The organism is Lutaonella thermophila (assembly GCF_055387725.1).
On record NZ_AP043783.1, the window covers coordinates 2,131,805 to 2,189,475 of the forward strand.

At 34.2% G+C, this 57,671-nt stretch carries 51 protein-coding genes and 1 riboswitch (2 of these 52 running past the window's edge); of the genes, 37 read left to right on the top strand and 14 right to left on the bottom strand.

Features of this window, described 5'->3' with window-relative positions:
• Window positions 1–587: the final stretch of a S41 family peptidase gene (locus tag ACZ5CF_RS10155; RefSeq protein WP_464579252.1), read on the top strand. 916 nt of this gene lie to the left of the window's left edge; only the last 587 of its 1,503 coding nucleotides appear in the window; the start codon falls outside the window, past its left edge; its stop codon occupies window positions 585–587.
• Window positions 588–637: 50 nt separating this feature from the next.
• The gene (locus tag ACZ5CF_RS10160) at window positions 638–2,080 is read left to right on the top strand and encodes a S41 family peptidase (RefSeq protein ID WP_464579254.1); all 1,443 of its coding nucleotides are present in this window, start codon (window positions 638–640) and stop codon (window positions 2,078–2,080) included.
• A 29-nt stretch (window positions 2,081–2,109) separates the two neighbouring features.
• Here the strand turns inward: ACZ5CF_RS10160 and ACZ5CF_RS10165 are convergent, their stop codons facing one another.
• On the bottom strand, window positions 2,110–4,017 hold the full coding sequence (locus tag ACZ5CF_RS10165; protein ID WP_464579255.1) for a TonB-dependent receptor plug domain-containing protein: 1,908 nt from the start codon (window positions 4,015–4,017) through the stop codon (window positions 2,110–2,112).
• Between the two features lie 72 nt (window positions 4,018–4,089).
• Window positions 4,090–4,286, bottom strand: a riboswitch (cobalamin riboswitch).
• A 56-nt stretch (window positions 4,287–4,342) separates the two neighbouring features.
• Between ACZ5CF_RS10165 and ACZ5CF_RS10170 the strand changes: the two genes are divergently transcribed.
• The 6 genes from ACZ5CF_RS10170 to ACZ5CF_RS10195 all read left to right on the top strand — a co-directional run bounded on the left by ACZ5CF_RS10170 (window position 4,343) and on the right by ACZ5CF_RS10195 (window position 10,083).
• Complete coding sequence (locus ACZ5CF_RS10170; RefSeq protein WP_464579256.1) at window positions 4,343–5,482, top strand: ABC transporter substrate-binding protein; 1,140 nt, start codon at window positions 4,343–4,345, stop codon at window positions 5,480–5,482.
• On the top strand, window positions 5,479–6,507 hold the full coding sequence (locus ACZ5CF_RS10175; protein WP_464579258.1) for an iron chelate uptake ABC transporter family permease subunit: 1,029 nt from the start codon (window positions 5,479–5,481) through the stop codon (window positions 6,505–6,507). The genes ACZ5CF_RS10170 and ACZ5CF_RS10175 overlap by 4 nt, the downstream gene beginning before the upstream one ends.
• Window positions 6,508–6,514: 7 nt before the next feature.
• The gene (locus tag ACZ5CF_RS10180) at window positions 6,515–7,303 is read left to right on the top strand and encodes an ABC transporter ATP-binding protein (protein ID WP_464579260.1); all 789 of its coding nucleotides are present in this window, start codon (window positions 6,515–6,517) and stop codon (window positions 7,301–7,303) included.
• 62 nt (window positions 7,304–7,365) lie between these two features.
• On the top strand, window positions 7,366–8,697 hold the full coding sequence (locus tag ACZ5CF_RS10185) for a DNA recombination protein RmuC (RefSeq protein WP_464579261.1): 1,332 nt from the start codon (window positions 7,366–7,368) through the stop codon (window positions 8,695–8,697).
• A 73-nt stretch (window positions 8,698–8,770) separates the two neighbouring features.
• Window positions 8,771–9,385 (top strand): SatD family protein, encoded by a 615-nt coding sequence (locus ACZ5CF_RS10190; RefSeq protein WP_464579262.1) that lies wholly within the window; start codon window positions 8,771–8,773, stop codon window positions 9,383–9,385.
• 2 nt (window positions 9,386–9,387) lie between these two features.
• Entirely contained in the window at window positions 9,388–10,083 is a 696-nt protein-coding gene (locus tag ACZ5CF_RS10195) for a DUF3307 domain-containing protein (protein ID WP_464579263.1), read from the top strand.
• On the opposite strand, the gene ACZ5CF_RS10200 is transcribed toward ACZ5CF_RS10195, so the two are convergent.
• Window positions 10,080–10,934 (bottom strand): DUF5777 family beta-barrel protein, encoded by an 855-nt coding sequence (locus ACZ5CF_RS10200; RefSeq protein ID WP_464579265.1) that lies wholly within the window; start codon window positions 10,932–10,934, stop codon window positions 10,080–10,082. The two genes, ACZ5CF_RS10195 and ACZ5CF_RS10200, sit on opposite strands and share 4 nt — an antisense overlap.
• 132 nt (window positions 10,935–11,066) lie before the next feature.
• On the opposite strand from ACZ5CF_RS10200, the gene ACZ5CF_RS10205 reads away from it, so the two are divergent.
• Complete coding sequence (locus tag ACZ5CF_RS10205) at window positions 11,067–11,408, top strand: hypothetical protein (RefSeq protein ID WP_464579267.1); 342 nt, start codon at window positions 11,067–11,069, stop codon at window positions 11,406–11,408.
• 3 nt (window positions 11,409–11,411) lie between these two features.
• Window positions 11,412–11,954, top strand: coding sequence for a YceI family protein (locus ACZ5CF_RS10210; RefSeq protein ID WP_464579268.1), 543 nt, complete (start codon window positions 11,412–11,414; stop codon window positions 11,952–11,954).
• 41 nt (window positions 11,955–11,995) lie between these two features.
• On the opposite strand, the gene carB is transcribed toward ACZ5CF_RS10210, so the two are convergent.
• Together carB and rpmH are read right to left on the bottom strand one after the other, a co-directional pair.
• Window positions 11,996–14,848, bottom strand: coding sequence for a carbamoyl-phosphate synthase large subunit (carB, locus tag ACZ5CF_RS10215; protein ID WP_464579270.1), 2,853 nt, complete (start codon window positions 14,846–14,848; stop codon window positions 11,996–11,998).
• A gap of 103 nt (window positions 14,849–14,951) precedes the next feature.
• Window positions 14,952–15,110, bottom strand: coding sequence for a 50S ribosomal protein L34 (gene rpmH / locus ACZ5CF_RS10220; RefSeq protein ID WP_311350748.1), 159 nt, complete (start codon window positions 15,108–15,110; stop codon window positions 14,952–14,954).
• A gap of 157 nt (window positions 15,111–15,267) precedes the next feature.
• Here rpmH and ACZ5CF_RS10225 point away from each other — a divergent pair, with 157 nt between their 5' ends.
• Together ACZ5CF_RS10225 and ACZ5CF_RS10230 are read left to right on the top strand one after the other, a co-directional pair.
• Window positions 15,268–16,158 (top strand): DUF6263 family protein, encoded by an 891-nt coding sequence (locus ACZ5CF_RS10225; RefSeq protein WP_464579272.1) that lies wholly within the window; start codon window positions 15,268–15,270, stop codon window positions 16,156–16,158.
• A 3-nt stretch (window positions 16,159–16,161) separates the two neighbouring features.
• A complete protein-coding gene (locus tag ACZ5CF_RS10230) occupies window positions 16,162–16,677 on the top strand; it encodes a DUF2892 domain-containing protein (protein WP_464579273.1) in 516 nt (171 codons plus the stop codon).
• Here ACZ5CF_RS10230 and cls read toward each other — a convergent pair whose 3' ends face one another.
• The 3 genes from cls to ACZ5CF_RS10245 are packed head-to-tail and all read right to left on the bottom strand — an operon-like array spanning window position 16,678 to window position 19,795.
• Complete coding sequence (cls, locus tag ACZ5CF_RS10235; protein WP_464579274.1) at window positions 16,678–18,147, bottom strand: cardiolipin synthase; 1,470 nt, start codon at window positions 18,145–18,147, stop codon at window positions 16,678–16,680. It abuts the gene before it with no gap.
• Window positions 18,147–19,085: a lytic transglycosylase domain-containing protein gene (locus ACZ5CF_RS10240; RefSeq protein ID WP_464579275.1), complete on the bottom strand. Its 939-nt coding sequence runs from the start codon at window positions 19,083–19,085 to the stop codon at window positions 18,147–18,149. Before ACZ5CF_RS10240 ends, cls begins: the two co-directional genes overlap by 1 nt.
• Window positions 19,086–19,132: 47 nt before the next feature.
• On the bottom strand, window positions 19,133–19,795 hold the full coding sequence (locus ACZ5CF_RS10245) for an alpha/beta fold hydrolase (protein WP_464579276.1): 663 nt from the start codon (window positions 19,793–19,795) through the stop codon (window positions 19,133–19,135).
• Window positions 19,796–20,005: 210 nt separating this feature from the next.
• Here ACZ5CF_RS10245 and ACZ5CF_RS10250 point away from each other — a divergent pair, with 210 nt between their 5' ends.
• Window positions 20,006–20,320, top strand: a complete 315-nt coding sequence (locus ACZ5CF_RS10250) for a GNAT family N-acetyltransferase (RefSeq protein WP_464579278.1) — start codon at window positions 20,006–20,008, stop codon at window positions 20,318–20,320.
• A gap of 29 nt (window positions 20,321–20,349) precedes the next feature.
• On the opposite strand, the gene mtaB is transcribed toward ACZ5CF_RS10250, so the two are convergent.
• The 3 genes from mtaB to ACZ5CF_RS10265 all read right to left on the bottom strand — a co-directional run bounded on the left by mtaB (window position 20,350) and on the right by ACZ5CF_RS10265 (window position 23,292).
• Window positions 20,350–21,684, bottom strand: a complete 1,335-nt coding sequence (gene mtaB / locus ACZ5CF_RS10255) for a tRNA (N(6)-L-threonylcarbamoyladenosine(37)-C(2))-methylthiotransferase MtaB (RefSeq protein ID WP_464579279.1) — start codon at window positions 21,682–21,684, stop codon at window positions 20,350–20,352.
• 108 nt (window positions 21,685–21,792) lie between these two features.
• Window positions 21,793–22,968: a GlmU family protein gene (locus ACZ5CF_RS10260; RefSeq protein WP_464579281.1), complete on the bottom strand. Its 1,176-nt coding sequence runs from the start codon at window positions 22,966–22,968 to the stop codon at window positions 21,793–21,795.
• Between the two features lie 72 nt (window positions 22,969–23,040).
• Complete coding sequence (locus ACZ5CF_RS10265) at window positions 23,041–23,292, bottom strand: type B 50S ribosomal protein L31 (RefSeq protein WP_464580849.1); 252 nt, start codon at window positions 23,290–23,292, stop codon at window positions 23,041–23,043.
• A gap of 174 nt (window positions 23,293–23,466) precedes the next feature.
• On the opposite strand from ACZ5CF_RS10265, the gene ACZ5CF_RS10270 reads away from it, so the two are divergent.
• The 8 genes from ACZ5CF_RS10270 (at window position 23,467) to ACZ5CF_RS10305 (ending at window position 30,792) form a co-directional block, all read left to right on the top strand.
• Window positions 23,467–23,985 carry a DUF4199 domain-containing protein gene (locus ACZ5CF_RS10270; protein ID WP_464579282.1) on the top strand — a complete coding sequence of 173 codons (519 nt, stop codon included), beginning with the start codon at window positions 23,467–23,469 and terminating at the stop codon, window positions 23,983–23,985.
• A gap of 38 nt (window positions 23,986–24,023) precedes the next feature.
• On the top strand, window positions 24,024–24,989 hold the full coding sequence (locus ACZ5CF_RS10275) for a glycosyltransferase family 2 protein (RefSeq protein ID WP_464579283.1): 966 nt from the start codon (window positions 24,024–24,026) through the stop codon (window positions 24,987–24,989).
• Between the two features lie 41 nt (window positions 24,990–25,030).
• Window positions 25,031–26,749, top strand: coding sequence for a phospho-sugar mutase (locus tag ACZ5CF_RS10280; RefSeq protein WP_464579284.1), 1,719 nt, complete (start codon window positions 25,031–25,033; stop codon window positions 26,747–26,749).
• On the top strand, window positions 26,749–28,572 hold the full coding sequence (locus tag ACZ5CF_RS10285; RefSeq protein ID WP_464579285.1) for an ABC transporter ATP-binding protein: 1,824 nt from the start codon (window positions 26,749–26,751) through the stop codon (window positions 28,570–28,572). The genes ACZ5CF_RS10280 and ACZ5CF_RS10285 overlap by 1 nt, the downstream gene beginning before the upstream one ends.
• 227 nt (window positions 28,573–28,799) lie before the next feature.
• Window positions 28,800–29,348 carry an RNA polymerase sigma factor gene (locus tag ACZ5CF_RS10290; RefSeq protein ID WP_464579286.1) on the top strand — a complete coding sequence of 183 codons (549 nt, stop codon included), beginning with the start codon at window positions 28,800–28,802 and terminating at the stop codon, window positions 29,346–29,348.
• Window positions 29,349–29,382: 34 nt separating this feature from the next.
• On the top strand, window positions 29,383–29,892 hold the full coding sequence (locus tag ACZ5CF_RS10295) for a hypothetical protein (RefSeq protein WP_464579287.1): 510 nt from the start codon (window positions 29,383–29,385) through the stop codon (window positions 29,890–29,892).
• Window positions 29,893–29,900: 8 nt separating this feature from the next.
• Window positions 29,901–30,353 (top strand): hypothetical protein, encoded by a 453-nt coding sequence (locus ACZ5CF_RS10300; RefSeq protein WP_464579288.1) that lies wholly within the window; start codon window positions 29,901–29,903, stop codon window positions 30,351–30,353.
• Between the two features lie 94 nt (window positions 30,354–30,447).
• Complete coding sequence (locus ACZ5CF_RS10305) at window positions 30,448–30,792, top strand: DUF6515 family protein (RefSeq protein WP_464579290.1); 345 nt, start codon at window positions 30,448–30,450, stop codon at window positions 30,790–30,792.
• 46 nt (window positions 30,793–30,838) lie between these two features.
• Here ACZ5CF_RS10305 and ACZ5CF_RS10310 read toward each other — a convergent pair whose 3' ends face one another.
• Window positions 30,839–31,894 carry a WD40/YVTN/BNR-like repeat-containing protein gene (locus tag ACZ5CF_RS10310; RefSeq protein WP_464579291.1) on the bottom strand — a complete coding sequence of 352 codons (1,056 nt, stop codon included), beginning with the start codon at window positions 31,892–31,894 and terminating at the stop codon, window positions 30,839–30,841.
• Window positions 31,895–31,967: 73 nt separating this feature from the next.
• On the opposite strand from ACZ5CF_RS10310, the gene ACZ5CF_RS10315 reads away from it, so the two are divergent.
• From ACZ5CF_RS10315 to ACZ5CF_RS10390, 16 genes are all read left to right on the top strand, one after another.
• Window positions 31,968–33,182, top strand: a complete 1,215-nt coding sequence (locus ACZ5CF_RS10315) for an RsmB/NOP family class I SAM-dependent RNA methyltransferase (protein ID WP_464579292.1) — start codon at window positions 31,968–31,970, stop codon at window positions 33,180–33,182.
• 6 nt (window positions 33,183–33,188) lie between these two features.
• On the top strand, window positions 33,189–33,959 hold the full coding sequence (locus ACZ5CF_RS10320; protein ID WP_464579293.1) for an endonuclease I family protein: 771 nt from the start codon (window positions 33,189–33,191) through the stop codon (window positions 33,957–33,959).
• Window positions 33,960–34,050: 91 nt separating this feature from the next.
• Window positions 34,051–37,725 (top strand): phosphoribosylformylglycinamidine synthase, encoded by a 3,675-nt coding sequence (gene purL, locus ACZ5CF_RS10325; RefSeq protein WP_464579295.1) that lies wholly within the window; start codon window positions 34,051–34,053, stop codon window positions 37,723–37,725.
• Window positions 37,726–37,872: 147 nt separating this feature from the next.
• Entirely contained in the window at window positions 37,873–39,651 is a 1,779-nt protein-coding gene (locus tag ACZ5CF_RS10330) for an AMP-dependent synthetase/ligase (protein WP_464579297.1), read from the top strand.
• 111 nt (window positions 39,652–39,762) lie between these two features.
• Window positions 39,763–40,209: a MarR family winged helix-turn-helix transcriptional regulator gene (locus ACZ5CF_RS10335; RefSeq protein WP_464579298.1), complete on the top strand. Its 447-nt coding sequence runs from the start codon at window positions 39,763–39,765 to the stop codon at window positions 40,207–40,209.
• 2 nt (window positions 40,210–40,211) lie between these two features.
• Window positions 40,212–42,617 (top strand): 3-hydroxyacyl-CoA dehydrogenase NAD-binding domain-containing protein, encoded by a 2,406-nt coding sequence (locus ACZ5CF_RS10340; RefSeq protein WP_464579300.1) that lies wholly within the window; start codon window positions 40,212–40,214, stop codon window positions 42,615–42,617.
• Between the two features lie 22 nt (window positions 42,618–42,639).
• Window positions 42,640–43,830 carry an acetyl-CoA C-acyltransferase gene (locus ACZ5CF_RS10345; RefSeq protein ID WP_464579301.1) on the top strand — a complete coding sequence of 397 codons (1,191 nt, stop codon included), beginning with the start codon at window positions 42,640–42,642 and terminating at the stop codon, window positions 43,828–43,830.
• 14 nt (window positions 43,831–43,844) lie between these two features.
• Window positions 43,845–45,659, top strand: a complete 1,815-nt coding sequence (locus tag ACZ5CF_RS10350; RefSeq protein ID WP_464579303.1) for an acyl-CoA dehydrogenase family protein — start codon at window positions 43,845–43,847, stop codon at window positions 45,657–45,659.
• An 84-nt stretch (window positions 45,660–45,743) separates the two neighbouring features.
• A complete protein-coding gene (locus ACZ5CF_RS10355) occupies window positions 45,744–46,934 on the top strand; it encodes a Cif family virulence factor (RefSeq protein ID WP_464579304.1) in 1,191 nt (396 codons plus the stop codon).
• Between the two features lie 2 nt (window positions 46,935–46,936).
• Window positions 46,937–48,268: a M28 family metallopeptidase gene (locus ACZ5CF_RS10360; protein WP_464579306.1), complete on the top strand. Its 1,332-nt coding sequence runs from the start codon at window positions 46,937–46,939 to the stop codon at window positions 48,266–48,268.
• A gap of 6 nt (window positions 48,269–48,274) precedes the next feature.
• Window positions 48,275–49,912, top strand: coding sequence for a M1 family metallopeptidase (locus ACZ5CF_RS10365; protein ID WP_464579307.1), 1,638 nt, complete (start codon window positions 48,275–48,277; stop codon window positions 49,910–49,912).
• Complete coding sequence (locus ACZ5CF_RS10370; RefSeq protein ID WP_464580850.1) at window positions 49,908–50,477, top strand: YdeI/OmpD-associated family protein; 570 nt, start codon at window positions 49,908–49,910, stop codon at window positions 50,475–50,477. Before ACZ5CF_RS10365 ends, ACZ5CF_RS10370 begins: the two co-directional genes overlap by 5 nt.
• Window positions 50,478–50,546: 69 nt before the next feature.
• A complete protein-coding gene (locus tag ACZ5CF_RS10375) occupies window positions 50,547–51,101 on the top strand; it encodes a PepSY domain-containing protein (RefSeq protein WP_464579308.1) in 555 nt (184 codons plus the stop codon).
• A 73-nt stretch (window positions 51,102–51,174) separates the two neighbouring features.
• Window positions 51,175–54,369, top strand: coding sequence for a VPS10 domain-containing protein (locus tag ACZ5CF_RS10380; RefSeq protein ID WP_464579310.1), 3,195 nt, complete (start codon window positions 51,175–51,177; stop codon window positions 54,367–54,369).
• Window positions 54,370–54,464: 95 nt separating this feature from the next.
• Window positions 54,465–55,043 (top strand): superoxide dismutase family protein, encoded by a 579-nt coding sequence (locus tag ACZ5CF_RS10385; RefSeq protein WP_464579311.1) that lies wholly within the window; start codon window positions 54,465–54,467, stop codon window positions 55,041–55,043.
• 92 nt (window positions 55,044–55,135) lie between these two features.
• Window positions 55,136–56,350, top strand: a complete 1,215-nt coding sequence (locus ACZ5CF_RS10390; protein ID WP_464579312.1) for an LETM1-related biofilm-associated protein — start codon at window positions 55,136–55,138, stop codon at window positions 56,348–56,350.
• Window positions 56,351–56,359: 9 nt separating this feature from the next.
• Here the strand turns inward: ACZ5CF_RS10390 and ACZ5CF_RS10395 are convergent, their stop codons facing one another.
• The 3 genes in view from ACZ5CF_RS10395 to ACZ5CF_RS10405 are tightly spaced (at most 27 nt apart) and all read right to left on the bottom strand, a layout consistent with a single transcriptional unit that may run on beyond the window.
• A complete protein-coding gene (locus ACZ5CF_RS10395; protein WP_464579313.1) occupies window positions 56,360–57,115 on the bottom strand; it encodes a LytR/AlgR family response regulator transcription factor in 756 nt (251 codons plus the stop codon).
• 27 nt (window positions 57,116–57,142) lie between these two features.
• Entirely contained in the window at window positions 57,143–57,490 is a 348-nt protein-coding gene (locus ACZ5CF_RS10400; RefSeq protein ID WP_464579314.1) for a 2TM domain-containing protein, read from the bottom strand.
• Window positions 57,491–57,507: 17 nt separating this feature from the next.
• Window positions 57,508–57,671 carry the 3' portion of a 2TM domain-containing protein gene (locus ACZ5CF_RS10405; protein ID WP_464579315.1) on the bottom strand. Its footprint extends 1,174 nt past the window's final position, so 164 of the gene's 1,338 nt are visible here — the last part of the coding sequence; its start codon lies beyond the right edge, outside the window; its stop codon occupies window positions 57,508–57,510.

Sequence of the window (57,671 nt, forward strand, 5' to 3'; positions counted from 1 at the left end):
ATGACAGATACCAAACCTATTTTGAGCAAAATGCTCCGGATAGGCTTGTAAATTACTTTACCGATACGCTTTTAGATGGTACACCTATTACAGAGCTTAATTTAAACAGAGTGTATGTTCTTACAACATCTAGCACAGCTTCTGCAAGTGAGTTGGTTATAAATGGTTTAGAGCCCTATATAAATGTCATTCAAATTGGCACAAACACAACAGGTAAATACACTGCTTCTGTAACACTTTACGATTCTCCTAACTTCGGACGTGATAATGCTAATCCTAATCATACATACGCCATTCAGCCATTAGTATTAAAATCTGCTAATGCTAACGGAGTAACAGATTATTTTAACGGATTAACACCAGATATTGAAATCTCTGAAGATATAACCAATATGGGAGTTTTAGGCGATAAGAATGAACCGTTATTAGCAGAAGCTATTGCTCATATTACAGGTGCATCTGGCAAGCAATTTACTCGAAAAAAAGCTCCTTTCGCGTTTAAAGATGTAGCCGGATCAAAAGATTTTACACTTTTAAAAGACAACATGTTTATAGATATAAACCGAATAAAACTTCCTGAAAACTAAAAAAAGGCCGCTTAAAAGCGGCTTTTTTTATTTATGTATATATTTAAAGTATGAAAAAAACATACATATTCCTACTTTTTGTTATTGCCTTTATCTCTTGCTCAGACCAAGATGATAATGCTGTTGTTATAAATCCGCAAGTTCAGGTACAAGATTTTGTCTGGAAAAGCTTGAACCTTTGGTATTTTTGGCAAGCTGAATCTGCTAATTTGGCTGATGACAGGTTTGCATCTAACCAAGAATACGTATCGTATTTAGAACAATTCACAGATATTGAAGCATTTTTTTACAACGAATTAATAGTTTCTGATGACAGATTTAGCTTTATAGCAGCCAATTACAACGATTTATTAAATGCCCAACAAGGTGTATTTAAAAGTAACGGAGTAGAATTTGGATTGGTTATTTACGATACCGATAAAGTTTTAGGATACGTTAGGTATATTGTTCCAAATTCTGATGCTGCAACTAAAAATATAAACAGGGGCGATATTTTTATTGGTGTTAATGGTACTACGCTTACATTAACTAATTATCAAGAGCTATTATTTGGTGAAAACGATACCTATACGCTTAATATGGCTACCATTAGTAACAATACTGTAACACCAAACGGACAAGAAGTTACACTAACCAAAACAGAGCTTACAGAAAATCCTGTTTACTTAAGCAAAGTTATTGAAGACTCCGGTAGAAAAATTGGTTACTTAGTGTACAATGGCTTTACTAGTAATTTTGATGAAGATTTAAATAATGTATTCGGACAATTTAAAAACCAAGGTGTAACCGATTTAATTTTAGACCTTAGGTATAACCCCGGAGGTTCTGTAAGATCGTCTGTACAACTTGCCAGCATGGTAACCGGACAGTTTACCGGGCAATTATTTATTAGACAACGCTGGAATGATAAAATACAAGCACAACTATCTGATGCTTTTTTAAATGATTATTTTACAGACGAACTCTCTAATGGTACTACAATTAACAGTTTAGGGCTTCAAAAAGTTTATATTTTAACTACCGGTAGCACAGCTTCGGCCAGTGAGTTGGTAATTAATGGACTTACTCCCTACATAGATGTTGTGCAAATAGGGGAAACTACACGCGGAAAAAACGAATTTTCTATTACACTTTTAGACGATCCGGAAAATAGTTATTTATATAATGAAGAAAGGCTTAATCAAGTAAACTCAAGTCATACTTGGGGATTACAACCATTGGTTGGAAGAAACGAAAATGCTGCAGGTTTCTCTGATTATACAAATGGCCTGCCTCCTACTATTGCTCTAGAAGAAGATTTAGAAAATTTAGGTGTTTTAGGTAATGAAAATGAACCTCTATTGGCTAGAGCCTTGCAAGAAATTACCGGTAACTCTGGTAAATATGGGTTTTACGCTCCTAAAATGCCTGTTAAAGTAATTGATGAATCTAAAGCTCACACTCCAAACCAATTTAGAATGTATTTACAAAAACAACTTCCTTTTAATAATTAAAAAAAGCCGCTTTAAAGCGGCTTTTTTTATCAGTATAAATTATAATTTACTCCAACACTAAAGTTTCTTCCAAGGGTAGAAAACCTATAAATTTCTGTGTATGTTTCATTAAATAAATTTGTAACGCTACCATAAAGCGTAAGCTTATCATTTAATATCTTTTTACTTAAAAAAATATCAATCAAACTATAGGAGCTATCGGTAACTTCAGGGAAAAAATTAATTAAACGCTCTCCAAAATAATTATAGTTTACCGCTATCCCGTTACCATTGTGGTTATAACTTAATGTACTGGATATTTTATGTTTAGGTATTTGTAGCATTAACGCTTTTTCTCTGTTTATAAAAGTATGGTTTGCATTCCAGCTTATTTTGTTTGTTATATCCCAATTTACTATTGTTTCTAAACCTCTAGCAAAAGAATTCCCAACATTGTTTCTGTACTCCGCCTGAAAAGTAACCGGGTTTATGGTATAAAAAATTACAGCTTCTTTCTCTTCTCTGTAAAAGAAAGTGGTATTAAACAAAAAATTATGGCGCGCAAACTCAAAACCTACCTCATAGGTGAAATTTTTCTCCGGCTTCAAGTCCGGATTTCCATATGTTGGGTCAAAAAGCTGAAACAATGTAGGCGTTATGTAGGCCGAACTAAATGAGCTTATTAATTTTACAACAGATGTTTCAGATAATTTAAACCTGTAAGAAGGATTAATGTTTACTACCGCATAGCTATTGTATTCGCTATGAAAATTAAGTCGTAACCCTGTATTTAAATTAAATCCTGAATCAGATACAAATACACTTGTAATATATGGGTCTACCGTAGTAAATGTAGCATTATCTGCATCTAAACTGGTAATATAATTACCGGTATTAAAATCTATAACTGTATTATCTGCACTATGCTTTTGAATATTAATGCCTGTTAAAAGATTTAATTTACGCGATATACGTACTTTATTAAAAATATCGACTGTAGAACTTTTAGCACTAAAGGTGCTCGGGAAAGACGTTTCTTTAAAATCTCTGTCAAAATCCTGAAACGAAATGTTTGCAAACAATTCTCCTTTGTTATAACTGTACCTTGGCGATATTACAACTCCTTTTTGGGTGTTTCGGGCTGTATTATTGGCATCTGTGAATCCAAAAGTTTCATCAAATGAAACCTTATTTTTTTGAAATATCCCTGAGGTGTTTACAGAAAATTTATTGGAAAACTCATAGTTAAGTTTTACCAAGGCATTTACCTTTTGAAACGGGTTAGCCTTAAAATCTTCTCCAGAAAGCGCCGACAACCCTTCTGTGTAAGTGGCTCCAAAATTTGCCAGATATGATAACGCATTAGCCTTGCCCGATAATGTTAAAGCACCGGTGTAGCTATCGGGGGCAATGCTTTTATTTTGCTGGTCATTATTTGTGCTAACTTGTGTGTTTACTGAGGCTTTAAAAGTGTTTGATTCCGGTTTTTTTAATGTAATATTTATAACTCCGGTAGCTGCATTTGCACCGTAAAGTGTACTGGCTGCTCCTTTTATAATTTCTATAGATTCTATTTGATTTACAGTTAGTAAATTCAAATCAAAATCATTAGCAATTGCCGATTGGTCTGATACCGCTACCCCATCAATTAAAACTAAAACTTGTTTGTTTCTTCCTCCTCTAAAATAATACCCTAAGTTTTGGCCAGATACACTATTACTGCCGTTAATTACAATTCCGGCTAAAGTGTTTAAAATTTGAGGTAATGTTTTACCCTTAACTTTTTCTAAATCTTCTGATGTAATTTTTTGCACTACCTTACCTGAGTGCTTCCTTTTTAGTGGCAGTCTTGAGTCTGTAACCACTACTTCATCTAAAGTTTGAATTTGATTTTCTTGTCCGTACAATTTAATGCTTAGCAATAGTAAAATTGCCGGAAATAAATAGTTTCTTTTCATTTTTAATAAAAATAAAAAGGGAGAAAAGCATGAAGTTTACCCATACCTAAACTTTTATCCCGAAAGTTAGACATATATGTTACAATACAGGCAGGTCTCCTGGCTCGCGTCTTAATATGAGTCTTCCCAAAACAAAAGTTTCAGTGACATTGTAGGCATATTAAGCACCTAAAAAGGCTTAGCTTACAGTTGCGGGAACAGCTCAGGTTTTTCACCTGATTCCCTTTTAATTACTACCTAAGTAGTAAACCTGTATTGTCTCTGCGAAGGTAAACAAATTATGGTTTAACACACATATAATAATAATTAATATTACTTTTGATATATGGTAAATAAAGTACTGCTTTGTATATTTATTATTGCTGGATTGTTGGGATGTAAAGAAACCAACAATACTGAAAATAATTTACCTGACTTACAAAGCAATACACCTAAGTATGCAACCGGATTTACCATTAAAAAGGGCGACTACTATTCGGTAATTACTGTTACAAATCCTTGGCCAGAAGCAGAACGCCATTTTACATATTTACTTTTAGGCCACAATATGCCTGTTCCTGAAAATGTAAATTATAACACCATAGTTAGAATTCCGGTAAAAAAAGTTGTAGTTACATCAACCACACATATCCCTGCTTTAGAAAGCTTAGGAGTTTTAAACAGTTTAATTGGTTTTCCTGACACGCATTATATATCCTCTAAAAAAGCTCGTAATCTGGTAGAAGACGGTCATATAACAGAGTTAGGTTCTAACGAGAGTATTAATGCAGAGGTACTACTAAATTTAAAACCCGATGTTGTTTTTGGATTTAGCATTAATAATGCTAATAAAACTTACAACACCATAAAAAATAGTGGAATTCCTGTGGTTTATAATGGCGATTGGACTGAGCAAACACCCTTAGGAAAAGCAGAATGGATAAAGTTTTTTGCTCCTTTTTTTAATAAAGAAAAGGTTGCAGACAGTCTTTTTTCCGTTATAGAGCAAAACTATATTAATGCTAAAAAAATAGCTGCTAAAACTAAAGTAAAACCTAAAGTTATTAGCGGCTCTATGTACAAAGATGTTTGGTATGCGCCGGCAGGAAATAGTTGGATGGCTACTTTTTTAGAAGATGCTAATGCAAATTATGTCTGGAAAAACACTAAAGGAACCGGAAGTTTAACGTTAAGTTTTGAAAGCGCTTTAGAGCAAGGTACAGATGCTACCTATTGGATTGCTCCCGGACAGTTTGTTTCTTATACAAAGTTGTTAAATGAAAGTGAACACTATCAAAAATTTAAGTCGTTCATCAACAAAAAAATATACACATTTAGTCTTACAAAAGGTGAAACCGGAGGTATTTTGTATTATGAATTAGCACCAAACAGACCAGATATAGTTTTAAAAGATATTATTAAAATTGTACACCCAAATGTGTTGCCTGATTATAAACCTGTATTTTTTAAACCCTTATTGCCTTGAAGTTACATTACAGTAAATACCTTTTTTTTGTTTTACCGGTACTACTTTTTTTGGCTTTACTTTTAAATATTAGTTTAGGCTCAGTACACATTCCTTTTAAAAATGTTATAAATTCTCTTTTTGGATTAGAAACTTCTAATCCTACTTGGCAGTATATAATTTTAAATTATAGATTACCCAAAGCCATTACAGCAGTAATTGTTGGCTCGGGTTTATCGTTAAGTGGGTTGTTAATGCAAACCCTTTTTAGAAATCCGCTTGCCGGCCCTTTTGTTTTAGGAATTAGTTCTGGTGCAAGCTTAGGGGTTGCCTTTGTAATTATGGGTAGCGGATTGTTAGGAGGCTTATTAGGCACAATTTTACAAGGTACAGCAGCCATAACTATTGCAGCTATAATTGGAAGTTTTTTGGTTTTACTTACAGTTTTGCTGGTGGCAAATAAAGTTAGAGACACCATGGCTTTATTAATTATAGGGCTTATGTTTGGCAGTATTACAACAGCAATAGTTAGTGTATTATCGTATTTTACAAATTCAGAGAAGCTTCAACAATACGTATTTTGGTCTTTTGGTAGTTTAGGAAACTTATCATGGACTTCTGTTATATTGCTTTCCGGGTTGCTTTTAATAGGAATTATATTTAGTATAATACTTTTAAAGGGATTAGACGCCTTACTTTTAGGAGAAAATTACGCACGAAGTCTTGGAATATCAATTCAAAAAACACGCATATTAATTATAGTAACCACCAGTATTTTAGCCGGAGGAATTACAGCTTTTGCAGGTCCCATAGCCTTTATTGGGTTAGCAGTACCACATTTAACTAAGCAGTTTTTTAATACCAATTTACACTATGTAATGGTTCCGGGGGTGGTTTTAACAGGAAGCATTTTGATGCTATTTTGCGACACCATTGCTCAATTACCGGGTAATGCATTTACACTGCCAATTAATGCCATAACTTCTATAGTGGGCGCTCCGGTTGTAATTTGGTTATTGGTTAGAAAACAAAAAATGATTTTTTAAAATCTTAATGATCAAAACAAAAGAAATAATATCGCTTAAAAACCTGTCTATTGGCTACCAAAAAAAAGGAACAAAAACGGTTGTTGCTTCTAAAATTAACGCAACTGTACAGGCAGGAAATTTGGTGGCTATTGTAGGAGCAAACGGTGTTGGTAAATCTACTTTAATTAGAACTCTGGCCGGAGTACAACCATATCTTTCCGGAGAAATTCTATTAAATCAAAAATCGATAAAAGCATACACACAAAAGCAGTTAGCTCAGCTAATGAGCTTAGTTTTAACCGAGCCTATTCCGGCAAAAAACTTAACCGTTAAAGAAGTTGTTGCTCTTGGCAGACAGCCCTATACAAATTGGTTAGGAACACTAACGGTAGATGATATTAAAGCTATAAACAACGCTATAAAAAGCACCCAAATCGAACAACTAAAAGACCAAAAATGTTATGAGCTAAGTGATGGGCAATTGCAAAAAGTAATGCTTGCAAGAGCTTTGGCTCAGCAAACCAATATTATACTGTTAGATGAGCCTACAACGCACTTAGATATTTACCATAAAGTGTATATTTTAAAACTATTACAGCAAATTGCAAAGTCTACAAACCGAACAATTTTATTTTCTACGCACGAAATAGATTTAGCTATAAATCTTTGCGATTATCTTTTAATTATGACAGCAGACCAATGTTACTACAATACTCCTAAAAAACTTATAGAATTAGGGGTTTTTAATCAGTTATTTCCCGGAGATTTACTGAAATTTGATGCTGCTGCCGGTAAATTTAACGTTAATAAGTAAACCGTAATAGCATACCTTTTTTTAGGTTAAAAATTTATCTTTACACAAAACACATTTTAAAAATGAACGATACTGCTATACTTATAGTTATTGCCCTTATTTTCTTGGCTATTGGTTTATTTTTAGGAATATATATTCAAAAACTAAAAATTAAATCATTAGAAATTGGTGCTCAAGAACGAGAAAAACAAATGCAAGCTTCTTTAGAAAACCTAAAAAGCCAATTAGAAGAAGTTAAGCAAGAAAGAAACACCCTAGACAGAGAAAAACAAGATTTAGCACTATCTAAAAATACACTAGAAATAGAAAACCAAAACTTATTACTAAAACTTAAAGAGCATAAAGAAGAAGTAACAAAATTACAAGAGCAATTTAGTAACGAATTTGAAGTGTTAGCACAAAAAATATTAGAGGAAAAAACAGAAAAATTCACCTCTCAAAACAAAGAAAACATTAAAAATATTTTAGCGCCGCTTCAAGAAAAAATTAAAGCTTTTGAAGAAAAAGTAGAGAGATCACAAGAAAAAAACATAAGCCTTCATTCTGAGTTAAAAGGACAACTACAACACCTGCAATCTTTAAATCAAAAAATAACACAAGAAACAGAAAACCTCACTAAAGCATTAAAAGGCGATAGTAAAACTCAAGGTAATTGGGGCGAACTTGTTTTAGAACGAGTTTTAGAAAAAAGCGGATTAGAAAAAGGACGTGAGTATTTTGTACAACAAAGTTTTAAACGCGAAGACGGCTCGCGAGTTTTACCCGATGTAGTAATAAATTTACCCGATAACAAAAAAATTATTATAGACTCTAAAGTATCGTTAACTGCTTATGAGCGTTATATAACAACAGATGATTCAACTTTAAAAGCTGATGCTTTAAAAGAACATTTAAACTCTATTAAAAAGCATGTAGAGCAACTCTCCGAAAAAAAATATGAAGATTTATACGAAATAGAAAGTCCCGATTTTGTATTGATGTTTATTCCTATAGAACCTGCTTTTGCAGTTGCATTATCTGAAGATAACACGTTATACAATAAAGCTTTCGAGAAAAATATAGTTATTGTTACGCCAACTACACTCCTAGCAACACTGCGTACTATAGATACAATGTGGAATAATGAAAAACAGCAACGCAATGCTATAGATATTGCAAAGCAAGCAGGCGCTCTTTACGATAAATTTGAAGGTTTAGTAAACGATTTAACGCGTGTTGGTAAAAAAATGGACGATGCTAAAACCGAGTATAAAAATGCCATGAATAAGCTTTTTGAAGGTAGAGGCAATATTATAACCACAATAGAAAAAATTAAAAAAATGGGCGCAAAAGCAAAAAAATCATTACCCGAACCTATTTTAAAACGCGCTCAAGAAAACGAGTTAGACGAGTAATACACGATATTCTATATAATCGTTTTTTTAAGCGATATTTTGATTTATCAATAAAAAAGACGATATTTGATGTATGATTGCTGTAATAACCGGAGATATAATTAATTCTAGAGATGTTAGTCCTGAGGTTTGGCTTCCATTATTAAAAAATACGCTACAAGAAATTACCAACAATAATAAGCATTGGGAAATTTATAGAGGTGATAGCTTTCAAGTAGAAATTACTGACTGTAAAAATGCTTTTTTAGCAGCTGTAACAATAAAAGCTGCCATAAAAACCATAAAGCAGTTAGATGTAAGATTGGCCATTGGTATAGGCCATAAAACACACCAGGGAACATCGGTAGCTGAAGCCAGTGGAAGTGCCTTTATTTTTTCGGGCGAAACCCTTGAACGTTTAAAAAAAGAAAAAGTAAACCTGGCTATTAAAACCAATAATGAAGATTTTGATGCCTCACTAAATTTATGTTTTAAGTTAGCATTGATTGCTATGGATAATTGGACAGCCAATTCTGCCGAAATTGTAAAACTCTCCTTAAAACACCCCAACCTATCGCAAACAGCGCTTGGAGCCAAAATAGGAATTAAGCAAAATACCGTAAGTGAACGCCAAAAAAGAGCTTATTTACAAGAAATCTTAGAGTTAAACGTTTTCTTTAAACAAAAAACAACCGCTTTAACAACATAACTATGCTCATATTTGTAAAACTGTTAATTGCTCACTTTTTAGGAGATTTTATTTTTCAACCTAATTCGTGGGTAAGCCATAAAGAAAAACACAAATTAAGTTCTAAAAAGCTTTATTGGCACGTTATTATCCATACCGTTTTGGCTTTTATAGTATTATGGGATTTGCAATTATGGTATGTAGCTGTCTGTATTGGTTTTAGCCATTTGCTTATAGATGCTGCTAAAGTAGAACTTCAGAAAAAAAGTAATAAAAGGCTGTTTTTTTTCTTAGATCAAGCCTTACACACACTTGTTATTTTAGCTCTTTGGTTTGCTGTAGAAGGTAAATATCAAGCTATTGCTATACCGGATTTTATCTGGGTGGCTGTTTTGTGTATTTTATTTTTAACTGAGCCTGCTTCTATACTCATAAAAACAATAATCTCTATTTATACACCAAAAACAGAACTTAAAAAAGACGATTCTTTACAAAATGCAGGTAAATATATAGGAATACTTGAGCGTATTTTAGTCTTTATTTTTATTGCTACTCAACATTGGGAAGGAGTTGGTTTTTTAATTGCTGCAAAATCTATATTTAGATTTAGTGATTTAACCGAAGCGAAAGACCGAAAACTTACAGAGTATATTTTAATTGGTACGCTCTTAAGCTTTGGTATTGCTATTGTTGTTGCACTACTGTTTTTACTTTATTAAAAATTAAAAACACGAGTTAAATTAAACCCAAAGTAAAAATTGCCGTCTGTAAAGTCTCCAATGGCATTACCTAAGTAACCGCTCTCAAAAGTGGGTTGGGCATTTGTAAAGTGCAGCTGAAAAACGTGTCCGCCGGTTTCTATATCAACACCAACAGATAAAGGGTTTTTAAATGGAGAACCAGATGCCCTATTTAAGTGCCAACCGTAATCTACATTAATACTCCAACGGTTACTTAACTTATACCTTCCTCCTACTCCTAAAGCAAATTGTGCATTATCTTGTGGAGCAAAATCTACATATCCTTCATAAAAAAAAGTAGGTATTAGCTGTAATGATAATGCATCATTAAATTTTCGAGAAATCAGAATTTGTTGGGTTACAGACACTCGCTCATCAAAATCTACAGGTCTAGATAATAGCTCCTCATCTAACAATGTATTAATAGCTGCTTGGCTATATCCTACTACTGTAACCGGGATTTGATCTGTTTGTGTAAAAAATCTATATTTTAACGATGTATCATAGGTTTTGTTAAATGAACTTCTTGAAATAGCAATATTAAAACCATCAGATATACCATAAATAAAATGTATTCTTGTATTTGCTTCATCTAACCCAAAAAAATCATCAATCCCATTTTTAACACTCCCAAACCTATGAGCTATTACTAAATGTAAAGATTTGGCTGACACTAATTTGGTAGATTCAAAATTTACAATTTTTAAAGCTTTAAAAGCCGCTTCATACTGTTTTTGAGGGGTTTTGTCTATAGTATTTAATAAGTCGTCTTGAGCATAATTAACTATAGAAATTAAACTGATTGTAAGCGTTAGAATTTTAGTTTTCATAATGATTTGTAAAAAAAGTTAGTCGGTTGTAACAAACAAATACTTACTGCACATACATACTAAAACAAAAAAAACATTGTTTTAAAAGTAAGGATATCCGGTAAAGTATCGACAATCATAAATATACTTATTATGAAAAAATTATTGCCTTTTGTTTTTACGATTTCTTTTTTAGTAGCATGTTCCGGTAGTGACGATGCTGGTACTACGCCACCTGATGAGCCTGTAACCTACCAAGCAGATATTAGGCCCATTATGCAAAATCATTGCGTTTCTTGCCATGGTAATCCAACTACAAATGGTGCTCCAATGGGGCTTACAACATATTTAGAAGTAAAAGATGCGGTAGAAAACAGGTTTTTAATTGATAGAATTAACGATACTAATAATCCTATGCCTGAGAGTGGTTTGTTGCCTATTGCTACCAGGGCTTTAATTGAAAAATGGGTAAATCAAGGTATGCCAGAAAACTAAATAATGTTACGTAGCTTTTTAACCTTATTACTTTTTTTAATTACCCAGAGCAGTTTTACACAGCTTTATAAAACTTCTACTGGTGAAATTACATTTAATGCTTCTACTCCTTTAGAAAATATTTATGCCAAGAATACAGCAGTTAATGGTATTATAAACATTAATGATGGAAAATTTGCTTCGGTTTTACTGATTACAGATTTTAAGTTTAAAAGAAAACTTATGCAGGAGCATTTTAATGAAAATTATTTAGAATCGCATAAATACCCAAAAGCTACATTTACGGGGCAAATAGAAAACTTTTCTACGCTCAACATTACTAACAACGAAATCTCTTTAGCTATAAATGGTATTTTAACCATACACGGCGTTAGTAATAAAATAAAGGCTCCTATTAAAATAAAAAATCAAAATGATACAATCTTATTAAAAACCGAATTTGTAATAAAACCTGAAGATTATAAGATAAAAGTACCCAAACTGGTTTTTAAAAAAATAGCCCAAGAAGTCTTGGTACAAGCACAATATACACTTACAAAACAATAAAGGCTGCTTTAAAAGCAGCCTTTATTTATTTAATTAATTATTTATTTACTTAAGTACATTTTTCTTCTTGAATATAGCTCATAAAACTCATCGTCTTTTAAGCTATTTATAAACAGAATGCTTTCGCCGGTACTCTTCATTTCCGGACCTAGCTTTTTGTTAACATTCGGGAACTTGTTAAAAGAAAACACCGGTTGTTTAATAGCGTATCCTTTTAATTGAGGATTAAATTTAAAGTCTGTTACCTTATTATGCCCTAACATTATTTTGGTAGCATAATTTACATAAGGCTCTTTATACGCTTTAGCAATAAATGGTACGGTTCTAGAAGCTCTTGGGTTGGCTTCTATTACATACACTTTATCATCTTTTATTGCAAACTGAATGTTAATAAGTCCTTTGGTTTTTAAAGCCAATGCTATTTTATGTGTGTGATCTTTAATTTGCTGTAGCACTAAGTCTCCCAGATTAAACGGAGGCAATGTTGCATTACTATCTCCTGAGTGAATTCCGCAAGGTTCTATGTGCTCCATAATACCAATTATGTACACATTTTCGCCATCGCAAATTGCATCGGCCTCTGCTTCTATAGCACCATCAAGATAATGATCTAAAAGGAGTTTATTATTAGGTATTTTTCTGAGTAAATCTACCACATGCTCTTCAAGCTCTTGCTTATTAATTACAATTTTCATCCCCTGCCCTCCTAACACATAAGAAGGTCTTACTAAGATTGGGAAATTAAGTTCATCTGATAGTTTTAGAGCTTGTTCTGCTGTTTCGGCTACTCCAAACTCAGGATAAGGAATATTGTTTTCTTTTAATAGCCTTGAAAAGCTTCCTCTATCTTCGGCTAAATCTAAAGACTTAAAGCTTGTTCCTATAATATTAACTCCGTATTTATCTAACTTTTCGGCTAGTTTTAAAGCTGTCTGCCCACCAAGCTGAACGATAACGCCTTCTGGTTTTTCGTGCTGAATTATATCGTAAATATGTTCCCAGAAAACCGGCTCAAAGTAGAGTTTATGTGCAGTATCAAAATCTGTAGATACAGTTTCGGGGTTACAATTAATCATAATGGTTTCGTACCCACATTCTGCAGCTGCTAAAACACCATGCACACAACAGTAATCAAACTCTATACCTTGCCCTATTCGGTTAGGACCCGATCCTAAAACTATAATTTTTTTCTTGTTTGATGACTCGCTTTCATTATGAACATAACGTTCTCCGTTAGGCGATTCAATCTCATTCTCAAAGGTAGAATAATAATAAGGTGTTTGGGCTTTAAATTCTGCTGCACAAGTATCTACAAGCTTGTACACACGCTTAATACCAAGTTCGTGGCGTCTTTTATGCACTTCGCTTTCCCAGCACCCAAGCATATGAGCAATCTGCCTATCTGCAAACCCTTTTTGCTTAGCCTCTAATAAAAGTTCTTTGGGTAAAGATTCTATGGTGTAATTTTCTATTTCTTTTTCTAAGAAATGTAACTGCTCAAATTGCTTTAAAAACCACATATCGATTTTTGTGATTTCGTGAATTCTACTTAGTGGTATTCCCATCTGAATTGCATCGTAAATCACAAAAACTCTATCCCAGCTTGGGTTGGTTAATTTATCTATAATTACATCGTAATTTTTATAACCCTTACCGTCTGCTCCTAATCCGTTTCTTTTAATTTCGAGTGATTGTGTGGCTTTATGTAAGGCTTCTTGAAAAGAACGCCCAATACCCATTACCTCTCCTACAGATTTCATTTGAAGCCCCAGAGTTCTGTCTGACCCTTCAAACTTATCAAAATTCCATCTCGGAATTTTTACAATCACATAATCTAAGGTAGGTTCAAATAAAGCCGATGTAGATTTGGTTATTTGGTTGCTTAGCTCGTCTAAGGTATAACCAATAGCGAGCTTTGCTGCAATTTTAGCAATCGGGTAACCGGTTGCTTTAGAAGCTAATGCCGATGAGCGCGAAACCCTCGGGTTAATTTCTATGGCAATAATATCCTCATTTTCATCCGGGCTAACAGCAAATTGTACATTACAGCCTCCCACAAAATCACCAATGCTACGCATCATCTTAATAGCCATATCACGCATACGCTGAAATGTTCTATCAGATAGTGTCATTGCAGGCGCAACAGTAATAGAATCTCCGGTATGAATCCCCATTGGGTCCATATTCTCTACCGTACAGATTATTACCACATTATCATTGCTGTCTCTAAGCAGCTCTAACTCATATTCTTTCCAGCCTAAAAGAGCCTTGTCTATTAACACTTCGTGTATAGGTGAGGCTTCTAAACCTCTTGTTAAAAGCTCTTCAAATTGTTCTTTATTATGTACAAAAGATGCTCCCGTACCTCCTAAGGTAAAAGATGGCCTAATTACTAACGGAAAGCCAAACTCTTGTGCTATTTCTTTACCTTTTAAGAAAGATGTAGCTGTTTTAGCCGGTGCAACCGGAATGCCTATTTCTTTTAATAGAGCTTTAAACTTATCTCTGTCTTCTGTTATTTGAATCGCATCTATATCTACACCAATAATCTCTACATTAAAGTCTTCCCAAATGCCTTTTTCATCGGCTTCTATACAGAGGTTTAAAGCTGTTTGCCCACCCATTGTGGGTAACACAGCATCTATTTCAGGGTGATCTTTTAAAACCTCAACTATAGATTTTGTGGTAAGTGGTTTTAAATACACATGATCTGCCATAGACGGATCGGTCATAATTGTGGCAGGATTACTGTTAATAAGAATGGTTTTTATACCATCTTCTTTTAAAGATCGCAACGCTTGAGAACCAGAGTAATCAAACTCACAAGCTTGGCCAATAATAATTGGGCCTGAGCCTAAAATTAAAATGGTGTTGAGGTCTTTTCTTTTTGGCATAGTGTTGTTGTGGTTTAGTATAAATTTATGTTGTTATTAGATATAAAAAAAGGTGTTACCGTTAAAAGTAACACCTTTATATTTGAACGTCTATTTATGACCATTACTTCTTATGTCTTGGCTCAGAAGATACGGTTAGTTTTTTTCTACCTTTTGCTCTTCTTCGAGCAAGCACTTTTCTACCATTGGCAGAAGCCATTCTTTCTCTGAAACCGTGCTTATTTCTTCTCTTTCTTTTTGATGGTTGATATGTTCTTTTCATTGTAAAATATCTTTATCTAAAATACAGAATAAACTATTTAATTTTGTGCTTAACTCTCTTTGGCAAAAGCTGGGCGCAAATATACAAAGAGTTTTTACTTTAGCAAACATAGTTTGAAAAAAAATTAGTTTCTTTGCATCAAAATTAAACTTGGTTCATGCGTCCTTATTTAGCCGCTATTTTAGTAATGTTTTTAATGGTTTTTACTACGGTAAAAGCCCAAAATAGTATTGGCTATTCTTTAAACAAAAATCAGGTTTTTAATATACAACAACAAGCAAAACAGCAACTTATTAATACGGTTGCAAATCAGCAACAAGAAATTACAAATACCATAGAGGGTACAATGAGTTTTAAGGTTGAAAATGCATCCCAAAACGAGTACAAATTATCTATGGTATTTAAGCGTTTTAAAATGAAATCTGTTTCTAGTTTAATAGGAACTCTATTTGAGGTAGATACGCAAGTTACAGACACGTTAGACCCAATGAACAAAACCTTTAAAGCCTTACTTAATAAGCCTATTTATTTTACCATGAATAAGCAAGGTAAAATAAGCAATGTTAATGGTACTCAAAAACTGGTTAATAGTATGCTTAAAGGTTTTGAAGGATTAGTAACTCAAGAAACGTTAGACCATATAAAAGTAAGTCTTGAAAATGATTTTGGAGCTGAAGCTTTGGCTAATAGTTTTGAACAAATGACGTTCTTTTATCCTACGCATCCAATTAAAATTGGAGAAACCTGGAAAAATTCTTACTCAGGAAATGTTACCGCATTAAATACCTGGAAACTTGTGCAAAAAGACAGCAGCCAAATAACTATTGCCGGAGAAAGTGCTGTGAAACTTAACAGTGATGATGACGATGTGTTAATGCAACTTGAAGGAAAACAGAAAACCACCATAATTTGCGATTCTAAAAGTGGTTTTTTAACTAAAATGACTGTTACTCAAGACACCAAAGGAACATCTATTTACAAAAACATAGACCCGAATACAAAAACACCAACAATCTTAAAAGCAACAATAACCTATAAAAGAATCTAATTTATGTTTAACAAAAACATTAAACTAGTACTAGCCGTTTTAATTATTGCCTTTGCAGTTTACCAATTTATTGAAGGTTTTATTGGTAATGGTATAGCTCTTATTTTATTAGCCTTAATCTTTGTTTTCTTGTATTACAGAAACGAGATGATATTAATGGCTTTCTTAAGAATGAGAAAGCAAGATATGGATGGCACAAAAAAATGGTTAGATAAAATTAAAAATCCAGAAAGCGCATTAACAACCAAACAACAAGGTTATTTTTACTATTTACATGGTATAATAAGCTCTCAAGTAAATTTAACACAAGCCGAAAAAAACTTTAAAAAAGCATTAAAGCTTGGTTTAAATATGGATTATGATGTGGCAATGGCCAAATTAAGTTTAGCCGGTATTGCCATGCAAAAAAGAAGAAAAAGAGAGGCTACCACTCTTTTAAACGAAGCTAAAAAGTTAGATAAGCGCAATATGCTATCAGAGCAAATAAAAATGATGCAACAACAATTAAAGAAAATTTAATTACAATAACGGAGCCATTAATCTGGCAAACGATTCTTGGAGCTGTTGCATAGTAGAACGTTTTCTCCACTTGGAGCTATGCACCAGCTCGCTTTCTTTTAAATCTTCTGTAAATACTTTTAAAGCTTCTTTTGCAAAGGTCTCATCGTATACCAATGCATTAATTTCAAAATTAATATTAAAGCTTCTGTAATCCATATTGGCAGTACCAATGGTTGTAAAAATTTCATCTACAATCATCATTTTAGCATGTATAAAGCCTTTGGTATAAAAGTAAAATTTCACTCCGGAGCGCAATAGTTTGTCTATATAAGAATTTGTTGCATTTTTAGCCACCCAAGAATCAGATTCTTTAGGAATAAGAATTTTTACCTCTATACCGCTTTTAGCTGCTGAATGCAGTGCAAATAAAATTTCATCGTTAGGAATAAAATATGGAGTGGTAATATACACGCTCTTGTTTGCATTTGTAATAGCTGTAAATATTACCTCCATAATGTGAGCATCGTTTGTATCTGGACCACTTGCAACAATTTGAACTTCGGTTTTATTTGTTACTTCTACCTCCGGAAAGTAATGTGGTTCTACTTTAACGTCTTGGTCGCTTACAAAATCCCAATTCAGCAAAAAATTAAGTTGCAGTGCACCTACTGCCTCTCCCTCTATACGTAAGTGCGTATCTCTCCAGAAAATATTGTCGCAATTTTTTCCTTGTTTGTTGTTTATGTATCTATCAGAAATATTGATTCCGCCTACATATCCAATTTTGCCATCAATTACAGCAATTTTACGATGATTTCTGTAGTTTAATTTACTTGTAAACTTTGGAAAATAAACTGGCATAAAAGCATAACTCTCTACCCCACACAAATCTAATTTACGCTTAGCTGCAAAAGAAATACTGCTTCCTACGTAATCATAACTAAGTTTAACACTAACACCTTGTTTGACCTTCTCACAAAGTAAATCTATTAGTTTAGTACCTATTTCATCATCTTTAAAAATGTAATACTCTAAATGTATACTGTGCTTTGCGCTGCTAATGTCGTTAAAAAGAGCTTTAAATTTTTGGTCCCCATTTAAAAGTATAGAGACCTTGTTGTTTCTTGTTAGCGGAGCCTCTTGGCTGGCGTGAAGTAATTTAACAAGCTTAAGCTTATCGCTCAAAATTTCTTGATCTTCAAGGTCTAAACCTGCTATGCTGTGTTTAAAATTATCTTTCCATCTTTTAATGTTGGTTTGGTTTAAAATCTTCTTTTTCTTGTAAACTCTGCTTTTTTTATACTCTAATCCAAACAAATAATAAATTACCAGCCCTACAAATGGCATTAATGCAAGTGCAAGCAAATACGCTAAGGTTTTTGTGGGGTTAATTTTTTTTAAAAGAATGGTAATTGCCGTGGCTACAACCAGCACATAGTTAAGCCCAATAAGTAATTGCCAAGTATTGTTTGTTATGTACTCCCACATTAGAGTTTATAATAGCCGGGCTTTGGAATTTTTATAAGGTACTTTTTTCTTGATTTGTTATTTAAGTGCGCCTCACGTAGCCATGGATTATGAATTTTTAAAATCTTGTAGTTAATACCCTGTTTTTGCGCAAAGTCTGCAAAATTTGTAACAGCAGTATCTACCTCAATTTCTACAGTTGGTATTGGCTGATATAAGTGGTCTTTAGTAAAGTTAAAACCGTATTTTTTAGGATTAGATAAAATTTCTTTAATCGCTAAAATTCTAAATACATATCTGCCGGTTTCTTCTCCTAAAAGTAAATCGTAATAATTAGTTACTTGTTGTCTGTTTTGCTGTTTGGCAATGCCATGCATTCCGGCATTATAAGAGGCAGCAGCAAGCGTCCAGCTTCCAAATTTTTCTTTAGCCTCAAGTAAATACTTGCAGGCAACTTCGGTTGCTTTCTCTAAGTGGTAGCGCTCATCTACATTATTATTAACCTCTAAACCATGTTCTTTTGCAGTAGCTCTCATAAGTTGCCAAAAACCAGTTGCCCCGGCAGGAGAAACCACATTTTGTAAACCGCTTTCTGCAACCGCTAAGTATTTAAAATCGTCTGGAACTCCGTATTTTTTCAAGATAGGCTCTATTATTGGAAAGTATTTATTGGCTCTTTTAATTAACAATAACCCATTTGATTGCCAGAAGGTATTAACAAGCAACTCTCTGTCCATACGCTCAAAAACATCAGGATCTTGCAATGGTACTTGCTCTCCTGCAAAGTTTAAATTGTTCGGAATATCTATCGCGTAAACACCATAATCGTTATTTTCGGGTGTATTTGGAAGTTTTACATCTTTAAAATCTGATGGGCTACTGGTTTGTACAGCATTAATAAATATACTCGATAAAGCAAGCAAACCAACAAACATGAATCCTTTTTTTATATACTGCATTTCGACGATTTTTTTTAGTTTTTTAAATATAGTAATAAGAAAATTATTTACGATAAAATTAACTCAGGAAGGTGCTCATTAAACCATTTTGCACGATTAATTACAATAATATGTGTACCACCTTTAACCACAATACAATCTTTAATGTATGCAAGCGGGAACACCGCATCTTTCTCACCATGAATATGTATAGTGTTTGGTAATGGCTCTTTCTGGTTCCAATTAACAATACAATCTATAGCCCAATCAATATAGTTTTTGTCTCTTACAGACAAATATTTCTCGTAAAGCTCCAAACGCTTAATTACCGTTTCTCCAAAAGCATACTTGGCTAACAACTCTATGTTATTAACTAAACCTGTGGGCAATAATTTATGTACTTTGGTGTACTTAGCAAAAATCATTCTTTTGGGCAACTCTCTTTTACATTTAACGCTCGAAATGATTATTATTTTACGCACCGAAATATGTTTTGCTATTTCTTGCACTAAAATTCCTCCAAAAGAAACACCTATTAGCACCGGATTATTATGCTTTATTTTTTTAGAAAAACGCAAGGCATATTCCTGTAAAGTTTCCTTTTTTTTAGGAAGCTCCCAATCTAAATAATACATTTTAAAAGTATCTTCCGGAAGCGAAATAAACTCGAAAATAGAAGAATTAGCAGCCATTCCTGGCATACAGTACACCGGTATTTTAGTTTTTTGCATAAGGTTTTAACGGTTGCTAAATAGGTAGTTACGATTATTTTTTGTAAATTTGCATGGTAAAAATAACAATTTCCTGTACTGTCCCAACTAATTTATTTATAACAAATCATGAAGAATACGTAGGTATTTTTTCGTTTTTTGTTGTGTTAACAAAGAGTTCTAAAATACCTGCCTTTAGTGTTGATTAACCAGAAATGAAAACTGTATAATATGATGAAAACCTCAGACACCCTCACAGAAATCACTATTGTTGATAATGATTTTTTGAGGCAATTTGAAACCCGTGTAGATGGTCATTTAGCTAAAATTGAATATGCTGCACAAGAACGTAAAATTTTCTTAACCAAGTTGGTTATCCCTGAGCAAATTTCTGATGAGAGTTTTAAAGATGAGTTTATTAAAGCTGTTTTAAAACACATTGAAGAAAAAAATTTAAAAGTAGTTCCTACCAGTCCGCAAATAGCAAGTTTCTTAAGAAAAAATAAACAATACAAAGATTTGTTACCGGTAGGTATACGCATTTAAAAAAAGCCTCAAAAATTTTGAGGCTTTTTTTATGCAATGGCTTTACTGCTGTTAAACTTAAACCTTACCAAACCATCTTCATCTATTTGGGTAAGGGTAACGCTATGTAATGTATTAACCAACAACGGATTCCATGGGGCCTTAACTTTAACATAGTTTTCGGTAAACCCATGAATGTATCCTTCTTTATTTTCTCCTTCAAATAAAACGGTATGTGTAGTACCTATTTGGCTTTCGTAAAAAGCTCTTCGTTTTTTAGCAGATAGCCCTCTCAGCATTTTACTTCGCTTGTGTCTAACATTTTTAGGCACCACCCCGGGCATATTTGCTGCAATAGTATTATCTCTTTCTGAATATGTGAATACGTGAAGGTATGAAATATCTAAATCGGCTAAAAAGTTATAGGTTTCCAGAAAATGCTCGTCGGTTTCTCCCGGAAAACCTACTATAACATCTACACCAATGCATGCATTAGGCATCACCGATTTTATTTTTTTTACTCTATCCTCATACAGCTCACGCATATAGCGCCTACGCATTAATTTTAATATAGTGTTGCTTCCGCTTTGTAATGGTATATGAAAATGTGGTACAAAGGCTCTAGACTGTGCAACAACATCAATTATATCGTCTTTTAATAAATTAGGTTCTATTGATGATATTCTGAGGCGCTCTATACCATCTACCTCATCTAAAGCCTTAACTAAATCTAAAAAGGTGTGTTCGTGTTTTTTGTTGCCAAACTCTCCTTTTCCGTAATCACCAATATTAACACCCGTAAGTACAATCTCTTTAATTCCTTTGGCAGATATCTCGCGGGCATTTTTTAATACATTTTCAAGGGTATCACTTCTAGATATACCTCTTGCCAACGGAATTGTGCAATACGTACACTTGTAATCACACCCGTCTTGTACTTTTAAAAAGGCTCTGGTTCTGTCTCCTATTGAGTAGCTGCCAACATAAAAATCGGCCTCATCTATCTCGCAAGAGTGTACCTCTCCAAACTCTTTTTTGGTAAGATCGTTAAGGTAGTCTGTAATTTTAAATTTTTCTGTAGCCCCTAATACTAAATCTACGCCATCTACAGCAGCTAATTCTTCTGGTTTTAGCTGTGCATAGCAGCCAACGGCAGCAATAAAAGCTTCCGGATTAACTTTCTGGGCTTGTTTTACAATGGTTTTAAAGCGCTTATCGGCATTATCAGTCACAGAACATGTATTTATAACATACACATCTGCTTTTTCAGAAAAATCTACTCGTTCAAAACCTTCATTAACAAAGTTTCTGGCAATTGTAGATGTTTCTGCAAAGTTTAGTTTACAACCCAGCGTGTAAAATGCTACTTTTTTTTGCTGACCCATTACGCTTTAAAATTGGGGTGCAAATATACCAACAAAAATTTAGAGGAAAAACCTAATACTGTTTTTTTGCTTTGATTACCCAAAGCTTATTTACTAAAAATCAAACATTTAGTCTTTTCGCCATTTTTTAGTTTCATTAAATACATGTTGCAATATTTGCTTGTCGGCTTCAGTAAGCTCTATTCCTCTTCGTTGCATCACAATTTGTGCAACTTCAAAAGCCTTTCTGGTTTGGTAGGTTGTCATTCCAGATGCTCCTCCCCAGCTAAAACTTGGTATAAAATTTCTTGGAAAACCACTACCAAAAATATTAGCGCTAACACCTACTACAGTACCGGTATTAAACATTGTATTAATGGCACACTTGCTATGGTCTCCCATCATTAATCCGCAAAACTGCAAACCGGTTTTAGCAAAATTTTCGGTTTCGTAGCTCCACAACCTTACTTGCGCATAGTTGTTTTTTAGGTTAGAAGTGTTAGAGTCTGCCCCAATATTGCACCATTCTCCTAAAACAGAGTTGCCTAAATAACCTTCGTGTGCTTTGTTAGAATAACCAAAAATAACAGAATTGGTTACTTCTCCTCCTATTTTACAGTAAGGACCAATAGTAGTTGGCCCGTAAATTTTAGCTCCCATTTTAAGCACACTCCCTTCTGCTAAGGCTAAACCTCCTCTAATGAGCACACCTTCCATTATTTGGGCATTTTTACCAATATAAACAGGTCCGGTAGTAGCATTAATAGTACAGAAACTAAGTTCTGCCCCTTCTTCTATAAAAATGTTTTCTTTTCCAAGTACTTGAACGGTATCTGGTATTGGCTTACTTGTTCTTCCATTGGTTAAAAGCTCAAAATCTGCTTCAAGCGCTTGTTTGTTTTTAGAAAAAATATCCCATGTATGTGTTATTTGTTCTACTTTTCCGGTATATGCTATGCTTTTGTAATTATTAAAATCTACCTGATTCTCTACTTTGTTAGCGTAAAAAGCAACTATTTGATTGTTGTAAAAAACAACTTCGTTTGGTTTTAGGTTTTTAATAATGGTAACTAACTCTTTGTTAGGTAAAAACGAGGCGTTTATAAGTATGTTTTCTTCTTTTTCTTGTAACGGATATTTAACAGATAAATAAGGTTCTGTAAGTGTAGAGGTATTTGTGCCTAAAAAACGTTGCCACTTTTCTCTTATTGTTAAAATTCCAACTCTAATATCTGCCACAGGCCTAGTAAAAGTAAAAGGCAAGAGCGATTTTTTTGCCGGACCGTCAAAAAGAATATAGTTCATGCAAGTTATTTTTTTGTAAAAATAAAAAAGCCTTCTGAAAACAGAAGGCTTTACAATATATTGTTTGTAAACTTATTTCTTAAACTTAGCGTATTTGTTCTTAAACTTATCAATACGTCCGGCAGTATCTACTAACTTAGCTTTACCAGTATAGTAAGGATGAGACGTTCTTGAAATTTCTAATTTAACAAGTGGGTACTCTACACCATCAACCTCGATAGTCTCTTTTGTATCTGCAGTAGATTTAGTGATAAAGATATCGTTGTTAGACATATCTTTAAATGCTACTAATCTATAATTTTCCGGATGTATTCCTTTTTTCATCGTACTTAGACTTTTATTCTCGTAATTTTCGAGCTGCAAATTTATATAATTTTTACAAATCAACATCAATAATTTTTAAAAAATTTAATTCATTATTTTTTTACAAAAATTGTAACACTTTGTTGTAACTTAGTACTAATACTAACAACTAAAAAACTATAAAAAAACTCAATTATGGAACAACAACCACCCAAAACAGGAAAATTTGCTTTAACGTATGGTTTAATTCTTGGAGGTATTAGCTTGATTTTCGGATTAATGCTTTACTCTATGGATATGCATTATGAGCGTAACTGGACCATAGGTGTTATTGGTTTAGTTATTATGGCGGTAGTGCTTACCCTTGGCATTTTAAACTTTAAAAAAGCAAATGCCGGAATGCTAAGCTTGGGACAAGCTCTAAAAATTGGATTAGGAGCAGCCTTAGTAGGAGCACTCATTGGTGTTTTATACCAATACATTCAAGCCAATGTTTTAGATCCTGATTTTGTAGATAATGTTATGGAGCTTCAGCGTGCAGAACTCCAAGCTAACAGTAAGTTAACATCAGAGCAAATAGACCAACAAATAGAAATGGGTAAACAATATTTCTGGATTGGTTACCCTGTAGCCATTGTTATGAACCTTTTCTTTGGTTTTATTATATCGCTTATTGCCGGGTTAGTAATGAAAAAAACCCAAAGTGAATACTAATTTGTATTTTTGATTTCCAATTAAAGAAATCATAGTTCATGAACATATCAGTAGTAATACCACTACTTAACGAACAAGAATCATTACAAGAATTACACGATTGGATTGTAAACGTTTTACAATCCAATCGTTTTTCTTATGAGATTATTTTTATTGACGACGGAAGCACCGACGGCTCTTGGCAAACCATCACAACCTTATCTAAAAACAACAAAAATGTTAAAGGCATAAGGTTTTTAAAAAACTACGGAAAATCGCAAGCACTGCATGCCGGGTTTGAAATTGCAAAAGGCGATGTTATTATTACCATGGATGCCGATTTACAAGATAACCCCGAAGAAATACCAGAACTGTTTGCACTTATAACTAAACAGGACTACGATTTAGTTTCCGGTTGGAAAAAAAAGCGATACGATTCTGTTATAACAAAAAATATTCCCTCTAAACTTTTTAATTGGGCAGCCCGAAAAACTTCAGGACTTTCTCTGCACGATTTTAATTGCGGACTTAAAGCCTACAAAAAAGAAGTTATTAAGCATATAGATGTTTACGGCGAAATGCACAGGTACATTCCCGTGCTTGCCAAAAATGCAGGGTTTACAAACATCACAGAAAAAGTAGTACAGCACCAACCCCGAAAATATGGGAAAACTAAATTTGGTGCAGACAGGTTTATTAACGGCTTTTTAGATTTAATAACCATTTGGTTTTTGTCTAAATTCGGTAGAAGACCCATGCACTTGTTTGGCGCTCTCGGGGTGCTCATGTTTATAGTTGGTTTCTGCTCTGCCGGCTATATTGGTGTAGAAAAACTTTATAAGCTTTACCATAATCGACCCAGTATTTTAGTTACACAAAACCCTTGGTTTTATATTGCTTTAACTACCATGATTATTGGTACACAATTATTTTTAGCCGGTTTTCTGGGCGAAATAATTTTGCGTAACAGAAAAAGTGATAGACGATACACTATTAAAGAAGTTTCTAACATTGAATCTTTATAAAAAACGAATATTACATACCTTTGCTTAAACTTTAACGGCTTATGAGTATAGATTATTCGCAGGTTTTAGAAAAAGCACAATCTTGGCTTACCCCAACTTTTGATGAGCATACCCAAAAACTCGTAAAAGAATTAATAGCTACTGATAAAGAAACACTTCAAGAAAGTTTTTATAAAGACCTTGAATTTGGTACAGGTGGAATGCGTGGTATTATGGGAGTTGGTACCAACAGAATTAATAAATATACTTTAGGAAAAAACACCCAAGGATTAAGCAATTACCTTAAAAAGGTTTATCCAAATAAACAATTACAAGTAGCAATTGCTTTTGATTGCCGAAAAAACAGTAAAGAGCTGGCACAAGTAGTAGCCAATGTGTTTTCGGCAAATGGTATTAAAGTATTTTTATTCTCAGAACTTCGCCCTACACCAGAGCTTTCTTTTGCCGTTAAATATTTAAACTGCCATTGTGGTATAGTGCTAACAGCATCTCACAACCCACCGGAATATAATGGTTATAAAGTGTATTGGACAGATGGTGGGCAAGTTGTGCCACCACAAGATCAAGAAATAATAGAAGAAATTAATAGTTTAGATTTTGGCGACATCAATTTTGAGGCTAATCCAAACAATATTGATTTTATAGACACCAAAATAGATGAAGCGTTTATTAATGCCTCTTTACAAAACGGTAATTTTAATGCGCCAAACAAAAATAAACTAAAAGTTGTTTTTACTTCGCTTCACGGAACCTCTATAACCATAGTACCGAAAGTATTAGAAAAAGCCGGTTACAATGTACATATAGTTAAAGAACAGGCCACACCGGATGGTAATTTCCCTACGGTTAAATCTCCAAATCCCGAAGAGCCCGAGGCATTAACACTTGCATTGCAACAAGCCGAAGAAATTAATGCAGATATTGTAATAGGTACTGATCCTGATTGTGATAGATTAGGTATTGCTGTAAGAGATTTAAACGGAAAGCTAAGACTCTTAAACGGCAATCAAACAATGGTTTTAATGACCAAGTTTTTATTAGACCAATGGAAAAATGCTGATAAGATAACCGGTAACGAGTTTATTGGCTCAACCATTGTTTCGACTCCTATGATGAACGACTTGGCTGTTGCTTACAATGTAGAATGTAAAGTAGGATTAACCGGTTTTAAATGGATTGCCAAAATGATTAAAGATCACCCGGAGCAAGCTTTTATTGGTGGTGGCGAAGAAAGTTTTGGCTTTATGGTGGGCGATTTTGTTAGAGATAAAGATGCCGTTACTTCTACCCTACTGGCTTGCGAAATTGCAGCTACCGCAAAGGCCAAAGGAAGCTCGTTTTTTAAAGAGCTGGTTTTATGTTACAAAGAGCTTGGTTTTTATAAAGAAAAACTCATATCTATCACAAAAAAAGGAATTCAAGGAGCTGAAGAAATCAAACAAATGATGGCTAATTTTAGAAACAACCCTTTACAAGAAATAGATGGCAGTAAAGTGGTAATGTTAGAAGATTACTTAGCCTCTGAGGCTAGGAACATGATTTCTAATGAAACTGAGCCTATAAATATTCCAAAATCTAACGTGCTGATTTTCTATACAGAAGACGGCACAAAAATAGCAGCCAGACCAAGTGGTACAGAACCTAAAATTAAATTCTACTTTAGTGTAAAAACTACTTTAAATAGTATAGATAATTTTAATACTGTAGAGCAAGAGTTAGATAATAAAATAAACCGTATAATCACCCAACTTAACCTTTAATGAACTATTTTAAAAAAATACTACGTTTTGCTAAACCATATAAAAAATATGGTTTTCTTAACATCTTTTTCAATGTATTATACGCCTTATTTAGTGCTTTATCTTTTGTTGCCCTAATACCAATGCTCGATGTGTTGTTTGATAAAACACAACGTATTTATCAAAAACCTGAATTTACCGGAATTAGCAATATAAAATCATTCGGTAAAGAGTATTTAAATTACACTGTTACCCAATATGCCGGCGAAGACCAAATGAAAGCTTTGGTTTTTGTTATATCGCTGGTAATTACTTTGTTTTTGTTTAAAAACATATTTAATTACTTGGCAATGTATTTTATTACTTTTTTACGAAATGGGGTTTTAAAAGACATCAGAAACGAGATGTACAAAAAAATAGTTTCATTACCTATCTCGTATTTTTCTGAAAAAAGAAAAGGTGATATTATTGCCAGAATCACATCAGATGTATTAGAAATTCAGCATTCTTTTTTATCAATTTTAGAGCTAATTGTTCGTGAGCCTCTTACTATTTTCTTTACCATAATTGCAATGTTTGCCATTAGTGTTAAGCTTACCATTTTTGTGTTTATTTTTATTCCTATTGCAGGAATTTTAATTTCTAGAGTTGGTAAATCATTAAAACGTAAATCAGATAAGGTTCAGAAAGAACAAGGCACTTTTTTATCAATAATTGAAGAAACCCTATCGGGCTTACGTGTCATTAAAGCGTTTAATGCAGAAAATAAGTTCACAGAAAAATTTAAAGAATCTACCACTAAGTTTTTTCATTTTTCTAACAGCTTACTTAACAGGCAAAATTTAGCATCTCCAACCAGCGAATTTTTAGGAATTTTAGTAATTGGTATTCTCCTTTGGTTTGGAGGCAAAATGGTATTGGTAGATCAAACCTTAGACTCTTCTTCTTTTATTGCATACATGGGGCTGGCCTACAATATTTTAACTCCGGCAAAAGCAATTAGTAAAGCGTCATACGGAGTTAAAAAAGGAAATGCAGCTGCAGAGCGAGTATTGCAAGTACTTGAAACCAAAAACACAATTGTAGATGCTCCTAATGCCATAGAAAAAAACAGTTTTAATGAGCGTATTTCAATTAAAAACGTATCGTTTAAATATGAAGATGATTTAGTGCTTAAAAACTTTTCATTAGAAATAGAAAAAGGAAAAACCGTTGCACTTGTTGGGCAATCCGGTAGTGGTAAAAGTACAATTGCCAACTTACTAACTCGGTTTTACGATGTTACCTCGGGGAGCATAGAAATAGATGGTGTTAATATTAAAGACATTAAAAAAGAATCATTACGAGCCTTAATGGGAATTGTTACACAAGACTCTATTTTATTTAACGATACGGTAGCTAACAATTTAATGTTAGGAAAACTGGATGCTTCTCAACAAGAAATTGAAGAGGCTGCTAAGGTTGCTAATGCTTTTGAGTTTATATCTGAGCTACCAAACGGTTTTAATACAAATATAGGCGATGCAGGTGGCAAGCTCAGTGGCGGTCAAAAACAGCGTTTATCTATTGCCAGAGCAGTGTTAAAAAATCCGCCAATAATGGTGTTAGATGAAGCAACTTCTGCTTTAGATACAGAAAGCGAAAAACTAGTGCAAAAAGCACTAGAAAACATGATGAAAAATAGAACCTCTGTTGTTATAGCCCATAGGTTATCTACCATACAAAATGCCGATGTAATTGTTGTTATGCATAAAGGAGAAATTGTAGAACAAGGCACTCATAATGAGCTTTTGCAGCTTAATGGAACCTATAAAAAGTTGGTAGAAATGCAATCTTTTGAATAAATAAAGTACCAACAAAAGTTGGTACTTTATGGGGGACACAAATTTAGGCTAACTAATCATTTTATGCTGATTTTCAACAGCTTAGTGCCTTCACAAAAGTAACTAAAAAAAAGCCCTTATCGATTAAAAGTTTGTATTATTCGATGAAATACACCTGTGTTTTGTTCCATAAATTAAACCTTTACCGTTAATTTAGGTCTAATAAAAGCAGCTAAACAACCCAAATTTTGACTCAAGAAGCCCAATTAGTCGCCCAATTAAAAGACAAAACGCAACAAGAGCAAGCGTTTAGAACATTAGTGGTAACTTACCAAGAGCGCTTGTATTGGCATATTAGAAGAATTGTGTTAAACCACGATGATGCAGATGATGTATTGCAAAATACATTCATTAAAATTTTTAAAAACATTCATAATTTTAAAGAAAATAGTGCCTTGTATTCTTGGATGTATCGTATAGCTACTAACGAGAGCATTACTTTTTTAAACAACAAGGCAAAAAAGTACAGCCTTACAACCCAAGAGCTTCAAGAAAAAATGGTAAGTAATTTAACATCTGATGTATATTTTGATGGTGATCAAGCTCAATTAACATTACAAAAAGCCTTAGCCACCTTACCGGAAAAACAACGCTTGGTTTTTAACATGAAATATTTTGAAAACATGAAGTATGATGAAATTGCAGAAGTTTTAGAAACTTCTGTAGGTGCTTTAAAAGCATCGTATCATCATGCTGTAAAAAAAATAGAAGAGTATATAACTAATCAATCAAATTAAACCTTTTGTAAAAAAAATGGTCTAACAATTAGCAATGAAAAACAAAAAGAAACAACATAAAGTAATGCAACTTCCCGAAAATTACTTTACTGATTTTCAGGATAAACTTTTTGAGCGTTTAGAGGTAGATACCTCTTTCTTGCCTCAAACTGATGGCTTTATTGTACCAAAAGGTTATTTTGATTCATTAGAAGACAGAATAGCTAAAAACGTATTTAGTACTAAAAAACAAGGTAAAATTGTTAATATTAAACCTCTTTACTATTTGAGTGCTGTCGCAGCATCTATAGTTTTATTAATTTCATTAGGTGTTTTTAATAAAAAACCTGTAAGTTTTGATACTGTTGCCGTTACAGAAATAGAAGAATATATTCAGTTTAAAAGTTCAGATATAAGCACATTAGATCTTGCCAACTTATTTAACGAAAAAGAATTAGAGCAAATACAATTAGAGCAAGAAGTTATAGACGAAGAAAACATGGTAGAATACCTATCTAACGAAATAGACGCATTAAATAACATTAATTTAACCGATACAAACTAAGCACAATCATGAAACGCTTTTATTATACTTTATTGGTTTTAGTGTTCTTTTGTAGTATTACAACACGAGCACAAGATGACCGCCATAGCAAGATTAAAGCGCTAAAAATAGCGTACATAACAGATAAACTCTCTTTATCTACTGCAGAAGCTCAGAAGTTTTGGCCCATTTATAATGAGTACGAAGAAACTATTTCGCAATTGCGCAGAGTAGAATTTAATGAGATTAAAGCTAAATTTAGAAACCAAGGCTTTATAGATATGTCTGAACAAGAGGCAAATGCCGTGCTTTCTAAAATGCTAGACATAGAAACCCAACGGTTAGAAGCCAGAAAAAAATTAGTAGCTAAATTAAAGCAAGTGTTCTCTGCTAAAAAAATAATCTTGCTTAAAAAAACAGAAGACGACTTTAATAAAGAGCTTTTAAAACGATTGCGTAACAACCGCAAATTTAAAAACTAAAAGAGGCAAAATTGTCTCTTTTTTTTTATTTAAAATTAAACCTTTTTACACCCTCAGAGTCTTATATATAAACAAACCTTAAATCTTAAATGTTATGAAACTAGTAAAATTATTTGCTCTGGCTTTAATAGTTGCAATTACTTTTAGTTCATGTACTGTAACAGCCAGTGCACAAGCACCAAGAGCAAGAGTTGTAGCAGTAAAACTACATAATCCTAAAGTTGTTGTATTTAAAAAAACAACCTATTACCACGAAAATGGTAAATGGTATAAAAAAAGAAATGGTAAGTACGTATTTGTAAAACCACCTGTTGGAATTACAATTAGAACGTTACCTAAAGGTTACAAAGTTGTAACCGTTGGAAAAAAGAGATACTATACTTGCCACGGAGTATATTACGTTAAACACGGTTCTCATTTTAAAGTGGTTAAAATATAGCTGTAGGTTTTATATAGTTATTAAGTGGTTGGGTTTAAGGGCAGTTTTACTGCCCTTTTCTTTTAAAAGTAAGTTGTGCTATTCTGTTTTTTCCGGCCGCATAGGCTAAACTATCATTCACAAACCTGATTGTATAAAAACTTTCATCAGACAGGTGAGACCAGGTTTTGCCTCCATCATTAGAAACATCAATCCCTTTAAAACCAACAGCAACAATTTGTTTAGCATTACTATTAGGCACATACTGCACACAAGATCTGTAACCGGGCTCTCTATTGTTGGCAACTAATTGCCATGTTTTACCGCCATCTTTTGTAATTGCCTTATTAGCATTATTTAATTCTGGTTTTGTGTAATCACCTCCCATAACAATTCCGTTTTTGTCATCATAAAAAGCAACAGAGTATATACCTTGTGTGCTTTCTCCTTGTACAATTGGAGTGGTATAAACTTGCCAACTTTTACCCTTATCTGGAGAATAATAAACATTACTTTTTGCTCCGCCACTAACAATCCAAGTATGATTGTTAACAACAGCTATATTAGTATTGCTAGCCGCAAAAGCAGCTTCGTTTGGTGTTACAACCGGTAATAAATCACACGACAGTTTTGTCCATGTTTGTCCGCCGTCTCTGGTTATAATAACCGATAAGCAATCATCTGTTGGATCTCCCATGGCAATTCCTTCTTCATCATTCCAAAATACCATACTGTCATAAAAAACTTTTTCATGATGCTCTGTGTACACTAACTCCATTACTCCATTATCGCCTGTTTTGTATAACAATGCAGGGTTTCCTATACTCAGCATAAAAAAATCAGAAGCAGTATGAGCAACAGCTCTAAAATGAACCGGTACAGAATCATACATCATTATTGATGTGTTAACGGTATTGTTTTTTACATTGTATAAACCGTATGTTCCATTATTGGCTGCAAACGCTAAATTACCATCGTTTAAAACCTCAATAGCTCTTATGCTTAAACTGTCTGAGTAAACATCTTTAACAAGCACATTGCTTATGGGTTCTAATTCAGGTTGGTGCTTGCATGATAAAAACAAAACTAAAGCTGTAAATAATAGTAAGATTCTAGTGTGCATACTTTTTAAATTTATGCTAAAAATACAGGTTTGTGTTTAAAGCAATACCTTTGCAAGCAATTTTAATTATTGTATGAGACTACATAGAAATTTAGCCCTTGGAGTTATAAATGGTTTACATGAAATTTTTTTGAATAATGTTTATGCAGATAAAGCTGTAGAAAAACTTTTAAAAAGTAATAAGCGTTGGGGAGCTCGAGACAGGGCTTTTGTTGCAGAAACCATATATGATATTGTTAGATTAAAACGCTTATATGCTGAAATCGTTAGTGCTTATGAGCCCTATTCAAATGATGATTTATGGAAAATATTTACTGCCTGGGCTGTAATAAATAAGATAAATATACCTGATTGGGAAGAATTTAAAAACCCCAATTTTAAAGCTATAATAAAAGCTTACAACTCTTTACAAGAAACAAGAAAATATAGAGTTTCTATTCCCGATTGGCTAGACGATTTAGGCGTTAAAGAATTAGGTGAAGCTACTTGGACCAAAGAAATGGACGCCATGAATAGGCAAGCTCAAGTTGTATTGCGTGTAAACACACTAAAAACTACTAAAGAAGACCTAAAACAAATTCTATTAAAAGATAATATAGAAACGGTTTTCTTAGATAGTTATCCAGATGCATTGGTGTTAAAACAAAGAACCAATGTATTTAGAACAGATGCCTTTAAAAAGGGTTTATTTGAGGTTCAAGATGCATCTTCACAATTGGTTGCACCTTTTTTACAAGTAAAACCAGGCATGCGAGTTGTAGATGCTTGTGCGGGAGCAGGCGGTAAAACACTTCATTTAGCTTCCTTAATGAAAAATAAAGGTCAGATTATAGCTTTAGACATTTATAAAAATAAACTTTTAGAGCTTAAAAAAAGAGCCAAAAGAAATGGTGCTTTTAATATAGAAACAAGGGTAATAGATTCTACTAAAGTAATTAAAAAACTACACCATTCTGCAGATGCCGTTTTAATAGATGCTCCTTGTAGTGGTTTAGGTGTTTTAAAACGTAATCCCGATGCAAAATATAAACTTAAACCAGAGTTTATAAAAGAGCTTAATAAAACTCAAAAAATTATTTTACATGATTATAGTAAAATGGTTAAACCGGGAGGTAATTTAGTATATGCTACTTGCTCTATTTTACCATCAGAAAATCAAGAGCAAATAAAAAACTTTTTAGCTTCAGAAAACGGAAAAGATTTTACACTAATAAACGAGAATACTATTTTAGCACACAAAACCGGATTTGATGGTTTTTACATGGCCCTATTAAAAAAACATCAATAAAAAACTATGAAACTACTTACCTTATTTTTAAGCTTATTTATTTTAAGCTGCTCTAAAGACACTACCTCAACAAAAGTAACAGAGCAAGAAACCATAAGTTTTAACATCCCTACATCAATTAAAGAGTATTACAATGATGTTGTTTTTTACAAAAACCCTGATGCTTTAAAAGATGAGTTAGCAGCGCATACCATTGCAATGCACACAAATATTTTATCGTACGGAGAAAGACATAATTATTTGTATGATGCAGATGAGGATAGTAATAATCCTGAAAATGTTGTTTTAATTTATAGTAGCGAAAGCAGAAACAAAAACGAATACACATCGCCTAATAACCCACACCAGCCTCAAACTTTTAACACAGAACACGTTTATCCGAGGTCATTAATTGGCAATACTGCTATTGGAGACTTACATCATTTACGAACGTGCGATGCATCGGTAAATTCGCAACGAAGCAACTACCCCTTCACAGACGGTAGTGGTAATTATGCGCTTGTAGATGGCAACAAATGGTTTCCGGGTGATGAGTGGAAAGGAGATGTGGCACGAATGATTATGTATTTGAATTTACGCTATAATGAAAGTTTTTCTGATGTAGGCAGTTTATCATTATTTTTAAAATGGAATGCCGAAGACCCTGTTTCTGAAATAGAAATTCAAAGAAACACTATTATTTATAGCGCACAAGGCAACAGAAATCCGTTTATAGACAATCCATATTTAGCTACTATATTATGGGGAGGCCCGGAAGCAGAAAACAAATGGCAATAATGCTTTTTTTAATTCTCTGAAGTCCAAATATTAAACAGAAAAAATTACCTTTGCACTTTCAAAATTGTACAACAACACAAACTAAACATACATGATTCTTTTCTTCGGAAACCCTGAGCAAAAGGTTTATGCGCTTCAGGTAAACACTACACTTTCTGAGCAAGACATTAAAAAATTATCATGGCTTTTTGGCAACGCACCTCAAATAAACAAAGCATCTATTGATGCTTTTTTTGTTGGTCCCAGAGCCGCTATGGTAACCCCGTGGAGCACTAATGCAGTAGAAATTACTCAAAACATGGGAATAACAGGTATTGTAAGAATTGAAGAGTTTACATCCGCAACTCAAGATTATGAAGATTTTGATCCCATGTTGTCTCAAAAATATAGTGAGCTAAATCAAGATATTTTTACTATTAATATTGAGCCAGAGCCAATTAAAGAGATTGATGATATTGCTGCTTATAATGAAAAGGAAGGATTGGCTTTAAGCGATGAAGAAATAGAATACCTAAATAACTTAGCTACTAAATTAGGCAGAAAACTTACCGACTCTGAGGTTTTTGGTTTCTCTCAAGTTAATTCTGAACACTGCCGACATAAAATTTTTAACGGAACTTTTGTTATAGACGGTAAAGAACAACCTACATCGTTGTTTAAACTCATTAAAAAAACCTCAGAAACTAACCCAAATTATATTGTATCTGCTTACAAAGACAATGTTGCTTTTATACAAGGCCCTAAAGTAGAACAGTTTGCTCCTAAAAGCGCTAACAAGCCAGATTTTTATACAAAAAAACCCTTTAACTCTGTAATATCGTTAAAAGCAGAAACACATAATTTCCCCACAACCGTAGAGCCGTTTAATGGTGCCGCAACCGGAAGCGGTGGTGAAATAAGAGATAGATTAGCCGGAGGTAAAGGCTCTTTACCATTAGCCGGAACAGCTGTTTATATGACGTCTTACTCAAGACTAGAAGCAACAAGACCCTGGGAAAAAGCCATGCAAGAGCGTGATTGGCTATACCAAACACCAATGGATATTTTAATAAAAGCGTCTAACGGTGCTTCAGATTTTGGAAATAAATTCGGTCAACCACTTATTGCAGGTTCTGTTCTTACATTTGAACACGAAGAAGATGCCAGAAAATTAGGCTTTGATAAAGTTATAATGCTTGCCGGTGGTGTTGGCTACGGTAAACAAGAGCAAGCCAAAAAAGACATTCCTAAAAAAGACGATAAAATAGTTGTTCTTGGTGGTGAAAACTACCGTATAGGTATGGGTGGTGCAGCTGTTTCATCGGCCGATACCGGAGAGTTTAGTAGCGGTATAGAACTTAATGCCATACAACGCTCTAACCCCGAAATGCAAAAAAGAGCAGCCAATACCATTAGAGGTTTTGTAGAAAGTGATGAGAATCCTATAGTATCTATTCATGATCATGGTGCCGGCGGACACTTAAATTGTTTGTCTGAATTAGTTGAAGAAACCGGTGGAAAAATAGATTTAGATAAGCTTCCTGTTGGAGATCCTACCCTCTCTGCCAAAGAAATTATTGGCAATGAAAGCCAAGAACGCATGGGGTTAATTGTAGGTGAGGAATCTTTAACTATTTTACAAGAAGTAGCCGAACGAGAGCGATCTCCTATGTATGAAGTAGGTACTGTTACCGGCGATAATAGGTTTACATTTAAATCATCATCAACCGGAGATAAACCTATAGATTTAGAGCTTTCAGATATGTTTGGCAGCTCTCCTAAAACCATTATGAAAGACATTACCGTAAACAAAAAATACAGTGATGTAAACTATAATCAAAACCAAATAGAAACTTACTTAGAGCATGTTTTGCAATTAGAAGCGGTTGGTTGTAAAGATTGGCTCACAAATAAAGTAGACCGATGTGTAACAGGTAGAGTTGCAAAACAACAATGCGCCGGACCATTACAATTACCGCTTAACAATGTTGGGGTTATGGCGTTAGATTATAACGGTAAACAAGGCGTAGCTACAGCCATTGGGCATGCCCCAATAAGTGCTTTAATAGACCCTGTTGCCGGTAGTCGTAACAGTATTGCAGAAGCACTTACCAATATTATTTGGGCTCCGCTTGCCAACGGTTTAAAAAGTGTTAGTTTATCGGCAAACTGGATGTGGCCTTGTAAAAATGAAGGCGAAGATACTCGCTTGTATCAGGCTGTAAAGGGGTGTTCTGACTTTGCCATAGAGCTCGGTATAAATATTCCAACGGGTAAAGATTCGTTATCTATGAAACAAAAATACCCGAACGATGAAGTTATTGCTCCCGGTACTGTAATTATTTCGGCTGCAGCTCACTGTAACAATATTACTAAAGTTGTAGAACCTGTATTACAGCGTGATGGCGGTAAGCTATACTACATTAATTTTTCTCAAGATAAATTTAAACTTGGTGGCTCATCATTTGCACAAATAATTAATAAAATAGGCGCAGAAACTCCTACTATAAAAGATAGTAAGTTCTTTAAAACTGCTTTTAATACAATTCAAGAGGCTATTAACCAAAATTTAATTTCTGCCGGCCACGATATTTCTAGTGGTGGACTTATAACTACGCTTTTAGAAATGTGCTTTGCAGAAGTAGATTTAGGAGCTGCCATAGATTTAAGTTCTTTACAAGAAACAGACAGCATTAAGTTATTATTTAGTGAGAATACCGGAATTGTAATTCAGGCTAAACCAGAAATTGAAGCACTTTTAAAAACCAATAATGTCCCGTTTTACACAATTGGCACAGTTGTAGAAGGCGACAGACTTTTTATTAAAAATCAAAAACAATCATATAGCTTTAGCATAACAAAACTCAGAGACATTTGGTTTAAAACCTCTTATTTGCTAGACAAAAAACAAAGCGGAGCTGAAAAAGCAAAAGAACGTTTTACTAACTACAAAAAGCAGCCTATAACTTATAACTTTCCAAAACATTTTACAGGTAATTTAAACGATGTTGTTGCTCCTGCAATTGTAAAAAAACATAAGCCTATAGCTGCCGTTATACGCGAAAAAGGTAGTAACTCTGAGCGCGAAATGGCCAACGCAATGTATTTAGCCGGTTTTGAAGTGAAAGATGTTCACATGACCGATTTGATTTCCGGAAGAGAAAGCTTAAAAGATGTAAACTTTATAGGTGCAGTTGGTGGATTTTCTAATTCAGATGTTTTAGGTTCTGCAAAAGGTTGGGCAGGCGCTTTTTTATACAACGAAAAAGCAAATACCGCTTTGCAAAACTTTTTTAACAGAGAAGACACCTTGTCATTAGGCATTTGTAACGGATGTCAATTATTTATTGAATTAGGCTTAATAAATCCTACGCATCAACAAAAACCTAAAATGCTTCATAACGACTCTCATAAGTTTGAATGTACATTTAGTGCAGTTACAATACAACCTAACAACTCAATAATGCTTAAAAGTTTAGCTGGTGCTACATTAGGAATTTGGTCTGCGCACGGAGAGGGAAAATTTAGTTTTCCGTATAGTGAAGACAAATATAATATTGTGGCCAAATTCCAGCACGAAGGTTACCCATCTAACCCTAACGGATCTGACTTTAATACAGCCATGTTAGCTTCAGATTGTGGTAGACATTTAGTTACAATGCCACACTTTGAACGCTCAATTTTCCCATGGAACTGGGGCTACTATCCTAAAAACCGAAAAGATCAAGTTTCACCATGGTTAGAAGCCTTTGTAAACGCCAGAAAATGGGTAGAACTGCATAAATAAATACCAAACGGTTAAGAAAAAGAGCGTGCTAATGCACGCTCTTTTAACTTTAACTCCCTCAAATAAAAGCAAGTACAGTATAGTTTACTTGTGCTTTGTTAAATGCCATTATTTTTTTACTTTGCAATACTGCATTAAAAACTAATTATGGCGACAAAAATTACCCGATTATTTGACTTTCCATATTACCAGTTAGAACAATATAATTTAAGCAAAGCTTTTACCACAAAATATAATGGTAATTGGCATTCTATTTCTACTAAAGAGTATATAGATAAAGCCAATGCTATAAGTAGAGCGCTTGTAAAATTAGGAGTTCAACCTAATGATAAGATTGCGGTTATTAGTACAAATAACAGAACAGAATGGAATGTAGTAGATATTGGAATTTTACAAATTGGTGCTCAAAACGTTCCTATATACCCTACAATCTCTAAAGAAGATTACGAGTACATTTTAAATCATTCAGAATCTATTTTTTGTTTCGTTTCAGATAAAGAATTATTAGAAAAACTTAAAGCTGTAAAAGACAACACTAAGCTAAAAGGTATTTATACTTTTGATGATATTAAAGGAGAACCTAACTGGAAAGAGCTTTTAGAGCTTGGCAAAGACGAAAGTTTACAAGAAGAAGTAGAAAAAAGAAAAGAAGCTGTAAAACCTTCAGATTTAGCTACACTAATTTACACTTCCGGAACCACCGGAAAGCCCAAAGGTGTAATGCTGTCACATAACAATATTGTTTCAAATGTTATAGATAGCGAAAAACGCGTTCCCCTTCATCACGGTAAAGCTCGCGCATTAAGTTTTTTACCGGTATGTCATGTCTTTGAACGCATGATTTTATACCTATATCAATATTGTGGTATAGAAATTTTCTTTGCAGAATCTATCGAGAAAATTAGCGATAACCTAAAAGAAGTAAAACCCCATGTAATGACAGCCGTACCAAGGCTTTACGAAAAAGTATATGATAAAATTTATGCGCGAGGTGAAGATTTAAGTGGTATCAAGAAAAAATTATTCTACTGGGCAATAGAACTTGGTTTAAAATATGAGCCTTACGGAGCAAATGGTTGGTGGTATGAGTTTAAACTTAAGATTGCCAGAAAACTAATTTTCAGTAAATGGAAAGAAGCCTTAGGAGGCAATTTAACACTGATGGTTTCCGGTAGTGCCGCATTACAACCTCGTTTAGCCAGAGTTTTCGCTGCAGCCGAATTACCAATTATGGAAGGCTATGGCTTAACCGAAACCTCACCGGTTGTTTCTGTAAACGATCAGCGCAACAGAGGCTTTAAAATAGGTACAGTTGGTAAAGTAATAGATAATGTAGAGGTTAAAATTGCCGACGACGGAGAAATATTAGTTAAAGGCCCGAATGTAATGATGGGATATTACAAAGATCCTGATAAAACTGCCGAAGTGATATCTGGAGATTACTTTCACACCGGAGATATTGGAGAAATAGATGAAGAAGGCTTTTTAAAAATTACAGACCGTAAAAAAGAAATGTTTAAAACCTCCGGAGGTAAGTACATTGCTCCTGCACTTATAGAAAATCAGCTTAAACAGTCTCGTTTTATAGAACAAGCCATGGTTATAGGCGAAGGAGAAAAAATGCCTGCAGCGCTTATTCAAATAAACTTTGAATTTGTAAAAGAATGGGCAAAGCGTCATAATATTGATTACATAAGTGATGAAGAAATTGTTAAAAACCCAAAACTAATTTCCAGAATACAAGAAGAAGTAGATTTTGCTAATGAGAAGTTTGGTAAATGGGAAAAAATTAAGCGCTTTGAACTTACTCCGGATATCTGGAGCATAGATGGTGGTCACCTTACCCCTACAATGAAGCTTAAACGAAGAGTTATAAAAGATATTTACAAAGATCTCTACAACAAAATTTACGAACACGATAAATAAAACATTATTTAAGCCCTCTCTTTAAAGGGCTTTTTTTTAATATTTTTTTTACATTTTTATTATGCATGCATAATAAATATTTTTTATATTTGGGTGCATTTCAAAAATTAAATGAAAGAAAAAACTATAGATTACGCATTACGTACAACATGGCAAGCCGTTGCCAGAATGTATAACGAAGAAGCCGGTAAAGAAGGATCTACCATGGCAACCGGGTTTACGTTGCTAAGCATAGACCCGGAAGACGGAACACCTTCTACCGCTCTCGGACCAAGAATGGGTATGGAATCTACCAGTCTGTCTAGAATACTAAAAAGTATGGAAGAAAAAGGGTTAATAGAAAGAAAGCCCAATCCAAACGATGGTCGTAGTGTTCTTATATACTTAACAGATTTTGGTAAAGAAAAAAGAGAGTTTTCTAAAAAAGTAGTGCTTAGGTTTAACGAAGTTGTAAAACAACACGTATCACAAGAGAAATTACTTCACTTTTTTGAAGTAACAGAAATCATAAACGAGTTAATAACAGAAAAAAAAATATATAACAATAATCAACCATAACAATGATTAGAAGAATTAACAAAGTAGCCGTTATTGGATCTGGAATTATGGGAAGTGGTATTGCCTGTCATTTTGCCAATATTGGTGCAGAGGTATTACTACTAGATATCGTCCCTAGAGAATTAGATGAAAAAGAAAAAGCTAAAGGACTTACACTGCAAGACAAAGCAGTTAGAAACAGAATTGTAAATAACAATTTAGCAAATGCCCTAAAATCTAATCCATCTCCAATTTATCATAAAAAATTTGCAAACAGAATTGCAACCGGAAACCTTGAAGACGATTTACATAAAATAAAAGATGTAGATTGGATTATTGAGGTAGTTGTTGAACGCTTAGATATTAAACAAAAGGTTTTTGAACAAATAGAAAAGCACAGAACTCCGGGAACTTTAGTTACCTCTAACACCTCGGGAATTCCTATTAAGTTTATGAATGAAGGCCGAAGTGAAGATTTTCAGCAACATTTTGCCGTAACGCACTTTTTTAACCCTCCTCGTTATTTAAAATTATTTGAGGTTGTACCGGGACCCAACTGTAAAAAAGAAGTGGTAGATTTCTTAATGATGTACGGAGAGAAATTTTTAGGCAAAACCTCTGTGCTTGCAAAAGATACACCTGCCTTTATTGGTAACAGAATTGGGATTTTCGGTATTCAAAGTCTATTCCATCAAGTAAAAGAAATGGGGCTTACCGTAGAAGAAGTAGATAAACTAACCGGACCTGTAATTGGCCGTCCTAAATCTGCAACTTTCAGAACTGTAGATGTTGTTGGGTTAGACACCTTAGTGCATGTAGCTAACGGTATTTATGAAAACTGCCCTAATGATGAGGCACACGACTTATTTAAGCTACCGGATTTTATTAAAACAATGGTAGATAATAAATGGCTGGGTAGCAAAACCGGACAAGGATTTTACAAAAAAGTAAAAGGCGAAAATGGTAAAAGTGAAATTTTAGCATTAGACCTTGATACATTAGAATACAGAAAAACACAAAAAGCAAAGTTTGCCACTTTAGAGCTTACTAAAACAATAGATAGACCAATAGACAGGTTTAAAGTTTTAGTAAACGGCAAAGACAAAGCAGGAGAATTTTACCGTAAAAACTTCGGTTCATTATTTGCCTATGTACAAAATAGAATTCCTGAAATTTCAGATGAGCTATATCGTATAGATGATGCTATGAAAGCTGGTTTTGGGTGGGAAAACGGTCCATTCGAAATTTGGGATGCTATTGGTGTTAAAGAAGGTGTTGCCTTAATTAAAGACCTTGGTAAAGAGCCTGCAGAGTGGGTAACTAATATGCTAGAAAAAGGCATAGAAAGTTTTTATACCGTAAAAGATGGGGCTACGTATTATTATGATATTCCAAAGCAAGAATATGTTAAAAAACCAGGTCAAGATGCTTTCATTATTCTAGATAACATCAGAAAATCTAATGAAGTTTGGAAAAACAGTGAAGCTGTAATAGAAGACCTCGGAGACGGCATTTTAAACTTAGAGTTTAGAAGTAAAATGAATACCATAGGAGGTGGTGTTCTTCAGGGAATAAATAAAGCAATAGATTTAGCCGAGAAAAATTACCAAGGATTGGTAATTGGCAACCAAGGCGCTAACTTTTCGGTAGGAGCTAACATCGGAATGATTTTTATGATGGCTGTAGAGCAAGAATACGATGAGCTAAATATGGCCATAAAAATGTTCCAAGATACAATGATGCGTGCACGTTACTCTTCTATTCCGGTAGTTGTAGCTCCCCACGGCATGACACTAGGTGGCGGTTGTGAGCTTTCTATGCACGCAGATAAAGTAGTTGCTGCTGCAGAAAGTTACATTGGCCTTGTAGAATTTGGTGTAGGTGTTATCCCTGGTGGTGGCGGTAGCAAAGAAATGACTCTTAGAGCTGCAGATAGTTTCGAGAAAAACGATGTAGAACTTAATCGTTTACGAGAGCATTTTTTAACAATTGCAATGGCAAAAGTATCAACTTCTGCTTATGAAGCTTTTGATTTAAAAATTCTTCAACCGGGTAAAGATGTCGTTGTTGTAAACAAAGACCGCCAAATTGCAGAAGCCAAAAAGCATGCGTTACTTATGGCAGAAGCAGGTTACACAAAGCCAATTCAGCGTAAAGATATTAAAGTGCTTGGTAAGCAAGCATTAGGAATGTTTTTGGTAGGAACAGATTCTATGGAAGCCGGAAACTATATAAGCGAACACGATAAGAAAATAGCAAATAAATTAGCTTACGTAATGGCCGGAGGTGATTTATCTGAGCCTACACTCGTATCAGAACAATACCTATTAGACCTTGAACGTGAGGCCTTTTTAAGCCTATGTACAGAACGTAAAACGTTAGAACGCATTCAGCACATGTTAAAAACTGGTAAACCGTTAAGAAACTAAAAAACATTTAGACACTACCATTATGAAAACAGCATATATTGTAAAAGCATATAGAACAGCAGTTGGCAAAGCTCCAAAAGGGTTGTTTAGATTTAAAAGACCCGATGAGCTTGCTGCAGAAACAATAGAGTACCTATTAAAAGAGGTGCCTGAATTAGACAAAAAAAGAATTGATGATGTCATTGTAGGAAATGCAATGCCCGAGGCAGAACAAGGGCTAAACATGGCCCGTTTAATCTCGTTAATGGGATTAAAAATTGAAGATGTCCCGGGAGTTACCGTAAACCGTTATTGTGCATCAGGATTAGAAACAATAGCCATTGCAACAGCTAAAATACAAGCCGGAATGGCAGATTGCATTATAGCTGGAGGATCTGAAAGTATGAGCTACATCCCTATGGGAGGTTACAAACCGGTACCGGATTACGAAATTGCAAAGCAAGGACATGAAGACTACTACTGGGGCATGGGGCTTACAGCAGAAGCCGTAGCAAAAGAATACAAAATTGCCAGAGAAGAGCAAGATGAATTTGCACTTAAATCGCACCAAAAAGCCTTAAAAGCCCAAGCAGAAGGTCGTTTTAACAATCAAATTGTGCCTATAGAAGTAGAGCATATTTATGTAGATGAAAACGGAAAAAAGGCCTCTAAAAAATATACTGTAGATAAAGACGAAGGACCAAGAGCAGATACTTCTATTGAAGCACTTTCAAGATTACGCCCTGTATTTGCTGCCGGAGGTAGCGTTACAGCAGGAAATTCATCACAAATGAGCGATGGTGCTGCATTTGTGCTGGTAATGAGCGAAGAAATGGTTAAAGAACTTAATCTAGAACCTGTTGCCAGACTTGTAAGTTATGCTGCAGCAGGAGTACCTCCAAGAATAATGGGAATTGGTCCTGTAAAAGCAATCCCTAAAGCATTAGAACAAGCTGGGTTAAAACAACAAGATGTTGAACTTATAGAGCTTAACGAAGCTTTTGCTTCTCAATCATTAGCTGTAATTAAAACCTTAAACCTTAATCCGGATATTGTAAATGTTAATGGGGGTGCAATCGCTTTAGGTCACCCACTTGGCTGTACCGGAGCTAAACTGTCTGTACAATTGTTTGACGAAATGCGCCAACGTAACATGCAAAGCAAATACGGTATGGTAACCATGTGTGTTGGTACCGGACAAGGAGCAGCAGGTATATATGAATTCATTAATTAAAAAAATAGTAAGCCATGAGCACACAAGAAATAAATAAAGATTTAACACGTGGAGGCGAGTTCTTGGTTAAAGAAACCAAAGCAGAAAACGTTTTCACTCCGGAGGACTTTTCTGAAGAACAAAAAATGATGCGCGACTCTGTTAAAGAGTTCGTAGACAGAGAAATTTGGCCTTTAAAAGAACGTTTCGAGAAAAAAGATTATGCTCTTACAGAAGAAATAATGCGTAAAGCAGGAGAAATGGGGCTCTTAGGAGTTGCCGTTCCCGAAGAATATGGCGGTCTCGGAATGGGTTTTGTAACTACCATGTTGGTTTGCGATTATATTTCGGGGGCAACCGGAAGTATAGCAACAGCATTTGGAGCGCATACCGGTATTGGTACAATGCCTATTTTATTATACGGGACCGAAGAGCAAAAGAAAAAATACATTCCTAAATTAGCTACCGGAGAGTGGTTTGGAGCTTACTGTTTAACAGAACCCGGAGCAGGTAGTGATGCAAATTCTGGCAAAACAAAAGCTGTATTGTCTGAAGACGGAACACACTATAAAATTAGTGGACAAAAAATGTGGATTTCTAATGCCGGATTTGCTAATGTATTTATTGTTTTTGCCCGAATAGAAGACGATAAAAACATTACCGGTTTTATAGTAGAATACGATAAAGATAACCCTAACGGGATTACTTTTGGTGAAGAAGAAAACAAACTTGGTATACACTCCTCTTCTACCAGACAAGTATTCTTTAACGAAACTGTTGTGCCGGTAGAAAATATGCTTTCAGAGCGTGGCAATGGTTTTAAAATTGCTATGAACGCACTAAATGTGGGCAGAATTAAGTTAGCAGCAGCTTGTTTAGACGCTCAAAGAAGAGTAATTACAGAAGCGGTAAAATATGCCAATGAGCGTATTCAGTTTAAAACTCCAATAGCTAAATTTGGTGCTATTAAACAAAAAATAGCCGAAATGGCTACATCCTGCTATGTTGGCGAAGCTGCTTGTTATAGAGCTGCTAAAGATATTGAAGACAGAATAGCAATCAGAATTGCAGAAGGAAACTCTCACCAAGAGGCAGAACTTAAAGGTGTTGAAGAATATGCCATAGAGTGTTCTATTCTTAAAGTAGCTGTTTCAGAAGATATTCAGAATTGCTCAGACGAAGGAATCCAAATTTTTGGTGGTATGGGCTTCTCTGCCGATACTCCTATGGAAGCTGCTTGGCGTGATGCAAGAATCTCTAGGATTTATGAAGGTACTAATGAGATTAACAGAATGTTATCTGTTGGTATGCTCATTAAAAAAGCTATGCGTGGTCATGTAGATTTACTTGGGCCTGCAATGGCTGTAAAAGATGAACTAATGGGTATCCCTTCTTTTGATGTTCCTGATTTTTCTGAATTATTTTCTGAAGAAAAGCAAATTATTAAAAATCTTAAAAAGGCGTTCTTAATGGTTGCTGGTGCTGCTGTACAAAAATATGGTCCGGAATTAGAAGAGCATCAGCAATTACTTATGGCAGCAGCCGATATTTTAATAGAAATTTACATGGCTGAGTCTGCTATACTTCGTGCAGAGAAAAATGCAAAACGCTTTGGCGAAGACAATCAGAAAATACAAATTGCTATGGCTAAACTTAACTTGTTTAATGCCGTAGAGAAAATAAACACAAAGGGCAAAGAAGCTATTGTATCGTTTACCGAAGGAGATGAGCAACGAATGATGCTTATGGGCTTAAAACGATTTACTAAATACACTAATTTGCCTAATGTGGTAGCTTTACGCAATGAAATTGCCGAAAAAGTATCGGCAGAAAATAAGTATTGCTTTTAATCTTAGTTATTTTAAAATTTAATTAAAAAAAACGCTCCTTTAAATTGGAGCGTTTTTTTATATCTTTAATCCAAACTAAAATTTATGCGCTTACTATTTTATTGGTTTGCTCTTATATTTACACTACTTGTTAAGGCCCAGTCTGATACCGAAGTTTTTCTTTTAGATATCATTAGTAATAGTAACAATACTATTCAATTAAAAAGCGCTAAAAACATTTCTAATACAGCAGGGTATGATAATCAGCCTTTTTTTGTAAACGACTCTATTTTGCTTTATGCAGGTACCAATGTAAATCAAACAGATATTGCTGTTTACAACACCCAACATGGTTTAAAGAGTTGGTTTAATTTGTTAACTGAAGGAAGCGAATATTCACCTCAACCTATCCCAAAAAAGAACACTATTTCTGCTGTTAGATTAGATAAAAACGGTTTACAAAGACTTTATGAATATAACGGTAACGGTAACAAGAATGTTATTCTTAATGACTTAGTAGTTGGGTATTATGTTTGGCACAATCCAAATACAATAGTTTCTTTTGTATTAGGCAGCCCTCCTACTTTGGTGATTTCTAATGTTAAGAAACAAAAACACGACACAATTGTAGCTAACATAGGCAGATCTTTCCATAAAATTCCTAACACTAATCTTATTAGTTATATAAGTAAAAATTCAAATGAGTGGACAATCAATAGTATTAATCCTAAAACAAAAAAAACTAAAATATTAGCTAAAACCTTACCTAATGTAGAAGATATGTGTTGGTTGCCCAATGGTACCATATTAATGGGTAAAGACAATATGCTATATTCTTTAAAACCAAAAAAAGATAGTACTTGGCAAGTTGTTGGCTCGCTAAGGAATTTGGGGATAACTAATATTTCTCGGTTAGCTGTTAACCCATCAGGCACTAAATTAGCTGTTGTGGGCTCTCTGGTTTTAAAAAATCCTGAAAATATTATAAACGAATATGTAAATGCGTTTAACACTAAAGATGCTAATAGCCTTGCGGCTATCTTAGCCAACAATATAGCTTTGGTAAACTATCCTAATCAAGAAATCGTATCACAAAAAAAGAACGTTAAAGAATACTTTTCTGAACTATTTAAACAATTTCCTAAAAGTACTTTACAAACAACACATAAAACTATAATTAATAACAAAGTAATTATTACAGAACAGCTTTCGGACAATTCTAAAAAGCAAGAAAGAGTTAGCATTTTTGAAATAAACAATACTACCATAAGCAAAATAACTTTTATAAATAATTAATCATGAAAAAAGCATTTCTGTTTTTCTTTTTTGTAACAGCAGTAGCTTCATCGCAAATAGATTCAAGACTTTACGACATTATTAATGCCGTTTCAGAAGAGCGTTTAGAAAAAGACATAACCACATTAGCAAATTTTGGTACCAGACATACATTAAGCGATACTATTTCTGACACCAGAGGCATAGGTGCTGCAAGGCGCTGGATAAAATCTGAATTTGAAAAAATTAGTAAAGCTTGCGGTAATTGCCTTGAAGTATTTTATCAGAAGAATTTTGTAAAAAAAGGAGATGGCCCACGTATTGTAAAAGATGTGTGGATTGTGAATGTTGTTGCCATACAAAGAGGCAAAAAAAAACCAAATAAATTTGTAATTATGAGTGGCGATATTGATTCTCGAGTTTCAGACCCTAATGATTATACCTCTGATTCTCCGGGAGCAAACGATAATGCAAGTGGTATGGCCGGAACCATAGAAGCAGCCAGGGTACTTAGTAAGTATGAATTTGATAATAGCATTATTTATGTAGGTTTAAGTGGCGAAGAACAAGGATTATATGGCGGTAAAGGATTGGCAGAATATGCTAAAAAAAATAATTGGGAAATTATAGGAGTACTTAATAACGATATGATAGGAAATATAGAAGGCGTAGATGGTGTTATAGACAACAGAACTTTCAGAATTTTTTCTGAACCTGTACCTCCAACCGAAACAGAACGTGAACGAAGAGCCCGAAGGTTTTATGGTGGCGAAGTAGATGGCATATCAAGACAATTAGCCAGATATATTCACAAAACCACCAAAACATATATGCCAGAAATGAATCCGATGATGGTATATAGGTTAGACCGATTTGGAAGAGGTGGCCATCACAGACCTTTTAACGATGTAGGTTTTGCAGGTGTTAGAATTATGGAGGCGCACGAAAACTATAATCGTCAGCATCAAGACATTCGTATTGAAAACGGTATTGCTTATGGCGATGTTATTGAAGGTGTTAATTTTAATTATGCTAAAAAATTAACTGCTGTAAATGCTATTAATTTGGCAAGTTTAGCATGGGCTCCTCCTGCCCCTAAAAATGTTAAAATTGGTGGAATTGTTGCACCGTCTGCTAAGCTTAAATGGGAAAAAGTTCCAGGTGCTGTAGGCTATAAAATATACTGGAGAGACACAACCTCTCCAACTTGGGACTATAGCAGATTTGTAGGTGATGTAAATGAATTTACACTAGAAGGTATTGTAATAGATAATTACTTTTTTGGAGTTGCAGCAGTTGGAAAAGATGGTCATGAAAGTGTTGTTGTTTTCCCTAACGGTATTTTTAGAAACTAAAAAAACATGAAAAAATCAGTTATATTATTTTTTATAAGTTTTATTGCATTTGCAAGTTTTGCTCAACAAACAAAACCAAATTTTACGCGCCAAGATACTCTTAGAGGCTCTATAACTCCAGGGCGCGAGTGGTGGGATTTAACATATTATCATTTAGATATTCAGGTGTTTCCGGAGCTAAAAACTATTAAAGGCAAAAATACTGTACAGTTTAAAGTTTTAAAAAAACAAAGAGTGCTTCAGGTAGATTTACAAGCTCCATTAACCATAACTAAGGTAACGTATAAAGACAAAGAAATTCCTTTTAAAAGTGAAGGGAATGCTCATTTCATAACGCTACCAAAAGCTCCCAAAAAAGGTAGTTTACAAGAAATTGTTGTTTTTTATGAAGGTGCTCCCAGAGAGGCTGTTATGGCACCCTGGGATGGTGGTATCTCATGGAAAAAAGACAATAACAATAATCATTTTATAGCCTCTTCGTGTCAAGGTATTGGCGCAAGTGTTTGGTGGCCTAATAAAGACCATATGTATGATGAAGTAGACAGTATGGATATAAGTGTTAGAGTGCCATCTAATCTTATGAATGTATCAAACGGAAGGCTAAAAAAAGTTGAAAAACATAATGATGGAACAACAACATATCATTGGCATGTTAATAACCCTATAAACAATTATGGTGTAAACATAAATATTGGTGATTATGTACACTTTTCTGAAGCCTTTGAAGGCGAAAAAGGAACTCTGGATATGGATTATTATGTATTACGTTATAACTTAGAAAAAGCAAAGCATCAATTCAAAGATGCTAAAAGAACACTCGAAGCGTTTGAGTATTGGTTTGGCCCCTACCCTTTTTACGAAGATGGTTATAAATTAGTAGAAGTGCCGTACTTAGGCATGGAGCACCAAAGCTCAGTCACCTACGGCAATCAATATAAAAATGGTTATTTAGGTAGAGATTTATCTAACACCGGCTGGGGATTAAAATTTGATTTTATTATTGTTCACGAAACCGGTCATGAGTGGTTTGCCAACAACATAACTTACATAGATATTGCAGACATGTGGATTCATGAAAGCTTTACAGCCTATTCTGAAACACTGTTTTTAGACTATCACTATAGCAAAGAAGCAGCATCTGCCTATGCCAAAGGTGTAAGAGCTATAATTAAAAACGACCGCCCAATTATTGGCTACTACAATGTAAATCATGCAGGGTCTGGAGACATGTATTACAAAGGCTCTAATATGTTGCATACACTAAGACAACTTATTGAAGACGATGAAAAATGGCGACAAATACTTAGGGGTCTAAACAAAACCTTTTATCATAAAACCGTAACTGGCAAACAAATAGAAGATTATTTAAGCCAACAAACCGGTATAGATTTAACCGAGTTTTTTAACCAATACCTTCGTGATACACGAATTCCAACAATAGAATATAAAGTACAAAACCAAAAACTACATTTTAAATACACGAATATTGTTAAAGGATTTGATATGCCTGTTAGGGTATTAATTGATGGAAAGCCCAGCTGGATTTACCCAAATGCTAATTGGAAAAGTGTAGCGTTGCCTTCTTCAGATAGTAGTATTGTTTTTGATGAAGATTTCTACGTAAATCATAAAAAAGTAGATTAATGTGGTAAAAGAACTTTATTTTACAAGAGATGTAGATTGGTATGATTGGCTTTTACACAACCATAAAACCAGCAAAGGAGTTTACCTGATTTTTTATAAAACAGCTTCAGGAATTCCTTCAATGCGTTGGGAAGAAGCAGTTAGAGTGGCGCTGTGTTTTGGCTGGATAGATAGCACCGTTAAAAGCTTGGATAATAATAAAAGACGTCAATATTTTTGTCCGCGTAAACCAAAAAGCGTGTGGAGTGCTTTAAACAAACAACACATTACATACCTCATTAAAAATAACCTAATGCATACCAGCGGATTAGAGGTTATTGAGGCAGCAAAAAAAGATGGCTCTTGGTACGCTTTAGACGATGTAGAAAACTTAATAATTCCTTCGGATTTAAAACAGGCATTTTCTAAAAACAAAGTTGCTTATAACAACTACCAATCTTTTGCTAAGAGCTACAAAAAGGGGTATTTATACTGGTTAAATCAAGCTAAAAGAGCAGAAACAAGACAAAACAGAATAACTACAATAATTAAGCTTTGTGAGCAAGGCAAAAAAACCAGAATGTAGCCTTAACAGGCTTTTAAGAAATTTTACTTTCATTTTTTCTAAATTCACCCTCCAAATAAGTTGTAAGTTTTGCAAAGAATACGTCAACTCGCCAAACAGGTACGTTTTTACAGAAAAATACATCGCTACATAGCAATCATATCAGTAGCTTTTATGTTTATTATGGGGGCTACCGGGTTACTTTTAGCTTGGAAATCTGAGTTAAAATTGGCTCCTAAAACCCAGCAAAGTAAAGCTCAAGAAAATACGTTATTGCCTCTTTCTTTAATAGAGCATAAAGCTCTGTTTTATGCCGATTCTTTACAGTTAGATAAAACTATAAACAGAATAGATTACAGACCATCTAAAGGCATCGCAAAAGTTAGATTTGAAACACATTTTACAGAGTTACAAATAGATTGTTATTCAGGTAAGTTAATCTCTGTAAAACAGCGCACAGCAGATATTGTTGAAATGATTCATGATGGTTCTATTATAGATTTTATCTTTAAAACTAAGTCAGAGCCCGCCAAACTTTTGTATTCAACACTGGCTTCGTTAGCCTTACTTTTACTTTCTTTTAGTGGCTTTTGGTTATGGCTTAAACCCAAGCAAATAAAAAAGCAAAAAGTAAAAAAGCATTAACAACTTATTAAGAAAACTATTAAGCCTTTTCGTTACCTTTATACACTCAGTTTAACTAACCAAAAATAGCTCAATGAAATCACGTTTTTTCTTTGCGATACTACTTCTTGTATCGTTCAGCTTAAGTAGTCAAGAATTATCAATGGATCTTATTCAAGATCTTAAACCCAGAAACATCGGTCCGGGAGGCATGTCTGGTAGAGTTACTGCTATAGATGTAGTGCATAGTAATCCAGACATAATGTACGTTGGTACTGCATCGGGAGGTTTATGGAAATCTACTTCCGGTGGAATTAAATGGGAACCGATTTTTGATAAAGAAGTAACAGCCTCTATTGGTGCCGTTGCAATTCAACAATCAAATCCAAGTGTAATTTGGGTTGGTACCGGAGAAGGTAATCCCAGAAATAGCTTAAATGGCGGTTATGGCATTTATAAAAGTTTAGATGGTGGTAAGAGTTGGAAACTAATGGGATTAGAAAAAACCAGACACATTCACAGAGTTATTATAGACCCAACAGACCCAAATACTGTTTATGTAGGAGCTATTGGTTCTCCTTGGGGTGAACATCCTGAAAGAGGTGTATATAAAACAACCGATGGGGGTGAAACTTGGGAGAAAATTCTTTTTGTAAACAATAAAACAGGTGCTGCAGATTTGGTGATGGATCCTACAAATCCCAACAAACTTATTGCAGCCATGTGGGAACATAAAAGAGAGCCGTGGTTTTTTACTTCGGGCGGAAAAGGCAGTGGGTTATACATAACACACGATAAAGGTAAAACCTGGAAAAAAATAACACACGAAGACGGTTTGCCTAAAGGAGATTTAGGGCGTATGGGAATTGCCATTGCTGCAAATAAACCGAATATTGTATATGCACTTGTAGAAGCTAAAAAAAATGCATTATACAAATCTGAAGATGGAGGGTTTACTTGGAAAAAAATAAATGATAAAAACGATATTGGTAACAGACCTTTTTATTACTCTGAAATTTACGTTGACCCACAAAACGAAAATAGAGTTTACTCTATATTCACCTATGTTAATGTATCTGAAGATGGCGGTAAAAGCTTCAAGCAATTAATGCCGGCGTATGGTGTAGATAATGGTGTTCATCCGGACCATCATGCCTGGTGGATTCATCCAAAAGATGGAAGCTTTATGATAGACGGTAATGATGGCGGATTAAATATTACTTACGATGGTGGTAAAACATGGCGTTTTATTGGGAATCTTCCGGTTGCTCAGTTCTATCATATAGCAGTAGATAATGAGTTCCCTTACAATGTATATGGCGGTATGCAGGATAATGGTTCTTGGCGCGGACCCGCTTATGTTTGGCGTGCTCAAGGCATACGAAACGATTACTGGCAAGAAATTTCTTTTGGTGATGGCTTTGACGTAGTGCCTGATAAAGATAACTCACAATACGGGTGGTCTATGAGTCAGCAAGGCTTTGTAAGTAGATATGATTGGAAAACCGGAAATAACTATACTGTTAGACCAACACATCCGGATCCGGATGTAAAATTACGCTTTAATTGGAATGCTGCTATTGGCCAAGACCCATTTGATAATAGTACAATATACTTTGGTAGTCAATTTGTACATAAAAGCACAGATAAGGGTTTAACCTGGACAGTCATTTCGCCAGATTTAACTACAAACGATCCGGAAAAACAACGCCAGCATGAAAGTGGTGGTTTAACCATGGACGCTACCGGAGCAGAAAACCATTGTACCATTTTAGTTATAGAACCATCACCAATAGAAAAAGATATGCTTTGGGTTGGCACAGACGATGGTAGAGTGCATTACACTCAAGATGGTGGTAAAACATGGATAGAAGTTACCAAAAATATTAAAGGGCTACCAAAAGGAAGCTGGATACCACAAATTAAAGCATCTAACAAACGTAAAGGTGAAGCTTTGTTGATAGCTAATGATTACAGACGATTTAACTATACCCCTTACGCATATAGAACTCGAGACTATGGTAAAACATGGGAGCGTATTGTAGATGAAAATGATGTTGAAAGTTATACGCTAAGTATTGTTGAAGATATTGAAGAACCTAATTTGCTATTTTTAGGTACAGACGATGGTTTATACGTTTCTATAAATGCAGGTAAATCATGGAAAAAATGGACTGAAGGCTTCCCTACCGTTTCAACCAAAGATCTTGTAATTCATCCAAGAGAACACGATTTGGTTATTGGTACGTTTGGTAGAGCTGCTTGGGTATTAGACGATATAAGACCCCTTAGAGCATTAGCAAAAGACGCCTCTATTTTAGATAAAGAAATTAAAATCTTCAATCCTCCTACAGCATATCAAGCTGCTTACCAACAACCCACAGGTAGTAGGTTTGGTGCAGATGCTATATACAATGGACAAAACAGGCGTAGAGGAGCAATGCTAACTTATTACATCAACAAAAAAGAAGATTCAGAAAAAGACTCTGATAATGATACTAAGAAAGATACAGCAAAACCTAAAACATCAAGCAAAGATTCTATAACCATTAAAATTTTTGATGGAGATAGACTTATACGTACGCTTAAACAAAAAGCTCCAAAGAAAAAAGGATTTCACAGAACATACTGGAACTTAGATGAGAAAGGACCGGATAGACCTTCTAGAACGCTTAGAAAACGTACTAGAGAACCCGGAGGTGTAGCTGTAAAACCCGGAACTTATAAAGTAAAAATAATGTATGGTAACACTACAGATTCTACTACGGTTACCGTAAAGTCAGACCCTCGTTTACAAATATCTACTAAAGCAATAGAAGAGCGTTATGCGGCTGGTAAAAAACTAGAAAAATATACTCAAACAGCTGCAGATGCAGTAAAACAGTTAGTAGAAAGTAAAGAAATTGCTAAAGAGTACCAGAAAAAGCTGTCTAAATTAGATAAAGAAAAATACAAAGAGCAGATTAAAGCTTCTAAAGATGTTGTAAAGAAAATAGATAGTGTTATTGCGTTGTACTTAGGTAAAGTAGATAAAAGACAGGGAATTACAAGAAACCCTGAACCTAACGTTATGCAAAGAATTGGTACAGCTAATTATTACTCTGCAACAAGACCTAATGGGTTAACAGAAACCGAAAAACAATTAATTGAGCAAGCTAAAAACGCTTTAGAAGACGCCTTAAACAATACTAATTCTTTCTTTAATAACGATTGGAAAACTTACAAAGAGCAAATACAACAACTAGAAATTTCTCTGTTTAAAGAAACTAAAATTTTTAGCATAAACTAGTAAATAAAAGCCTCTTGAAAAATTCAAGAGGCTTTTTATAATTTGCAGGAGGGAAAATAACTGTTTACCTTAGTATAAACTAAAAAATAACAATCATGAAAAAAATAGCACTTCTGTTTTCTATAGCAACATTAACATTTACAACTGCTTGCAAAAAAGAGAAAAAAAAGAGCGAAGAAGTAGTAAAAGAGGTAGAAGAAGTTATAACTGAAACCGAAACAGTTAAAAAATTAAAAATAACGCTGAGCCCAAAAAGCGGAAGCAATGCCCAAGGAGAAGTAACCTTTACAGAAAAAGATGGTGTTGTTACTATGGAAGCTCATTTAAATGGCTTAGAAGAGGGAGTTCATGCCATACATATTCATGAAAAAGCAGATTGTTCTGCAGAAGATGGCACATCTACCGGAGGCCACTGGAACCCTACATTTAAACCACATGGAAAATGGGGTGATGAAGCAGGCTATCACAAAGGAGACATTGGTAACTTTACAGCAGATGCTTCCGGGCATGGTATGATTACTTTTACTACAGATGAATGGTGTATTGGTTGTGATGACGAAACAAAAAACATTTTAGGTAAAGCTGTAATTGTGCATGCCGGTGCAGACGACTTTACTACACAGCCTACCGGAGCTGCCGGTGGCAGAGTTAGTTGTGGTGGTATTATAGAATAAATATTATAATTACAATGGTTTTAAAGCTGCTTTTTTTAAGCAGCTTTTTTTTAATAACTTAAGTTTATATTTACAGTTGTAAAGCTATAACTATGAACCCCTCTGCATCTGGTTGGATTGAAAAATTTGGTTCTTTACTTGGCAAACAAAAGCCCTTGTACAGCAACTATACAGATTTGTATGATGGCTTAAAAAATATGGGCTTTATTTACGGGCTAAATGTAACCTTGCCCGATGTGTTAAAAACCGAACACGAACCTTCGCATGATGAGCTTGCAAAAGTTAATTTACTGGTTGCTCTTTATCATATTTATTTGTTTGAAACCAAAACCAAAACTTTTGATGGTTTTATTAATACATTGTACGATTTCTATAAAGAACTGCAAGAAAGCAATGCTACTTTTTGGGAAATGCTTTTTGGTCCGCAAAAAACTAGTGCAGCTCTAGAAAAAATTATACATAATAGAGTACAAATAGATGATAATATTCTAACCAAAAACTTTAACAAACTGGTTACCAACTCGTTGTTGTTTGTAGATGCTCTAGCCTTTAAAAAATGGTTGAAAAAACAAAATTCTGCCAAATCTTACGCTGCCCAATTAGAAAGCTTACTCTTAAATATTACCTACAAAGCATTAAACTCTAAAAAAGAAAAAACACCCTACGATGTACAACTTGTTAAACTTTTTGAAACTTCAATAACGTACGCACAACTAAATAATAATATAGTTGATGACCTTAATCAGCTTGATTTTAAAAGATATGATGAAATAGAAAAAAAGTACTTTTTAGATTTAGCTTGTTTAGCCGTATGGGACGATAATATTTTAGAGCATAACGAATCTGATTTTATTTTTACTTTAGGAAAAAACATGAATTTAGATCGTGCTCTGGTAGAGCGGTCACTTTCTCAAGTAACTTATTTTTACAATTCCTATAAAAATCAAATATCTATACTACAAGAATCTAATTTAGTTAAGAATTTTTACGATAATACCAGCTTGCTTGTTAAGAAGCTTATTTTAAGAAATAAAAAGAGGTTACAGAAAGAGCTGTCAGAGAGCAAAGAACTTTTAGCATTGTTAGCCAAAGCTACATCACAAGAATTAACTAAAGAAGAGCGCGAAAAAGTAAAATCCCAGTTGTTAGATATTTTTAAAAGCATACCTTCTTTAGCTATTTTTGCCTTGCCCGGAGGCGCGGTTCTGTTGCCCCTTTTTGTTAAATTAATTCCTAATTTACTGCCTTCTTCTTTTGATGAAAACAGGGTTGATGAAACAACTAACCCTAAAAAAACAAAAAGCTAGTATTATTTTTTACTCTAACCAATTTTTAAAGTCTTTTACACGCTCTCGAGCAACAATAATTTCGGTATCGCTATAAGTGTTTAATTTTATTTTTAATCTAGAATTGGTGTAGCTAACAATATCTTTAATAGCGTTAACATTTATAAAAAACTTTCTGTTAATTCTAAAAAAAATAGCAGGTTCTAATTCATTTTCAAGCTGCTCTAAGGTGGTATCTAACAAATAATTTCTACCGTCTGATGTATACAAATATGTTCCTTTATTTTCACTGTAAAAACACTCAATCTCATCAACATTTATAAGTTTTATGTGCTGACCAACTTTAACAGAAAACCTTTTTTTGTATTCTCTATCTAACGGATTTACAAGTAGGTTTTTTATATCATTAAAATCTATCGCCACGCTTTGTTTGGGTGGTATTCTATTTTCGTATTTTTTTATGGCTGCTTGCAAATCTGATTCTGCTATTGGTTTAAGCAAATAATCTATACTGTTTAGTTTAAATGCTTGGAGTGCATATTCATCATAGGCAGTTGTAAATATTACTGCAGAGTTAATTGTTACAGCTTCAAAAATCTCAAACGAAAGGCCATCGCTTAATTGAATATCTAAAAAAATCAAATCAGGATGTTCATTATTAGAAAACCACGTTATAGATTCTTCTACACTATGCAACAGCGCTTTAACATTTAAATTTTGTTTAGAAACTAACCGCTCTAAGCGTCTTGCAGATGGCTTTTCGTCTTCAATTATAATTACATTCATTGCTATATATTGAATCTTTTTAATAGATTATTTGTACTTGTACGTATTGCGTTTTTCTTTTTCTAAAAACTCTTTTATTTTCCTTTCTTCCCAGTCTCTTCCAAAAAACACTTGAAATCCAAAAACACCCAACCCATGAAAAAAGAGTCCTATTCCCCAAAAAAACGGTGTTGCAAAAGTTCCGAAAGTCCAGAACGAGTCGCCATCATCTAAATTAACAGCTATTACTACAAGTAAAAATATATTAACTAAAAGGTATGAAACCGCATGCCAAAAGAAACCTTTTATTTGATCTAATCTTTTTTTGGCTCGTAAATAGGCTTCTTCTTCGGCCATTACTGCCTTATATTTTTCTTCAAAATTTTCAGTATTCATATTCATAATTTTGTTTTTTATTTCCATTTATTACGCTTTTCTTGCTCCATAAACTCTTTGATTTTTCGAGCTTCCCAGTCTGTTCCAAAAATTCCGTCGTTCACATAAACTTTATAGGCATGAAAAGCCAACCCTATACCCCAACCTATCATTGGAAACCAAAACCACTGAAAATGCCATG

Excerpts from the sequence above, each read along its gene's own strand:
- ACZ5CF_RS10160 (WP_464579254.1), top strand. The coding sequence starts at position 638 with ATGAAAAAAACATACATATTCCTACTTTTTGTTATTGCCTTTATCTCT.
- ACZ5CF_RS10165 (WP_464579255.1), bottom strand. The coding sequence starts at position 4,017 with ATGAAAAGAAACTATTTATTTCCGGCAATTTTACTATTGCTAAGCATT.
- ACZ5CF_RS10170 (WP_464579256.1), top strand. The coding sequence starts at position 4,343 with ATGGTAAATAAAGTACTGCTTTGTATATTTATTATTGCTGGATTGTTG.
- ACZ5CF_RS10180 (WP_464579260.1), top strand. The coding sequence starts at position 6,515 with ATGATCAAAACAAAAGAAATAATATCGCTTAAAAACCTGTCTATTGGC.
- ACZ5CF_RS10185 (WP_464579261.1), top strand. The coding sequence starts at position 7,366 with ATGAACGATACTGCTATACTTATAGTTATTGCCCTTATTTTCTTGGCT.
- ACZ5CF_RS10190 (WP_464579262.1), top strand. The coding sequence starts at position 8,771 with ATGATTGCTGTAATAACCGGAGATATAATTAATTCTAGAGATGTTAGT.
- ACZ5CF_RS10195 (WP_464579263.1), top strand. The coding sequence starts at position 9,388 with ATGCTCATATTTGTAAAACTGTTAATTGCTCACTTTTTAGGAGATTTT.
- ACZ5CF_RS10200 (WP_464579265.1), bottom strand. The coding sequence starts at position 10,934 with ATGAAAACTAAAATTCTAACGCTTACAATCAGTTTAATTTCTATAGTT.
- ACZ5CF_RS10205 (WP_464579267.1), top strand. The coding sequence starts at position 11,067 with ATGAAAAAATTATTGCCTTTTGTTTTTACGATTTCTTTTTTAGTAGCA.
- ACZ5CF_RS10210 (WP_464579268.1), top strand. The coding sequence starts at position 11,412 with ATGTTACGTAGCTTTTTAACCTTATTACTTTTTTTAATTACCCAGAGC.
- carB (WP_464579270.1), bottom strand. The coding sequence starts at position 14,848 with ATGCCAAAAAGAAAAGACCTCAACACCATTTTAATTTTAGGCTCAGGC.
- rpmH (WP_311350748.1), bottom strand. The coding sequence starts at position 15,110 with ATGAAAAGAACATATCAACCATCAAAAAGAAAGAGAAGAAATAAGCAC.
- ACZ5CF_RS10225 (WP_464579272.1), top strand. The coding sequence starts at position 15,268 with ATGCGTCCTTATTTAGCCGCTATTTTAGTAATGTTTTTAATGGTTTTT.
- ACZ5CF_RS10230 (WP_464579273.1), top strand. The coding sequence starts at position 16,162 with ATGTTTAACAAAAACATTAAACTAGTACTAGCCGTTTTAATTATTGCC.
- cls (WP_464579274.1), bottom strand. The coding sequence starts at position 18,147 with ATGTGGGAGTACATAACAAACAATACTTGGCAATTACTTATTGGGCTT.
- ACZ5CF_RS10240 (WP_464579275.1), bottom strand. The coding sequence starts at position 19,085 with ATGCAGTATATAAAAAAAGGATTCATGTTTGTTGGTTTGCTTGCTTTA.
- ACZ5CF_RS10245 (WP_464579276.1), bottom strand. The coding sequence starts at position 19,795 with ATGCAAAAAACTAAAATACCGGTGTACTGTATGCCAGGAATGGCTGCT.
- ACZ5CF_RS10250 (WP_464579278.1), top strand. The coding sequence starts at position 20,006 with ATGATGAAAACCTCAGACACCCTCACAGAAATCACTATTGTTGATAAT.
- mtaB (WP_464579279.1), bottom strand. The coding sequence starts at position 21,684 with ATGGGTCAGCAAAAAAAAGTAGCATTTTACACGCTGGGTTGTAAACTA.
- ACZ5CF_RS10260 (WP_464579281.1), bottom strand. The coding sequence starts at position 22,968 with ATGAACTATATTCTTTTTGACGGTCCGGCAAAAAAATCGCTCTTGCCT.
- ACZ5CF_RS10265 (WP_464580849.1), bottom strand. The coding sequence starts at position 23,292 with ATGAAAAAAGGAATACATCCGGAAAATTATAGATTAGTAGCATTTAAA.
- ACZ5CF_RS10270 (WP_464579282.1), top strand. The coding sequence starts at position 23,467 with ATGGAACAACAACCACCCAAAACAGGAAAATTTGCTTTAACGTATGGT.
- ACZ5CF_RS10275 (WP_464579283.1), top strand. The coding sequence starts at position 24,024 with ATGAACATATCAGTAGTAATACCACTACTTAACGAACAAGAATCATTA.
- ACZ5CF_RS10280 (WP_464579284.1), top strand. The coding sequence starts at position 25,031 with ATGAGTATAGATTATTCGCAGGTTTTAGAAAAAGCACAATCTTGGCTT.
- ACZ5CF_RS10285 (WP_464579285.1), top strand. The coding sequence starts at position 26,749 with ATGAACTATTTTAAAAAAATACTACGTTTTGCTAAACCATATAAAAAA.
- ACZ5CF_RS10295 (WP_464579287.1), top strand. The coding sequence starts at position 29,383 with ATGAAAAACAAAAAGAAACAACATAAAGTAATGCAACTTCCCGAAAAT.
- ACZ5CF_RS10300 (WP_464579288.1), top strand. The coding sequence starts at position 29,901 with ATGAAACGCTTTTATTATACTTTATTGGTTTTAGTGTTCTTTTGTAGT.
- ACZ5CF_RS10305 (WP_464579290.1), top strand. The coding sequence starts at position 30,448 with ATGAAACTAGTAAAATTATTTGCTCTGGCTTTAATAGTTGCAATTACT.
- ACZ5CF_RS10310 (WP_464579291.1), bottom strand. The coding sequence starts at position 31,894 with ATGCACACTAGAATCTTACTATTATTTACAGCTTTAGTTTTGTTTTTA.
- ACZ5CF_RS10315 (WP_464579292.1), top strand. The coding sequence starts at position 31,968 with ATGAGACTACATAGAAATTTAGCCCTTGGAGTTATAAATGGTTTACAT.
- ACZ5CF_RS10320 (WP_464579293.1), top strand. The coding sequence starts at position 33,189 with ATGAAACTACTTACCTTATTTTTAAGCTTATTTATTTTAAGCTGCTCT.
- purL (WP_464579295.1), top strand. The coding sequence starts at position 34,051 with ATGATTCTTTTCTTCGGAAACCCTGAGCAAAAGGTTTATGCGCTTCAG.
- ACZ5CF_RS10330 (WP_464579297.1), top strand. The coding sequence starts at position 37,873 with ATGGCGACAAAAATTACCCGATTATTTGACTTTCCATATTACCAGTTA.
- ACZ5CF_RS10335 (WP_464579298.1), top strand. The coding sequence starts at position 39,763 with ATGAAAGAAAAAACTATAGATTACGCATTACGTACAACATGGCAAGCC.
- ACZ5CF_RS10340 (WP_464579300.1), top strand. The coding sequence starts at position 40,212 with ATGATTAGAAGAATTAACAAAGTAGCCGTTATTGGATCTGGAATTATG.
- ACZ5CF_RS10345 (WP_464579301.1), top strand. The coding sequence starts at position 42,640 with ATGAAAACAGCATATATTGTAAAAGCATATAGAACAGCAGTTGGCAAA.
- ACZ5CF_RS10350 (WP_464579303.1), top strand. The coding sequence starts at position 43,845 with ATGAGCACACAAGAAATAAATAAAGATTTAACACGTGGAGGCGAGTTC.
- ACZ5CF_RS10355 (WP_464579304.1), top strand. The coding sequence starts at position 45,744 with ATGCGCTTACTATTTTATTGGTTTGCTCTTATATTTACACTACTTGTT.
- ACZ5CF_RS10360 (WP_464579306.1), top strand. The coding sequence starts at position 46,937 with ATGAAAAAAGCATTTCTGTTTTTCTTTTTTGTAACAGCAGTAGCTTCA.
- ACZ5CF_RS10365 (WP_464579307.1), top strand. The coding sequence starts at position 48,275 with ATGAAAAAATCAGTTATATTATTTTTTATAAGTTTTATTGCATTTGCA.
- ACZ5CF_RS10380 (WP_464579310.1), top strand. The coding sequence starts at position 51,175 with ATGAAATCACGTTTTTTCTTTGCGATACTACTTCTTGTATCGTTCAGC.
- ACZ5CF_RS10385 (WP_464579311.1), top strand. The coding sequence starts at position 54,465 with ATGAAAAAAATAGCACTTCTGTTTTCTATAGCAACATTAACATTTACA.
- ACZ5CF_RS10390 (WP_464579312.1), top strand. The coding sequence starts at position 55,136 with ATGAACCCCTCTGCATCTGGTTGGATTGAAAAATTTGGTTCTTTACTT.
- ACZ5CF_RS10395 (WP_464579313.1), bottom strand. The coding sequence starts at position 57,115 with ATGAATGTAATTATAATTGAAGACGAAAAGCCATCTGCAAGACGCTTA.
- ACZ5CF_RS10400 (WP_464579314.1), bottom strand. The coding sequence starts at position 57,490 with ATGAATACTGAAAATTTTGAAGAAAAATATAAGGCAGTAATGGCCGAA.